At 55.3% G+C, this 57,671-nt stretch carries 51 protein-coding genes and 1 pseudogene (1 of these 52 running past the window's edge); 30 read left to right on the plus strand and 22 right to left on the minus strand.

The genetic code is table 11. The annotated features are described in order from the left end of the window. Positions 1-929: pseudogene (locus ACYVHB_RS18455) on the plus strand (hypothetical protein); the annotation flags it as partial. A gap of 147 nt (positions 930-1,076) precedes the next feature. Beyond that, entirely contained in the window at positions 1,077-5,006 is a 3,930-nt protein-coding gene (locus ACYVHB_RS18460; protein ID WP_461053255.1) for a beta strand repeat-containing protein, read from the plus strand. A 47-nt stretch (positions 5,007-5,053) separates the two neighbouring features. Here ACYVHB_RS18460 and dusB read toward each other — a convergent pair whose 3' ends face one another. Beyond that, positions 5,054-6,043 (minus strand): tRNA dihydrouridine synthase DusB, encoded by a 990-nt coding sequence (gene dusB / locus ACYVHB_RS18465; protein WP_461053256.1) that lies wholly within the window; start codon positions 6,041-6,043, stop codon positions 5,054-5,056. A 94-nt stretch (positions 6,044-6,137) separates the two neighbouring features. Between dusB and ACYVHB_RS18470 the strand changes: the two genes are divergently transcribed. The 3 genes from ACYVHB_RS18470 (at position 6,138) to ACYVHB_RS18480 (ending at position 8,190) form a co-directional block, all read left to right on the plus strand. Continuing rightward, positions 6,138-7,085, plus strand: a complete 948-nt coding sequence (locus ACYVHB_RS18470; protein ID WP_461053257.1) for a lysostaphin resistance A-like protein — start codon at positions 6,138-6,140, stop codon at positions 7,083-7,085. Between the two features lie 75 nt (positions 7,086-7,160). Next, on the plus strand, positions 7,161-7,376 hold the full coding sequence (locus ACYVHB_RS18475; RefSeq protein ID WP_461053258.1) for a putative signal transducing protein: 216 nt from the start codon (positions 7,161-7,163) through the stop codon (positions 7,374-7,376). Further along, a complete protein-coding gene (locus tag ACYVHB_RS18480; RefSeq protein ID WP_461053259.1) occupies positions 7,357-8,190 on the plus strand; it encodes a phosphatidate cytidylyltransferase in 834 nt (277 codons plus the stop codon). The genes ACYVHB_RS18475 and ACYVHB_RS18480 overlap by 20 nt, the downstream gene beginning before the upstream one ends. Before the next feature lie 176 nt (positions 8,191-8,366). Here the strand turns inward: ACYVHB_RS18480 and ACYVHB_RS18485 are convergent, their stop codons facing one another. Then, positions 8,367-9,116, minus strand: coding sequence for a GntR family transcriptional regulator (locus tag ACYVHB_RS18485; protein ID WP_461053260.1), 750 nt, complete (start codon positions 9,114-9,116; stop codon positions 8,367-8,369). Positions 9,117-9,320: 204 nt separating this feature from the next. Between ACYVHB_RS18485 and ACYVHB_RS18490 the strand changes: the two genes are divergently transcribed. The 10 genes from ACYVHB_RS18490 to ACYVHB_RS18535 all read left to right on the plus strand — a co-directional run bounded on the left by ACYVHB_RS18490 (position 9,321) and on the right by ACYVHB_RS18535 (position 18,596). After that, complete coding sequence (locus ACYVHB_RS18490) at positions 9,321-10,112, plus strand: SDR family NAD(P)-dependent oxidoreductase (protein ID WP_461053261.1); 792 nt, start codon at positions 9,321-9,323, stop codon at positions 10,110-10,112. Positions 10,113-10,369: 257 nt separating this feature from the next. Continuing rightward, the gene (locus ACYVHB_RS18495) at positions 10,370-11,254 is read left to right on the plus strand and encodes an ROK family protein (protein ID WP_461053262.1); all 885 of its coding nucleotides are present in this window, start codon (positions 10,370-10,372) and stop codon (positions 11,252-11,254) included. A 14-nt stretch (positions 11,255-11,268) separates the two neighbouring features. Continuing rightward, positions 11,269-12,096, plus strand: coding sequence for a sugar isomerase domain-containing protein (locus ACYVHB_RS18500; protein WP_461053263.1), 828 nt, complete (start codon positions 11,269-11,271; stop codon positions 12,094-12,096). 19 nt (positions 12,097-12,115) lie between these two features. Further along, on the plus strand, positions 12,116-13,531 hold the full coding sequence (locus ACYVHB_RS18505) for an FAD-dependent oxidoreductase (protein ID WP_461053264.1): 1,416 nt from the start codon (positions 12,116-12,118) through the stop codon (positions 13,529-13,531). Between the two features lie 7 nt (positions 13,532-13,538). Next, positions 13,539-14,501, plus strand: a complete 963-nt coding sequence (locus ACYVHB_RS18510; protein WP_461053265.1) for a phosphotriesterase family protein — start codon at positions 13,539-13,541, stop codon at positions 14,499-14,501. Between the two features lie 98 nt (positions 14,502-14,599). Next, positions 14,600-15,520: an NAD-dependent epimerase/dehydratase family protein gene (locus tag ACYVHB_RS18515; RefSeq protein WP_461053266.1), complete on the plus strand. Its 921-nt coding sequence runs from the start codon at positions 14,600-14,602 to the stop codon at positions 15,518-15,520. 255 nt (positions 15,521-15,775) lie between these two features. Next, on the plus strand, positions 15,776-16,645 hold the full coding sequence (locus ACYVHB_RS18520; protein WP_461053267.1) for an aldose 1-epimerase family protein: 870 nt from the start codon (positions 15,776-15,778) through the stop codon (positions 16,643-16,645). Between the two features lie 77 nt (positions 16,646-16,722). Then, complete coding sequence (locus tag ACYVHB_RS18525; protein WP_461053268.1) at positions 16,723-17,568, plus strand: bifunctional helix-turn-helix domain-containing protein/methylated-DNA--[protein]-cysteine S-methyltransferase; 846 nt, start codon at positions 16,723-16,725, stop codon at positions 17,566-17,568. A gap of 36 nt (positions 17,569-17,604) precedes the next feature. Beyond that, positions 17,605-18,306: a 2OG-Fe(II) oxygenase gene (locus ACYVHB_RS18530; RefSeq protein WP_461053269.1), complete on the plus strand. Its 702-nt coding sequence runs from the start codon at positions 17,605-17,607 to the stop codon at positions 18,304-18,306. Continuing rightward, positions 18,303-18,596: an Ada metal-binding domain-containing protein gene (locus ACYVHB_RS18535; RefSeq protein ID WP_461053270.1), complete on the plus strand. Its 294-nt coding sequence runs from the start codon at positions 18,303-18,305 to the stop codon at positions 18,594-18,596. Before ACYVHB_RS18530 ends, ACYVHB_RS18535 begins: the two co-directional genes overlap by 4 nt. Here ACYVHB_RS18535 and ACYVHB_RS18540 read toward each other — a convergent pair. Together ACYVHB_RS18540 and ACYVHB_RS18545 are read right to left on the minus strand one after the other, a co-directional pair. Next, a complete protein-coding gene (locus tag ACYVHB_RS18540; protein WP_461053271.1) occupies positions 18,583-20,295 on the minus strand; it encodes a hypothetical protein in 1,713 nt (570 codons plus the stop codon). The genes ACYVHB_RS18535 and ACYVHB_RS18540 overlap by 14 nt on opposite strands. 62 nt (positions 20,296-20,357) lie before the next feature. Beyond that, the gene (locus tag ACYVHB_RS18545; RefSeq protein WP_461053563.1) at positions 20,358-21,842 is read right to left on the minus strand and encodes an aminotransferase-like domain-containing protein; all 1,485 of its coding nucleotides are present in this window, start codon (positions 21,840-21,842) and stop codon (positions 20,358-20,360) included. Between the two features lie 123 nt (positions 21,843-21,965). Here ACYVHB_RS18545 and ACYVHB_RS18550 point away from each other — a divergent pair, with 123 nt between their 5' ends. From ACYVHB_RS18550 to ACYVHB_RS18570, 5 genes are all read left to right on the plus strand, one after another. Next, positions 21,966-22,589, plus strand: a complete 624-nt coding sequence (locus ACYVHB_RS18550) for a pyridoxamine 5'-phosphate oxidase family protein (protein ID WP_461053272.1) — start codon at positions 21,966-21,968, stop codon at positions 22,587-22,589. A 6-nt stretch (positions 22,590-22,595) separates the two neighbouring features. Then, positions 22,596-23,099: a GNAT family N-acetyltransferase gene (locus ACYVHB_RS18555; RefSeq protein ID WP_461053273.1), complete on the plus strand. Its 504-nt coding sequence runs from the start codon at positions 22,596-22,598 to the stop codon at positions 23,097-23,099. A 13-nt stretch (positions 23,100-23,112) separates the two neighbouring features. Beyond that, positions 23,113-23,745, plus strand: coding sequence for a LysE family translocator (locus tag ACYVHB_RS18560; protein WP_461053274.1), 633 nt, complete (start codon positions 23,113-23,115; stop codon positions 23,743-23,745). Positions 23,746-23,749: 4 nt separating this feature from the next. Then, positions 23,750-24,196, plus strand: coding sequence for a GNAT family N-acetyltransferase (locus ACYVHB_RS18565; RefSeq protein ID WP_461053275.1), 447 nt, complete (start codon positions 23,750-23,752; stop codon positions 24,194-24,196). 85 nt (positions 24,197-24,281) lie between these two features. Then, entirely contained in the window at positions 24,282-24,587 is a 306-nt protein-coding gene (locus ACYVHB_RS18570) for a DUF3817 domain-containing protein (RefSeq protein WP_461053276.1), read from the plus strand. Between the two features lie 71 nt (positions 24,588-24,658). Here the strand turns inward: ACYVHB_RS18570 and ACYVHB_RS18575 are convergent, their stop codons facing one another. Both ACYVHB_RS18575 and ACYVHB_RS18580 read right to left on the minus strand, forming a co-directional pair. Next, on the minus strand, positions 24,659-25,513 hold the full coding sequence (locus ACYVHB_RS18575; protein ID WP_461053277.1) for a universal stress protein: 855 nt from the start codon (positions 25,511-25,513) through the stop codon (positions 24,659-24,661). A 168-nt stretch (positions 25,514-25,681) separates the two neighbouring features. Beyond that, positions 25,682-26,407, minus strand: coding sequence for a universal stress protein (locus ACYVHB_RS18580; RefSeq protein WP_461053278.1), 726 nt, complete (start codon positions 26,405-26,407; stop codon positions 25,682-25,684). A 115-nt stretch (positions 26,408-26,522) separates the two neighbouring features. Here ACYVHB_RS18580 and ACYVHB_RS18585 point away from each other — a divergent pair, with 115 nt between their 5' ends. From ACYVHB_RS18585 to ACYVHB_RS18600, 4 genes are all read left to right on the plus strand, one after another. Further along, positions 26,523-26,732 (plus strand): hypothetical protein, encoded by a 210-nt coding sequence (locus tag ACYVHB_RS18585; protein ID WP_461053279.1) that lies wholly within the window; start codon positions 26,523-26,525, stop codon positions 26,730-26,732. Between the two features lie 82 nt (positions 26,733-26,814). Beyond that, positions 26,815-27,171, plus strand: a complete 357-nt coding sequence (locus ACYVHB_RS18590; RefSeq protein WP_461053280.1) for a VOC family protein — start codon at positions 26,815-26,817, stop codon at positions 27,169-27,171. Positions 27,172-27,529: 358 nt separating this feature from the next. Continuing rightward, positions 27,530-27,868: a PadR family transcriptional regulator gene (locus tag ACYVHB_RS18595; protein WP_461053281.1), complete on the plus strand. Its 339-nt coding sequence runs from the start codon at positions 27,530-27,532 to the stop codon at positions 27,866-27,868. After that, complete coding sequence (locus tag ACYVHB_RS18600; protein ID WP_461053282.1) at positions 27,865-30,510, plus strand: ABC transporter permease; 2,646 nt, start codon at positions 27,865-27,867, stop codon at positions 30,508-30,510. Before ACYVHB_RS18595 ends, ACYVHB_RS18600 begins: the two co-directional genes overlap by 4 nt. 6 nt (positions 30,511-30,516) lie before the next feature. Here the strand turns inward: ACYVHB_RS18600 and ACYVHB_RS18605 are convergent, their stop codons facing one another. Further along, positions 30,517-30,999, minus strand: coding sequence for a Uma2 family endonuclease (locus ACYVHB_RS18605; protein ID WP_461053283.1), 483 nt, complete (start codon positions 30,997-30,999; stop codon positions 30,517-30,519). Between the two features lie 35 nt (positions 31,000-31,034). Between ACYVHB_RS18605 and ACYVHB_RS18610 the strand changes: the two genes are divergently transcribed. Further along, the gene (locus ACYVHB_RS18610; protein ID WP_461053284.1) at positions 31,035-33,725 is read left to right on the plus strand and encodes an ABC transporter permease; all 2,691 of its coding nucleotides are present in this window, start codon (positions 31,035-31,037) and stop codon (positions 33,723-33,725) included. Next, positions 33,722-36,454: an ABC transporter permease gene (locus ACYVHB_RS18615; protein WP_461053285.1), complete on the plus strand. Its 2,733-nt coding sequence runs from the start codon at positions 33,722-33,724 to the stop codon at positions 36,452-36,454. Before ACYVHB_RS18610 ends, ACYVHB_RS18615 begins: the two co-directional genes overlap by 4 nt. A gap of 77 nt (positions 36,455-36,531) precedes the next feature. Here the strand turns inward: ACYVHB_RS18615 and ACYVHB_RS18620 are convergent, their stop codons facing one another. Continuing rightward, positions 36,532-38,013, minus strand: coding sequence for a glycoside hydrolase family 30 protein (locus tag ACYVHB_RS18620; protein WP_461053286.1), 1,482 nt, complete (start codon positions 38,011-38,013; stop codon positions 36,532-36,534). Between the two features lie 193 nt (positions 38,014-38,206). Between ACYVHB_RS18620 and ACYVHB_RS18625 the strand changes: the two genes are divergently transcribed. From ACYVHB_RS18625 to ACYVHB_RS18635, 3 genes are read left to right on the plus strand one after another with little or no spacing between them, the layout of a single operon-like run. Next, positions 38,207-38,830 (plus strand): (2Fe-2S)-binding protein, encoded by a 624-nt coding sequence (locus tag ACYVHB_RS18625; protein WP_461053287.1) that lies wholly within the window; start codon positions 38,207-38,209, stop codon positions 38,828-38,830. Then, entirely contained in the window at positions 38,827-39,801 is a 975-nt protein-coding gene (locus tag ACYVHB_RS18630; RefSeq protein ID WP_461053288.1) for an FAD binding domain-containing protein, read from the plus strand. Before ACYVHB_RS18625 ends, ACYVHB_RS18630 begins: the two co-directional genes overlap by 4 nt. Before the next feature lie 2 nt (positions 39,802-39,803). Continuing rightward, on the plus strand, positions 39,804-42,029 hold the full coding sequence (locus ACYVHB_RS18635) for a xanthine dehydrogenase family protein molybdopterin-binding subunit (RefSeq protein WP_461053289.1): 2,226 nt from the start codon (positions 39,804-39,806) through the stop codon (positions 42,027-42,029). A gap of 60 nt (positions 42,030-42,089) precedes the next feature. Here the strand turns inward: ACYVHB_RS18635 and ACYVHB_RS18640 are convergent, their stop codons facing one another. The 9 genes from ACYVHB_RS18640 to ACYVHB_RS18680 all read right to left on the minus strand — a co-directional run bounded on the left by ACYVHB_RS18640 (position 42,090) and on the right by ACYVHB_RS18680 (position 52,725). Beyond that, positions 42,090-43,058: an SPFH domain-containing protein gene (locus tag ACYVHB_RS18640; RefSeq protein ID WP_461053290.1), complete on the minus strand. Its 969-nt coding sequence runs from the start codon at positions 43,056-43,058 to the stop codon at positions 42,090-42,092. A gap of 37 nt (positions 43,059-43,095) precedes the next feature. Continuing rightward, positions 43,096-44,019 (minus strand): hypothetical protein, encoded by a 924-nt coding sequence (locus tag ACYVHB_RS18645; RefSeq protein WP_461053291.1) that lies wholly within the window; start codon positions 44,017-44,019, stop codon positions 43,096-43,098. 69 nt (positions 44,020-44,088) lie between these two features. After that, complete coding sequence (locus tag ACYVHB_RS18650; protein WP_461053292.1) at positions 44,089-45,831, minus strand: serine hydrolase; 1,743 nt, start codon at positions 45,829-45,831, stop codon at positions 44,089-44,091. 319 nt (positions 45,832-46,150) lie between these two features. Then, a complete protein-coding gene (locus ACYVHB_RS18655; protein ID WP_461053293.1) occupies positions 46,151-46,417 on the minus strand; it encodes a helix-turn-helix domain-containing protein in 267 nt (88 codons plus the stop codon). Between the two features lie 21 nt (positions 46,418-46,438). Continuing rightward, positions 46,439-46,729, minus strand: coding sequence for a hypothetical protein (locus tag ACYVHB_RS18660; protein WP_461053294.1), 291 nt, complete (start codon positions 46,727-46,729; stop codon positions 46,439-46,441). Positions 46,730-46,782: 53 nt separating this feature from the next. Beyond that, complete coding sequence (polA, locus tag ACYVHB_RS18665; protein WP_461053295.1) at positions 46,783-49,881, minus strand: DNA polymerase I; 3,099 nt, start codon at positions 49,879-49,881, stop codon at positions 46,783-46,785. 231 nt (positions 49,882-50,112) lie between these two features. Then, positions 50,113-51,135: a fasciclin domain-containing protein gene (locus tag ACYVHB_RS18670; RefSeq protein WP_461053296.1), complete on the minus strand. Its 1,023-nt coding sequence runs from the start codon at positions 51,133-51,135 to the stop codon at positions 50,113-50,115. Positions 51,136-51,251: 116 nt separating this feature from the next. Next, positions 51,252-51,755 (minus strand): vitamin K epoxide reductase family protein, encoded by a 504-nt coding sequence (locus ACYVHB_RS18675; protein WP_461053297.1) that lies wholly within the window; start codon positions 51,753-51,755, stop codon positions 51,252-51,254. Between the two features lie 121 nt (positions 51,756-51,876). Continuing rightward, positions 51,877-52,725 carry a sterol desaturase family protein gene (locus ACYVHB_RS18680; protein WP_461053298.1) on the minus strand — a complete coding sequence of 283 codons (849 nt, stop codon included), beginning with the start codon at positions 52,723-52,725 and terminating at the stop codon, positions 51,877-51,879. 212 nt (positions 52,726-52,937) lie between these two features. Here ACYVHB_RS18680 and ACYVHB_RS18685 point away from each other — a divergent pair, with 212 nt between their 5' ends. Continuing rightward, positions 52,938-53,453 (plus strand): acyl-CoA thioesterase, encoded by a 516-nt coding sequence (locus ACYVHB_RS18685; protein WP_461053299.1) that lies wholly within the window; start codon positions 52,938-52,940, stop codon positions 53,451-53,453. Positions 53,454-53,516: 63 nt separating this feature from the next. On the opposite strand, the gene ACYVHB_RS18690 is transcribed toward ACYVHB_RS18685, so the two are convergent. The 5 genes from ACYVHB_RS18690 to proB form a co-directional block, all read right to left on the minus strand. Then, the gene (locus tag ACYVHB_RS18690; protein WP_461053300.1) at positions 53,517-53,960 is read right to left on the minus strand and encodes a nuclear transport factor 2 family protein; all 444 of its coding nucleotides are present in this window, start codon (positions 53,958-53,960) and stop codon (positions 53,517-53,519) included. 41 nt (positions 53,961-54,001) lie between these two features. Beyond that, the gene (locus tag ACYVHB_RS18695; protein ID WP_461053301.1) at positions 54,002-55,327 is read right to left on the minus strand and encodes a serine hydrolase domain-containing protein; all 1,326 of its coding nucleotides are present in this window, start codon (positions 55,325-55,327) and stop codon (positions 54,002-54,004) included. Positions 55,328-55,361: 34 nt separating this feature from the next. Then, on the minus strand, positions 55,362-55,865 hold the full coding sequence (locus ACYVHB_RS18700) for a hypothetical protein (protein ID WP_461053302.1): 504 nt from the start codon (positions 55,863-55,865) through the stop codon (positions 55,362-55,364). Positions 55,866-55,953: 88 nt separating this feature from the next. Further along, positions 55,954-57,204 (minus strand): glutamate-5-semialdehyde dehydrogenase, encoded by a 1,251-nt coding sequence (locus ACYVHB_RS18705; RefSeq protein ID WP_461053303.1) that lies wholly within the window; start codon positions 57,202-57,204, stop codon positions 55,954-55,956. Positions 57,205-57,216: 12 nt separating this feature from the next. After that, a protein-coding gene (gene proB / locus ACYVHB_RS18710) for a glutamate 5-kinase (protein ID WP_461053304.1) crosses the window boundary here: on the minus strand, positions 57,217-57,671 show its 3' portion. The gene runs 580 nt beyond the window's last position; the window shows 455 of its 1,035 coding nt (coding positions 581-1,035); the start codon falls outside the window, past its right edge — the gene reads right to left on this strand; the stop codon is at positions 57,217-57,219.

Genomic DNA, 57,671 nt, shown 5'->3' on the forward strand with positions numbered 1-57,671 from the left:
CTACGGGGGGCACCTCCTACACACTCAATCCGGGTGGGCTGCTTTCGGTGGCCAGTATCGGCTCCTTCACGGTGAACCCTTCGCTCACCACGGATTACGTGGTGAGTGTGACTGACGCTAATGGTTGTTCGGGTACGGCCACGGGCACCGTCACGGTCAACCCCTCGGTCACCGCTACGCTGACGGTTAGCAGTGCAACGATATGCCAGGGGACATCCGCTACGCTGACGGCGGGTGGCGGGACTGTCTTCCTTTGGTCGACTGGTGAAACAACTCCGGCTATCTCGGTCACTGTGAGTGGAACCTACTCAGTAACGGTCAGTAATGCCGATGGCTGTTCGGACATTGTCAGCACAACCATTACGGTGAATCCTACGCCGATCCTGACCCTGAATTCGCCGACCGTTTGTGCTGGTCAGTCCACGGTGCTAACGGTGGGGGGCTGTTCGGGCGCGCTTACTTGGTCGACTGGTGATCAGACGACCTCACTAACGGTGGTTCCGTTAATCACAACAAGTTATTCGGCAACGTGCGTACTCACAACGGGCTGTTCGAGTACAGTTTCGACAACGGTAACGGTGTCCGATGTGCCGACGTATGATGCCGCTGTGGCTGGAGCAGCTACCTGTACGGGTGCAACCGCGAATGATGATGCGTCCATCACGTTAACGAACGTAGCCGGTGCGGTACGCGCTGACATCTCAACGGGCAGCACGTATGGTGGTCCCACGCCGGGTACAGTAGTGATTGGTGACGGTACCGTTCGCTTCGGCGGATTGCGTAATCCCACGGCGGCCCAACCCTACACGATTCGCTTGTTTGCCGCATCAGGATGCTTCACGGACGTGACGATTATCCTTGATCCGGTTATTTGCCAGTGTCCAGCGCCGGTTTGTGTACCTATCGTGATTCAAAAAATAATGCGATAGCGCGTAATAAATTGATCGTCAACCAGCCGGGTGTAAATCTATACTCGGCTGGTTAACGATTTAATGAGCCGCCTAATTCTGGCATGGAATTAGCTAACGACCTCACGAACCTGTGTAACAATCGGGCATGTGAACCATGACTATACGATGCACGGATTGCTACCGACCGATACAACGCCCAGTGGGTTATTTATGAAAGATCTGTATCGCTCATTTGTTCCTATATCAGGTTGCCTGAAGCGATGGTGGTTATTCATACTGCTTTTCCTGTTGGGTCAGGTTCTGTATGTGCCAACGGCCCAGGCTTCTCACTTTCGGTATGGAAACCTAACCTGGCGGCAACTGCCGACGGATCCCACCAACCGGACCATCGAGTTTAAGTTGACGATGAGCTTTCGGCGTACGTTTTTCAACCCGCTACCAACAGTTGGATCAACAATTACGAATGCTACAGCCAATGGCTCAGATCCATTCGTCTTCGGGGATGGAACCAGCATTACCAACTTCAACTTCATAGTTACGTCGGTCAATACGGCGGATGATTTCATTGTTGCTGAAGCCACGCTCGTGCGTATTTACGCAGCTAATGGAAACTATAACGCTTACATAGAATCAAATGCCCGGCTCAGCACGTTGCAGAACAACGCGAACGGGCGCTACCGGATTCCAACAACGGTAAACGCTGGAACGACTAATCTGCCGCCCGTAACTACCCTGCCGCCCGTTATTAATTTACCGTTTGGCCAATCAGCGGCTACTTTTACGATACCCGCCACGGACCCGAACGGAGATGCACTGACGTTTAGCCTGGCGACGGCAGCAGACCTCGGGGCGACGGCCACCGTCATCCAGCCAACGGGACTGTCGATCACCCCGGCTGGTCAGGTGACGTTCAATACCCAGACTCCGAGGGCGGTAGGGCAATTATATAGTGTATCGGTAAAAATATCGGATGGTCAATCGTTCGTTATCGTCGATTTCGTCATCCGAATTGTAGCGGCCAGTGCACCACCGGTTTTTGTCTACGGGGGTATTACGCCCGCCAATAACGCCACCATTCAGACATATGTTGGGTGCCCGGTCAGTTTCACCGTGCGGGCAACCGATACGGACCCAACCAGCAACACCATTACGCTGCAAGGCGTAGGTATCCCCCAGGGAGCCGTTTTTTCGCCCGTCACCGGCTCGAATACGGTTACGTCGGCCTTTAGCTTAATACCGACTACGGAGGGCACTTCGGTTGTTACGTTCATTGCTGAGGATAACATAGGCAATCAAGCCATTACGAACGTTACCCTGCGGACACTCCAGCCACTGCTAACGGCCACTTCTCAGGCAGTTTGCGTGGGTAGTCCGGTTAACTTAGTCGCTACGCCGGGAACCAGTGCCTCCGGCGTAACCAACTACACATTTCGGGGGCCGAGTGGTCTTATTGGGACAACCGGGACGAGCAATACGGCAACGGTTAGTGGCTTGTCGGCGGGGGTGTACAGTTTCAGCGTGACAACGTCCAATTCACTCAATTCGAACACCGCCTGCACCAGCACCGCCGTTACGTCCGTCACCGTCGATGCTCCCCCTACGGTCACGCTGTCCAGTTCGGGAACGCTGACCTGTGCGGTTCCGAGTGTTACGTTAACCGCCAACAGTAGTACCACTGGTACCGGCACTTCGTACGCATTTCGTGGACCAGGTTTAAACCAAACAGGCACCTCAACCACGGCCGTTGTTACCCAGTCGGGTACGTACACGGTGGTGGTTACTACGGCAAGTGGCTGCACGGCCCTGGCTACGACCACCGTTGCCAGCAATACGACGACGCCGGCCGCGCCCACCGTAAGCGTTACGTTGCAGCCCAGTTGCACCCTCGCCACGGGTACCATTACGGTTACGGCTCCCACCGGAGCGGATCTGACATACAGCATTAATGGAACTACCTATACGAACACGACGGGAAGTTTTACCGGGGTGGCTGCGGGAACGTATTCGGTTACCGTACGAAACAGTATCAGTGGATGTATTTCACCTGCCGTATCGGTGACGGTCACACCCCAGCCACCAACGCCGGTTGCCCCCACGGCGTTGGTAACTGTTCAGCCAACGTGTCTCCTGGCGACGGGTACTATCGTAATCAGTGCGCCCCTCGGTGCCGGACTGACCTACAGCATCAACGGCGTCACCTACAACACGCTGCCAACATTCACTGGCGTCACCTCCGGAACTTACGCCGTGACGGTTCGCAACAGCAGCGGATGCACCTCGCCCGCCACCATTGTAACCGTCAATCCCGCCCTGGCAGCGCCCGCTGCCCCAACAGTGAGCGTTACCTCGCAGCCCAGTTGCACTCTCGCTACGGGTACGATCACCGTCACCGCTCCCACGGCGGGAACGGGGTTTAACTACAGTATTGATGGTGCTACCTACACGAATACCTCAGGAATTTTCACCGGTGTGGCTCCCGGAACGTATTCTGTGACCGTACGCAATAACGTCACTAACTGCGTTTCTCCCGCTACGTCTGTCACCGTTACCGCCCAGCCGCCCACGCCCGCTGCGCCAACGGCCAGCGTGACCAGCCAGCCCAGTTGCACACTGGCCACAGGCACCATCACTGTCACGGCTCCCACCGGGGCGGGGCTGACCTACAGCATTAATGGAACTACGTACACCAACACGACGGGCAGCTTTACCGGAGTTGCCGCAGGAACGTATCCGGTGACGGTGCGCAACAGCAGCGGCTGTACCTCCCCAGCCACCTCCGTAACGGTTACCGCCCAACCACCCACCCCGGCGGCTCCCACCGTCAGCGTGACCAGCCAGCCCAGTTGCACACTGGCCACGGGAACTATCACCATTACGGCTCCCACCGGGGCCGGGCTCACCTATAGCATTGACGGCACTACCTATACGAACACGACGGGCAGCTTTACGGGCGTAGCACCGGGCACGTACGCCGTGACCGTCCGCAACGCCAGTGGCTGCACCTCCCCGGCTACGTCCGTCACCGTTACCGCCCAGCCGCCTACTCCCGCTGCGCCAACGGTCAGCGTGACCAGCCAGCCCAGTTGTACGCTCGCCACAGGCACCATCACCATTACGGCTCCCCTCGGGGCGGGGCTCACCTATAGCATTGACGGCACCACCTACACCAATACGACGGGAAGCTTTACCGGGGTTGTCGCAGGAACGTATGCGGTGACCGTCCGCAACGCCAGTGGCTGCACCTCCCCGGCTACGTCTGTCACCGTTACGGCTCAGCCCCCTACACCCGCTGCGCCCACGGCCAGCGTGACCAGCCAGCCCAGTTGCACACTGGCCACAGGCACCATCACTGTCACGGCTCCCACCGGGGCGGGGCTGACCTACAGCATTAACGGCACCACCTACACCAATACGACGGGAGGCTTTACCGGCGTGGCTGCGGGAACGTATCCGGTAACCGTACGAAACAGTAGCGGGTGTACCTCGCCAGCCACGTCCGTTACGGTTACGGCTCAGCCGCCAACGCCGGTGTTAACCGTAAACTCGGCCACTACCTGCGCCGGACTGTCAACGACGTTAACGGTTGGTGGTTGCACGGGGGGGACGCTGATCTGGTCGACAAGTGCCAACACCACGTCAATTGTCGTCATGCCCGTTGTGACAACAACATACTCGGCCACGTGTACAAATACGGCGGGTTGTTCGGCAACCATCGCCACAACGGTAACGGTACGGCCGACGCCCACCTTCACTAATCCGCCAACGGTTACGTCGGCTACCTGCGTCGGTGCGACGGCTACCAGTTCGGGCCGGATTGATTTTACAACACTACAGAATACGGAACAGGCTGGTATTGTGGCGGGTAGCAGCTACGCAGGTGGTCCCGCGTTTGGTGCCGTTGGCAATCAGGTAGTCACGAGCGGCACCGTTAGCTTCGGTAACCTGCCTAACCCGGCCACCCGGCAACCTTACACGGTCCGGCTGTTTGGCGCGTCAGGAACCTGTTTTACGGACGTAACGGTCATTCTTGACCGGGCAAACTGCCAGTGTCCGGCGCCATCCTGCGTGAAGGTTCTGGTCGCCTTAGCCCCTTAACCGGTCGAACGACTGACGCTGCTCCGCCCGAACCAATCGCTACCATTTCAGGCGAATTCCTCCGCGTACCGCTCCGCAACCTCATCCAGTATAGTACGTACGTCGACGTAGGTGTCGGTGGTGACGAGCCGCATTCGGAAGGGTTTGAAATCGGGCAGACCCCGGAAATAGTTGGCGTAATGGCGTCGCATCTCGAACAGTCCCACAATTTCACCCTTCCAGCGAATGGAAAAGTCGAGGTGCTGGCGGCACACGGCTACCCGGTCGGCCACGGTGGGCGGAGCGAGGTGCTCACCGGTCTGGACGAAGTGCTTGATCTCGTTGAAAATCCACGGATGGCCAATGCTCGCCCGGCCAATCATGACGCCGTCGACACCGTACCGGTTTTTGTAGTCCATTGCCTTTTCGGGCGAGTCGATGTCGCCGTTGCCGAAGATTGGGATCGTGATGCGCGGGTTGTCTTTAATGCGGCCGATGAGCGTCCAGTCGGCGTCGCCTTTATACATCTGCACCCGCGTCCGGCCGTGAACCGTCAGCGCTTTGATACCAATGTCCTGCAGCCGTTCGGCTACGTCGCCCACATTTTTGGTATGGTCGTCCCAGCCGAGCCGCGTTTTCACGGTCACGGGCAAGTGCGTGGCCCTAACCACGGCGTCGGTCATGCGCACCATCTTGGGAACATCCTGCAACAGGGCCGCCCCCGCCCCCCGGCACGCTACCTGCTTCACGGGGCAACCGTAATTGATGTCGATCAGGTCCGGCCCGGCACCGGTGGCAATGCGGGCGCACTCGCCCATCGTGTCCACGTCGGAACCGAAGAGCTGAATGCCGATGGGCCGCTCATACTCGAAGATGTCTAATTTCTGAACGCTCTTGGCCGCGTCGCGGATCAGCCCCTCCGACGAGATGAACTCGGTATACATCAGGTCGGCCCCGCTGGCTTTGCACACGGCCCGAAACGGCGGATCGCTGACGTCTTCCATGGGGGCCAGCAGCAGTGGAAAGTCCGGTAGTTGTATGTTGCCGATGTTAACCATATCCTTGCGTTGATGACTGGTTTTAGCACAATCCAAAGGCTGAATTGGTTCCTTTATGCAGATTATGCGATTGAGTCTGTAAATTTACAGGATTATGCAGCCAATCCATACCCAAAACCGCTCCGTATCACGCCCGTCAGCCATTGGTGGCCTTATCATGCTCGTTGGATTTGTGCTGCTGGGGGGCGTTGTCAGTACGTTGCTGTTGTTTGGTATCCTCATGGTGATGAAGGGGTTAGATGCGGCCGAAGCTCAGGCGTATCTAATGCAGTTAACGGTAGCGCCCACAAAATCGGGCAGCGGCTGGTATGAACTGATGCTGCTTCAGGCCGTTAACCACGTCGGCACGTTTCTGCTGCCTGCCCTGGCGTACTGGTATTTTACCGAGCACCGAACCTGGAATGAGTTCAACAGCAGGCCCCTGTGGGCGGTGGCGGGCCTGAGTCTGGTGGCACTGATCGTGATTGTGTTCATGCCGTTCGACGGGCTGATTATCGAATGGAATCAAAACATTCATTTGCCCCAAACGCTGGCCCCGCTGGAGCAGTGGATTCGCGATAAAGAGAAAAGTCTGGAAGGCATCACCAAATACCTTACCACTTTCGACACGACGGGTCAGTTGGTAGTCGCCCTGCTGGTGATTGCGGTGATTCCGGCCATTGGCGAAGAGGTGCTGTTCCGGGGGGTGCTGCAACGCGATTTCAGTCGCTGGACGGGTAACGTTCACATGGGCGTCTGGCTGGCGGCTATCCTGTTCAGTGCCATTCACGTGCAGTTTTTGGGGTTCTTCCCGCGGATGCTGCTGGGTGCGCTGTTCGGCTACCTCTACGTCTGGTCGGGCAATATCTGGGTACCCATTCTGGCGCACTTCGTCAACAACGGCTTCACCGTCCTGATGGTGTACCTGCATCAGCGCAAAGTGACCACGGTCGATATTGAAAGCAACGAGTCCGTACCGGTCCTGTTAGGGATGTTGTCGCTGGCTCTGACGGGGGGACTGTTGTATTATTTTAGGCAAAGAAACCAGGTTAGTGGTTCGTAGTTTGTGGTTGGCTGACGCAAGCACTCTCGCGTCAGCCAACCACAAACTACGAACCACTAACCTTACATAAAACCCATGAACGAAAACTGGGAATCCATTTACACCACGCCGTTGCCGCACCGGGCCGAGCTGGCGAAGGCGTTACTGACCGAACACGACATTCCGGCGGTGGTCGTCAACCGGCAGAGCAGTAGTTACCCCACGCTGGGGGGCAAAAGCGAAGTACACGTTCTGGTAAAAGACGCGATTCTGGCCAAAGTAATCTTGGAGAATGAGGCAACGTTTAGCTAAGATGACCAACCTCCAGCAGCGCGTTGTGGCGTCTGTGCTGGGGGTTCCGTTCATACTCTTCATGATCTGGTACGCCGACTGGACGTTTGCGCTGCTGTTTACGCTGATGAGTGCGCTCACGCAGCGGGAATTTTACAAGCTGCTGGGTCTCGATGGCTTCGAGCCGCTAACGGCCTATGGCACGGTGGTTGGCTGTTTGGTGTGTGCGCTGGCTTATTTCGTGGAAATGGGATTTATCGACATCGACTCCTACTTCCTGATCTGCCCGGCATCGTCGATGGTTTTCCTGATTAAGCTGTACAAAAAACGCGACATGAAACCGTTTACCAACATCGGTTTCACCTTCCTCGGCATCATTTACGTGGCCATCCCATTTGCGTTGCTCATCGTGCTGGCGCTGCGGGGGGGCAGTTATCACCCAGGCATCATCATTGGTTGCCTGTTGCTGCTGTGGGCCAGCGACATCGGCGCTTATTTTGCCGGTACGTATTTCGGTCGCCGGAAATTGTTTGAGCGGGTATCGCCCAAGAAATCGTGGGAGGGAGCCGTTGGTGGAGCCATTGCCGCCGGGCTGGTAGCGCTGGGCCTGGCCTTTTACGCCCCCGAACTCAAACCCTGGCAGTGGTACTGCGTTGGGGCCATCATTGTCGTAACAGGGATCTACGGGGATCTGGTCGAGTCACTTTTCAAGCGCAGCATAGCCATTAAGGACTCCGGCAGCAGCATTCCGGGGCACGGCGGTTTTCTGGATCGTTTCGACGGATTATTGCTGGCCGCGCCGTTCATCATCACGTTTTTGAAGTTATTCGCCTGAGTTCCAGGAAGCATTAATTCAGAACAGACGAAATCCAGAATTACGCAGCGAACGTAAATTTTATAATGCGGTTTCCGCCTGTCCACACGACTGGCTCACCACTTAGCGAAGCTACCAAGCACGCCCGGCCCAAGTGACCGGGCGTTTTTTGTTGTCTCACCTGATTCCACGCCAACCTAAAATCGGCCTTGCAGCAGGTAGGTGTCGGTGCGGGCGAACAGCAGCGAAAAGAAACTGAAGTCGCTCTTGTTAGTGTCGATTCGCTTCTCTAAACGCAGCACGGGGCTTCCTTCGTCAATACGAAGCTGCTTTGCTACGGTGCTATCGGCGGCTAATGCCTGAATTTTCTGCTCACCCCCTGTCACGACTAAGCCGTATTTGATTCGCAGTAAATCAAAGAACGAACGGTTTTCCAGTCGCTGGCGCGGGAAGTTGGGTATGTACCGGTTGGGAAGCGCCAGCTTTTCGTAGAAAACCGGCACGTTGTTGACCAACCGCAACCGCTCGAAGCAGAAAAAACCCGTTTTTACGTCTTCTTCGGTTGGCAAAAACAGCAGTTCTTCGGGAAAAGACCCCAAATACGGTTTGGTCAGCACGGCGGTTGTAATCAACTCGGCTACCGGGTCGGCTACCGGCTGAAAATTGTCATCGGAAGCGGCTGGATGCGGTTTAATCGACGTTACCCCTAAGCCAATTGGAATCGCCTGCACCACGCTTCCTTTCCCCTGATGTTTGCGAATGTAGCCATCCTGCACCAACAGGGACAGAGCCTGCCGGATGGTGGGTTGCGTCAGACGATACTGATTTTGAAGCACCTTTTCGGACGGCAGCAAATCGCCTGCTTTGAAAACTCCCCGTGTAATGTCCTGTCGCAGCACTTCATACAAATGCTGGTATTGAGGAATGCGGGTCAGGGAATCGTTCATGAAACAGGCTTAACGTGCAGCAACAAATATACGGCCTCTCCGACAATCAATACAGAAGGCACTGACAGCAACAAAACACCTTTAAAAGAGTCATTGATAATCAGTAATTTGTATTGAATTTTTCAAACTTATTATAATAAGTTTGTGGACTATTGACAAAGCTCTATTACCTTCGATCCAGTAAAGACATTATCTGCCAATGTGATGAAACAGGCGTGGCTATCGGAAAAGAAAATTGTCGTTATCGGCGGCACGACTGGGCTGGGCCTTTCAGCCGCCAAAGCGTTTGTTGAGCAGGGCGCTTCGGTGCTGGTGGTGGGTCGGGATGCCGAAAATGGCCGGATTGCCGAGGCCGAATTGGAGGGTCGGGGTCTTGCCATAGCGGGGGATGCCGTTGATCCACAAACGGCCATCACCGCTATTGAACGCTGCCAACGGGAGTTTGGCGGCTTCGACGGCCTGTACCACGTAGCTGGTGGCAGCGGGCGACGGTTTGGCGATGGACCCCTCCACGAACTGAGTCTCGACGGCTGGAACTATACGGTTACGCTGAACCTGACCTCGCTCATGCTGTCGAATCAGGCGGCTGTGCGGGCGTTTCTGGCGCAGGGAACCGGCGGTACGATCTTGAACATGGGGTCGGTGCTGGGGTATTCTCCCTCACCCGTTCACTTCGCAACCCACGCCTACGCGGCTACTAAATCGGCCATTATTGGTTTCACCAAATCCATCGCTGCTTATTACGCTAAGGATGATATTCGTGTCAATGTGCTGGCACCGGCTTTGGTCGAAACGCCAATGGCCAAACGGGCCGCACAGGACGATGTGATTCAGGCATTCATCAAGACGAAACAGCCGTTAGCGGGCGGACGCATTGGACAACCCGATGATCTGGACGGGGCTGCCGTGTTCTTTATGTCCGACTTTTCGCGGTTTACCACGGGGCAGATTCTATCGGTCGATGGGGGCTGGAGCATCAGCGAGGGGCAGTTGTAGGTATGGGTTGTTGATACGTTAACGTGAATTATGAATAAAGTTGCTGACCGCACCGGCGGACCGGCGAGGCCCTTCGACAGGCTCTGGGTGACAACCCAGCTTAACAGAGTTCACTAAGTTGAATTAACTTCCCAGTCACCCTGAGCCTGTCGAAGGGCCTCGCGGCAGCAACTCATCTATAATCAACAATATATGTCATCAGCCAGCCATAATTTATGTTAACTCATTAACCGTTAATCCAGTAACCAAGAACAAAATTGAGTCAGGCGATTGGAATCGATTTAGGGGGGACGCACATCAAAGGCGTCCTGATCGACACGGCTACGGGCGTGGTCCTTCAGCAGTTGCTCACCCCAACCAACGACGGAGAAGGTCAGCCGTGGCAACGAGCCGTACTGGATACCGTTCGGGCGTTGAAACAGCCGCTAACCGAACCACTTCGGGGCATCGGCTTGTCGGCACCGGGCCTGCCCACGTCCGACAACACGGCCATTGCCTGCATGCCCGGCCGACTACAGGGGCTGGAAGGATTCGACTGGTCAGACTATTTGGGCGAGCCGGTTCGGGTGCTGAACGACGCCCACGCAGCCCTGATGGCCGAAGCTCGATTTGGGGCGCTGGCGGGTGTGCAACACGGGTTGATGCTTACCCTGGGCACAGGGGTGGGGGGCGGCCTGCTGCTGAACGGCCAACTGTACCAGGGTTTTTTTCAGATGGCGGGCCATCTGGGTCATACCACCGTGGATGCCGATAGCCCGCAACGCGATATTACCAACGTACCCGGCAGCCTGGAAGATGCCATCGGGAACGTAACGGTGGGTCGGCGGTCGTTTGGCCGCTACCAGACCACCCACGAACTGGTCGACGGCTACCGGCAGGGTGAACCGCTGGCAACGCTGGTCTGGCTGACTTCGCTCCGGCATCTGGCCGTCGCGCTGGCGTCGCTGGCCAATGCGTTTTCGCCCGAGGTCATCGTGCTGGGGGGCGGTATTACCCAGGCCGACCACTCGCTGTTCGGTCCGCTGCAACCCTTTTTCGAGTTGTTTGAATGGCGACCGGCGGGCAAGAAAACCACGATACGCAAAGCACATTTCGATCAGTGGGCCGGGGCCATCGGTGCCGCAGCTTTTTTGAACGATTAAACCAACCGATCATCATGACCCTCACTGCGGAGTACATTCAAAAATCAAGAGCCATTCTGTCCACCATCGAAGCTCAGTCGGAAGCCATTCAGCAGGCGGCCCAGTGGTTTAGCCAGACGATCCTCGCCGGGCGGATGGTTCACCTGTTCGGCAGTGGCCACAGCCGAATCATGGTTGAGGAGATGTGGCCGCGCTACGGTTCTTTTTCCGGTTTCAACCCCATTGTCGAGCTTTCGCTCACCTTTCATAATTTGGTGGTGGGTGCCAACGGACAACGACAGGCCATGTTTCTGGAAAACGTACCCGGTCTCGGCGGGCGAATTTTGCGGAACTTCGACCTCTCCCAACAGGATTCTGCCCTCATCATTTCGTCCAGCGGCTGCAACGTGGTGCCCATCGAAATGGCCGGCCTGTTTCAGCAGCAGGGAATTAAGGTGGTGGCTCTCATCACGAAACAACACGCAGAAAAAAGCACGAGCAAGCGGCCCGACGGTAAGAAACTAAGCGATTTCGCCGACCTGATTTTAGACACGGGTGCGCCTGTGGGCGACGCCATGGTGATGGTTCCAGGCTTAGATACGCCCGTGGCACCCGGCTCGACCGTGGGGGGCGCCGTTCTCATCAACTGCATCAAGGCCGAGGTGGCCCGCCTGCTGACCGAAGCCGGCCAACCGCCCAAAGTCCTGTCGGCGGCCAACGTGGTCGGTGCCGACAAAGCGGTTGAGTTGTTCGAGGGAGCCTACGACGAACACGCCCACCGGCTGGCTAAACTCTACGAACGGGTCGGTATTCCTTCCTACGTCAGCGAACCGTCGGCTACGCTTAGTCCGGCCAATTCCTAATCAACCGTTTCGTATACCTATGGCTACCGTTTTCAATCATGCCGTTATTCCGCTGCTGGCCGAAACCGATATTCTGGTGATTGGGGCGGGGTCGGCGGGCTGCGTGGCGGCTCTGTCGGCGGCTGGGCGCGGTGCGGGCGTTTCGGTCATGCTGGTGGAGCGCTACGGTTTTCCGGGCGGCACCTCTACCCAGATGCTCGATACGTTCTACGGTTTCTTCACGCCCGGCGCTACCCCCAAGAAAATTGTGGGCGGCTGGCCCGACCGCATCGTCAACGAACTCGACAAGGCCGGAGCCGTTTTCCTGCGGCCCAATACCTACGGGGCCGGAATGGGCGTCAACTACAATCCCGAACGCCTGAAACTCGTCTGGGACCAGTTAATTGGGCAACAGAACATCCGGTATTTGTTGCACACCACGCTCATCGACGTAGCGACGGACGGTGACCGGCACGTCTGCATTTTCTGGAACAAAGGCGGCATTGGCAAGGTGCTGGCCCGCCGGGTGATCGACGCATCGGGCGATGCCGATTTCTGTCATCGGGCGGGGTTCGCCTGCGAGATTGCCGGTGAACGTGAACCCGCACAAAGCCTGACGACGACGTTTCGGATGAGCAACGTTGACCTGGACGCCTACGAACGGGCGGGTGGCAAAAAGATGCTCGGCCAAAAAATGGCGCAGGCTGTAGACAGCGGGCGGCATCCGTTACCCCGCAAAGAAGGCTCTGCCCACGAAATGAATGCGGCTAAGTGCATCTCGACCGTCGCCGTGAAAGTAGCTGGTTTGTCGGCCCTGAATGCCGCCGAACTGACGCTGGCAGAGGTCGAAGGGCGTCGGCAGGCGTTTGTCTATGAAGATTTCTTCCGGGCCGATGTGCCCGGTTATCAAGACGCCAGCATCATTGGGTTGTCGCACCAGATTGGCGTCCGCGAAACCCGGCGCGTCTACGGCGAGCACCGCCTGACGAAGGAGGATTGCTTAGCCGGACTGCTGCCCGACGACCGTATTTTTCTCTGCGGTGCCCCCATCGAAGACCACCGCCACGACCAGAACGGAGCCGAAGAAACCTACTGGGAGTACATTCCCGGCGCGGGTGTGTATGGCATTCCCTACGGCACCATTGTGCCCAAAGGCAGCCAGACCGTTTGGGTAGTGGGCCGGTGTTTTTCGGCCACGCACGATGCCCATGCGTCGTGCCGGTCGATGGCCCAAACCATGTCGATGGGGCAGGCGGCTGGGCTGGCGGCTGTGCAGTCGCTGCAACAGGACGAAGCAGCTAACCAATTGACGGTGAGTTTGTTGCAACAGAATTTGCGCGAATTAGGAACCGTTCTGGATATTCCCGATGCGGTGGCTGACACGTCGCGCAACGGCTGGAAGGCCAACGTAACGGCTTCAATCTTAACACGGAACGGTAACCCGATAAACGCGTAAACTGTCTATGGACACGCCTTTTGTGAGAACCGTGCTAGGCGATATTCCGGCGTCGCAACTGGGTGTTACGTACGCGCACGAACACCTGATTATTGAGGAAAGCTTTCCGACGCAGGCGAACCCGGATTTTCTGCTGAATGACGTGGATAAAGTCTCGGAAGAGTTGACGCGGGTGTATGAAGCCGGTGGCCGAACAATGGTGGACACGATGCCCGCCAACAGTGGTCGGAATGTGCTGAAATTAGCCGAGGTATCGCGCCGGACGGGGATTCAGATTGTTGCGCCAACCGGCATTCACTTGGAACAGTATTACCCTCTTTCTCACTGGCGCTACCACTATTCCGAAGACCAGTTGACCCGCCTGTTTATTGCCGACCTGGAGGAAGGAATTGACGCCTATGATTACAACGGACCCGTAGTCGACCGTACCGAACACAAAGCCGGGATGATTAAATTAGCCACCGGCGACGAGACTATTACGCTCCATCAGGAGTTGATTTTCCGGGCGGTGGTCAACACGCATCGGGCAACGGGCGTACCGATTCTGACCCATACCAACGCCGGGCGCCATGCTCTCGCCCAGGCCGAACGATTTGCCCAGCTCGGGGCCGACCTGCGCCACGTGGTCATCTCGCACGTTGACCGCTGCCCTGACCTTGCCTACCACCAGGCCTTGTTGCAAACCGGCGTCCGGGTTGAATTCGACAGTGCGTTTCGCTGGAAGAAGGGCGAAGAAAACGGGACGTTTCGGCTGCTGGAGACTCTGCTGCCCGATTTTCCCGAACAAATAACCGCCGGAATGGATGCAGCCCGCAACACCTACTGGCAATCGTACGGCGGTTCACCGGGCCTGACGTATCTGCTGACCACGTTTCGCGACGAACTCAACCGCCGGGGCTTAGGCGATTACTGGAACCGCCTGATGATTGACAATCCAGCAGCGCTCTACAGTTTCAGCGACGGGCAATGACAGACAGCACGGCCTTCGTAAAACAGTAACCGGACGGGTTTGAAATGAGCGGTGAGCCCCTATATTTACCCCACGTAACCCTCTATTCTTTCTCTCGTATGCAAACCATCTTAGGCGCTGGCGGCAACATCGGTGCTGAGCTTGCCCGCCAACTTATTGCCTACACGCCCCACATTCGGCTGGTGGCCCGCAATCCCAAAGCCGTCAACCCAACGGATGAATTGATGCCCGCTGATTTACTGGATGGCAGTCAGGTGGACCGGGCGGTGGCTGGGTCGGAGGTCGTTTACGTTACAGTTGGCTTTCCCTACAGCACCAAAGTCTGGCAGCAGTCGTGGCCACCGTTCATTACAAACGTGGTTGCCGCCTGCCAGAAACACGGGGCTAAACTGGTGTTCTTCGATAACGTATACATGTACGACCGGAGCGCCATTGGCCACATGACGGAGGAGTCGCCCGTTAATCCACCCTCTGAAAAAGGTAAGGTACGGGCGCAAATCGCCGATATGATCCTGAGCGAAGTAAAGAAAGGGACGCTGACGGCACTGATTGCCCGTTCAGCCGATTTCTACGGACCTGGCGGTACCAACAGTGTATTGCAGGCGATGGTGACGGATAACCTGCGGAAAGGCAAAAAGTCTAATTGGCCGGTCGACGCCGATAAAATTCACAACTTCACTTACACGCCCGATGCAGCTAAGGCAACGGCTCTGCTGGGCAATACGCCCGACGCCTACAATCAAGTGTGGCATCTGCCCACCGATTCAATCCCGCTGACCGGCAGGCAATGGACAGCGCTGTTCACCGAAGCTATGTCCGGTAAGGCCGGGGTGCAGGTTATGCCCGCCTGGTTGGTGGGTGCGCTGAGTATCTTCATTCCGTTCATGGGCGAGTTCAAACCCATGCTCTACCAGTATGACCAGAATTATTTTTTCGACAGCAGCAAGTTCAGTCAGCGATTCGATTTCACCACCACCACGCCCCAACAGGCCGTTGACGCCATTGTGCGGGCGAAATAGAAACGTCCCGCAGGCAGAGTAAACGCATGATAGAAATTGCTTACGCGAAGTCCTTCGACAAGCTCAGGATGACTGGAAAGTTGAGTCAACTTAGTGAACTCTGTTAAGCTGATTTGTCACCCTGAGCCTGTCGAAGGGCTATGCGTAAGCAAATGTAATCTCATGCGTTTACCCTGCCTGCGGGACAATTAGCTAAAGTGCCTAACCCGCCCGACTTTAAGCACAACAATGTTGGTGTAACCACAACGCAACGGTATGACAACCATCGAAAACAATCAGCTACGCGTCAGCATTCGCCCGCAGGGAGCCGAACTGACGGGTATTTTTTACAAACCAACGGCTACTGAACACCTCTGGCAGGCCGACCCAACTGTTTGGGGCTGGCACGCGCCCAACTTGTTCCCCATCGTTGGCGGTCTGCTGAACGATGAACTTCACGTTGGTGGTGAAACGTATCCCATGAAACGCCACGGGTTTGCAAGGCAGTCGCTGTTTGTAGAAACGGAATCGTCGGACAGTCACGCGATTTTTGCCCTGCGGTCCAATGATAAAACGTGGGCGGTGTATCCGTACGAGTTCGAGTTTCAGATCAGCTATGAACTGACTGACGCCAGCCTGAGTGTCACATACCGCGTTGTGAACGAAGGAGATGCCGCAATGTATTTCTCAGTCGGGGCGCACCCGGCGTTCAATGTGCCGTTTGTGGAGGGCGAAGCGTATTCGGATTACGTGCTGGAATTTGAACAGGACGAAGCCCTCGTCACCCACCAACTGTCAGAAGCGGGCCTGTTTTCCGGCGAAACCCGCCCCGTGCCAATCACGAATCGCCAACTCGCGCTAACACCAAACCTGTTCGATCAGGACGCATTGGTGTTCAAAAACATCAAATCCCGGCGAGTGTCGCTGAAGCACAAAGACCACGACCGGGCCGTAACGGTTTCGTTTTTGGATTTTCCGCACCTCGGCATCTGGGCCAAACCCGGTGCGCCGTTCGTGTGCATCGAGCCGTGGTTAGGTTATGCCGACGCCGAGGGTGCCCCAACGCCTGTTGAGCGGAAAGGGGCAATTCAGCACCTCGACGCGGGCGACGTTTTTGCCGCAACCTTCACCATCGGCATTGCCTGAAACTGCGCAAGAATCGGGTTTTGCCCCGGCTCGGTTGTGGTGACCTTTGTACAGCAGAAACAACCACAACAACAGCAATGAACGCATCTGAAACCTACACATTCCGGCAAATTGCGCAGGCCATCGACCACCTGACGACCAACTTCCGCGACCAGCCATCCCTATCCGACCTCGCCGGTCAGGTCAACCTGAGCGAGTTCCATTTTCAGCGGCTCTTCACCGAATGGGCAGGGGTGAGCCCCAAGAAATTCGGCCAATACCTAACCCTCGAACACGCTAAGCAGCAACTCCGCAATGGGGTTCCACTATCCGAAGCCGCCCACGGGGCCGGGCTGTCGGGCACGGGTCGGCTGCACGATCTGTTCGTGAGCATTGAGGGCGTTACGCCGGGGCAGTTTAAGCAGGCGGGAGCCGGTCTGGCCATGGCCTATGGCGTGTTCAACAGTCCGTTCGGCGCGTATGTGCTGGGGGCGATCAACGGCAAAATCGCTCTGCTGCATTTCCTGAACGAGGACGAAGAACCCGCAACTATCCTGACATCCTCGTGGCCTGGCGTTACGCTTCAGCACGACCCAAAAGCGGTGCAAATCTTGGCCGATCAGGTGTTTCCCGTCGCGGGTAGTAGCCAACCCCAACCCCTGCCCGTAATGCTGCGTGGCTCCGCGTTTCAGCTCAAAGTATGGGAAGCCCTACTCAAAATTCCCGAAGGTCGGCTGGTCAGCTACGATCAGATTGCCGACGCCATCGGGCAGCCCACGGCGTCGCGGGCGGTGGGCACGGCAATTGGCAGTAATCCCGTAGGCTATTTAATTCCGTGCCACCGGGTCATCAAGAAAACGGGCCTGTTCGGCGGTTACCGCTGGGGTATGGCCCGCAAACAGGCTATGCTGGGCTGGGAAGCGGCACGGGTAAATAATGAGTAATGAACCGGGCGGGCGATCCCGAATGAATAATTGGTAATGATACAACCTTCAGAATCTATTGACTGGCCGACGCATCAAAAAACCCTCTCGGAAAAGGGATACGCCTTGCTGCCATCGGTTTTGTTGCCCGACGACTGCCATAAACTGGCCGCCCTGTTCGACGCGCCGGATCTGTACCGCAAAGCCATTGTGATGCAGAAGCACGGGTATGGCAGTGGTGAGTACAAGTATTTTAACTATCCGCTGCCGCCCGTCGTGGACGCACTTCGCCACGACTTATTTCCGAAACTGGCGACTGTTGCCAACGACTGGAACGAGCAGCTTGGCGTCGCCCAACGCTACCCAACCGACCTCGACGCGTGGTTGGCGACCTGCCACGCGGCCGGACAAACCCGCCCCACGCCCCTGATTCTGAAGTATGGCGCGGGCGACTGGAATGCGCTGCACCAGGATATGTACGGCGAGCTGCATTTTCCGTTTCAGGCGGTTGTGTTCTTGAATCAGCCTGGCGCGGACTACGTCGGGGGCGAGTTTGTGCTGTTGGAGCAGCGCCCCCGGATGCAGTCGAAAGCGACGGTTTTGCAACCGCAGCAGGGCCAGATTCTGCTTTTCACGACGAAGCACAGACCCGTGAAAGGCACCCGCGGCCATTACCGCGTGACCATGCGGCACGGCGTCAGTGAGGTCAAAAGCGGCCAACGAGTGAATTTAGGACTGATTTTTCACGACGCGGCATGATTCGTCACACGGTGCTAGGACCAACGCCGTTTGCTCAGCTTCGTGCCTTGGTTGGGTTGATTCGGAGCGGGGCTGTCACTCTCGGTGGCAACGGTCCCGGCCGCATCTACGGGGGGCTCGACTGCCGGGCCGGGAAACGCATGAAGGCAATCAACCGGGTCTTTTTTCGGGATACAGCCGAGGCCATCGAAGCGGGCTTCCGGCCCTGCGGAATCTGCTTGCCGAACGATTACAAAGCCTGGAAGGAAAATCAGCGTTACGAATCACAACCAGATCTCAGGACAGCGTGAGCGTATGCGTAAATGGCGTAAATCCGGTAAGATACACCGTCGGTGCGTCGAAGGCGGGTAAGGACCCCCGCAATTGAACGTTTTTGTGCAGCACCTTCCCCGGCCCGAAGGTGATGGTATCGGCCTGGACGGTATAGGTGCCCGATTCCGACAGCAGGTACGCGTTTGCCCGGCTGGGGTGTGGGGAGACTCCCGTGAAGGTGCCGCCGGGTCGAAAGATAAGCTCCACCGCCACCGGGACGCCCTCGGTTCCGGTAATCTGAATTTGAGCCTGTAAACCGCCCTGTATTTCGCTGATTGTTACCTGACTTTTGAGTTGCTGAATTTCGCTTTGCTTGCGGTTGGACCGGGGCATCTTCTCCCAATCCCCGTCTGAAGGTATAGTCTCGGGCGGGTAGGGTTGGTAGTAGGGGCCTTCCAGCGATTGGGTTAGTATCCAGCTATCGCCCTGTCTGCTAATTGATTCCGTTTGAAACTGGCCTTTGCCAAAAAAAGAAGCCGCCAGCCGGATTCCCTGCAAAACGGCGTTGCCCTTGTGAAAGGTGAGCCAGACGGGATTCGCCGACAAAAGGGTGCCGTCCCATCCACCGCGCCGAATTCGGACCAAACCCGATTTAGGAAAATCCTTTACGTAGTTCGTGGGCAGCAGTTGGTTAGCGGGCAACTCACGCCAGATCGCCGGATCGTCGAGTAGATAATCGAGGTAATAGACGGCTTTGGGCAGCATCGTTTTTTCGATCCACCGGCATAGAGCGGCCATCTCCCCGTTTTTGTCCTGCAAGGCCATGTAGCGATACGCGTAATAATAGCCTTCGGGCGTACCAATCAGGGCTTTGTCCTGTCGCCCCGACGCTTCCGTAACTAATTCGCCGTTTGGATGCAGGTAATACAGGGCCAGGGCTAAATTCCTCCGTACGTAATCCAGCAGGTCCGGTTTGTTTAACCCGGTGGCAATCGTGATGAGCAGGCGGTTGGTCAGGGGTGAATAAATCAGGGTGCTGCGTTCGTTGTACTGCCCCTCCGCATCCATGTCGATGTGTTCGGCCAGCCATTGGTCGATGCGGGCCACGTACCGGGTGTCGGGCCAGAGCGTGTTTAATTTGGTCAGCGCGGCCGACACCACCCAACGGTGATTAGGCGTGTGAATGCCACCGACGATCAACGCTTCGCCCGCCCGTTGCAAAAACGATTTTAACTGAGCCAGAACACTCTCCATTGCCGGGGTCTCCGAACGGACCAGCAGGGCGTAGGCCGTCGTTAACCGCTTGACGATAAATCCCGTATCGGGCGTAGAGTGAAAATTAGTAGCGGGCAGATCGAGCGTGCCGTCCGCGTGTTGAACCTTGAGCAGGTACTGAATCGCTCCGGCCATTTCCCCGAGCAAGGCGTTCGACCGGTAGTGCGCCGACTCTGGGCACGACAGGGCGCAAGCAGCCCGCCGAACAAAATCAGCCGTCGACTGCGGATTTGGGATGTCATCGCCGTCTTTCAGTCCACCGAAAGCAGGATGGGCAGGCTCGCTGATTCGTGATGCGCGCACGGTAGTGAGCTGCTGGTCGTTGCCCTTGATTAATTCGAGCAGCCAGGCCGGTTTCGTTGGCGGGTCGACAGGAGTAGACTCACCAAAGGCCGTACCCCGTAGGAGCGGCAGAACGCAAACCGAGGTTGTTCCGGTACGGACGAACGTTCGTCTGTTCATTGGTTGAGGGACTGAGGAAGGAATGCAGTGTAACCTTCAAAAGTGAGGACGGAAGTTTCCTACTAATTTTCGGCCAGTAACTTCTTCAGCACCGCCACACTCCGCTCCAACTCGGCTTCTGTACTCGACGCAAAGCCAAGCCGGGTGCTGTTCATTACCTGACCCGGTGGGTTGTGGATCAAGCCGTTAGAAAAGTAAAGCCCGTTCTGGCTGGCTCTGTCAGTCAATTTTTCCATATCAATCGCCGGGTCGATGGTGGCCCATACGGCTAATCCTCCATCGGGTTTGGTGAACTGCACCGTGTCATGCAATTCCGTTGTCAGCAGGTGGCAAAAGTGGTCACGCCGGGCATGATAGGTACGCAGTGCTTTGCGAAAGTGCCGCCGGAGATCGCCGGTTTTGAATAACTGCCCAACCGCAAATTCCAGTATTGGGTCGCCCTGCCGGTCGATGATGCGCCGGAGCCGGGCCAGCTCATCGATCAGCGCGGTTGGGGCCACTACATAGCCAATTCGGAACGCGGGAGCTACCGACTTGGTTAGCGAGCCAATGTAAACGACCATACCATGCCGGTCGGCGCTGGCGAGGGGTAGAATTGGGCGGCTGAGGTAGTGGAAATCATAATCGTAATCATCTTCCAGAATCGCAAAACCGTACTGCTCGGCGAGTTGTAGCAGCCGAACGCGCCGGTCGGGGCGCAGCGTCACGGTGGTAGGGTAGTGGTGATGGGGCGTCACGGACACCAATCGAACTGGTATTTTTTCGGCCAATAGCGATAGTGCCTCCACGTCGATTCCGAGCGCATCAACGGGAACCGTCAGCACGGTGGCTCCGGCATTACGAAAATTCATCGTGGCCCCCGCCCAGGTCGTTTCGCCCGTCACGACCACGTCGCCAGGGCGCAGTAGCACCCGACTGGCCAGGTGCAGGCCCATAATGCTGCCCCGCGTGATGAGGATGTTGTCGGGCGTGGTGCGCAGGCCGCGCGTTTCGTTGAGGTAGAGCGACAGTTGTTCACGCAGGAGTGGGTGACCTTTCGTATCGCCGTAGCCGAAATGCTGTTGTGGATCGCCCCACCCACAATAAGACCGGTACGCGCGGCTCAGTTCGGCTAATGGAGCCAGCCGTATATCGGGAAACCCATCATCCAAACGCAACCCCTTGGAATTAGTCAGTAGTGGCCGGGTCAGAAACGGCAGCGACTCGAACGGGTAACCAGGCTGTTCAGCAAGGCGATGACGTTCAGCAATGGCGTTGCTGGGAGAGGTCAGTTCCTGCGGCCGAACGTCCGGCAAATGCCCCGCCACAAAGGTGCCGCTGCCCGGTCGGCTTTCGAGCCAGCCCTGCGCCGTGGCTTCGTCGTAGGCCGCCACGATGGTTTGCCGGTTAACGGCGAGCAGGTCGGCTAACTGGCGCGTGCCGGGCAGCCGCTGGCCCGCCGACAGCGTTCCCGCGCGGATGAGTTGAGCGAACTGATCGCTCAGTTGCACAAAAACGGGCGTAGTTAACGATCTGTCAAGCGATAAAAGTGATTTGAAGGGTAGCATAGACTTACTCACTAAAAAGGTTTTCATCGATACGTCTGCAAACTGGACTATTTCATTTGTGAAAACTGGACCGTTCTGATAGGCCGGTAAAAGAAGATATTTGCTCGCATAACAACAACTCGAATGCAAACTACCCGTATTATTCCCAGCCGATTGGCCAAACGCGCCCACTACGACGTCGAAACGATTCACCCAATTCTGGACGAAGCGCTCTTCTGTACCGTCAGCTACGTAGCGGACGGGCAGCCGATGGCCATTCCAACGGCTTTCGCCCGGCAGGATGACCAGCTTTACATTCATGGGTCGGTGGGGAGTCACTTCATCCGTCAGATTGAGCAGGGCGGCCCGGTTTGTATTTCGGTTATGCTCTGCGATGGGCTGGTGCTGGCCAAATCGGCGTTCCATCACTCGGTCAATTACCGGTCGGTGGTTATCTTTGGCAGCGCTCGGAAAGTAACCGATGAAACCGAAAAAATGGACGTGCTGGCCCTGATTACGGATCATCTGGTGCCGGGCCGCTGGGCCGATCTCCGCCCTACCACGGACAGCGAGTTGCGCAAAACAACCGTGCTGGCGTTTTCGCTGGCCGAAGCCTCCGCCAAAATCCGCACCGGTGGCCCCAGCGATGACCCCGAAGATGCCGATCTGCCGACATGGTCGGGCGTGGTGCCAATGCAGACCGTCCGGCTGACGCCGGTTGCGCGGGAAAGTGAGGAACGTGTGCTGTTACCCGCGTATTTACGATGAATAGCCATGATGACGATTATCGAATTGACGAATGAGCACCCGCACGACTACAAAACTTTCTTCATGGGCGGGCTTCATGCGTACCGGAGCTGTTTCCGCATCAGTCCCGATGACGAAGCGCGGGAGCCATTCCCAACAACCGGAACAGCCGATAGTTTCACGCTCGGCCTGCTGACTGAGGCCGGTACACTGGCGGGCGTGGTCAGTTTTCAGCGCGAGGGTCAGACGCGGGAGAAGCTGCGCCACAAAGGATTGCTGTTCCGAATGTACGTGTCGACTGAACACGGCGGCAAAGGCTTCGGGCGGCAGTTGCTGAATGATCTCATCCGGCGCGTTCGGGAGAAGACCGACGTCGAGCAGATTAATCTAACTGTTGCTGCCACGAACGAATCGGCCAAACGGCTCTATGAAAGAGCAGGCTTTCGGTCATTCGCGCGGGAGCTAAACGCACTCAAAGACGGTGACTCGTACTATGATGAAGAACAGATGGTATTATTTTTAGACCGATAAACCCCGCTTTTGTATGATTCCATTACCTACTCTTCTGCTGTTCGCCTTGGCGGCCCTGGGACTGGTGCTCAGCCCCGGTCCGAACATGATTTATCTGATTTCGCGCTCCATTACGCAGGGTCGACGGGCTGGTTTGCTGTCGCTGGGCGGTATTCTGGCGGGTTTTTTCGTCCACATATTCTTGGTTTCTTTCGGGTTGACGGCGGTGTTCATGGCTATCCCGCTGGCGTACGAAGCGTTGCGCTGGCTGGGTATCGGTTATTTGCTTTATCTGGCCTGGGAAGCGATAAAACCCGGTAGCGTGTCGCCGTTTGAGACGCGGAATCTGCCCCACGACGGGGACGCTAAGTTGTTCAGGATGGGTTTTCTGACCAATGTGCTGAACCCCAAAGTAGCGGTGTTTTACGTGTCGTTCTTCCCGCAGTTTACCGATCCTGCCTACGGCTCACTGCTGATTCAGAATCTCCAGTTGGGATTCACGCAACTGACCGTTGCCACCATTGGCGACTTGTTGATTGTGCTGCTGGCCGCTCGGGTCGCCCGGTGGTTTGGGGCAAGGCCGACGTTTATCCGGGTGCAGAAACGGGTCATGGCTGGGATTCTGACCGGATTAGCCGTGCGGATGGCGCTTGATAAAGGAAAATAAACAAATGAGTATCACCCTGCGACCGTACACGCCCAACGACGCCGAGCCGCTGCTAACTGTTTTCCGAAAGAATGTACCTGTGGCCTTTGCAGCGGTCGAGGTTGACGAGTACGCCCGTTTCTTACCGCAGAACAACGATCCTTATTTTGTAGCCGAGCACAAAGGGCAGGTGGTGGGCGCGTGTGGTTACTACCTGATCCAGGATGCTTCTGTGGCGCGGATTTGCTGGATTTTAGCCGACCCTGACTTGAGGGGTCTGGGCGTTGGCAGCGCTCTATTGCGGCACGTTCTGGACCAGATTCTGACGCATCCGGCTGTTGCGGTCATCGAGTGTCAGACGTCGCGGGTAGCGTACCAATTCTTCGAGAAGTTCGGCTTTGTGTTAAGCAACACGGAGCCAAATCACTGGGCACCCGGCCTTGATTTGTATTTTATGACGCTACAGCGTTGATTTTGAATATCCACACAAGTCTTCCAGAACGACTTCACCGCAAATCAGGTTTTACGAATGAAAAGTAAACCATCGTAAATACCCTATGAATTTACTCAGCACTCAAATTGGTCGACTGCGAATTTTGGCCTTTGTCGAAGGCGTTTCGTTCCTGATTCTGCTTTTTGTGACGATGCCGCTGAAATACGGTTTCGGAATGCCTGGTCCCAATAAAGTATTTGGTATGGTACACGGACTGCTGTTCGTGTTGTACGTGCTGGCCGTGATTCAGGCGAAGATCGAGCAGGACTGGTCAGTGAAAAAGATGTTGTTGGCCCTGTTAGCGTCGATTGTCCCGTTTGGCACGTTCTGGGCCGACGTGAAACTGTTCCGGAGCGCAGAAGCCCGGTAAAAGAAGTGTTTGGGTGTGTAGGCGTATGCGGTTCATGTACACTAACACACTTAAACACCCACACACCTTTCTCACGAATTCGCTTCGGCCTGGAAAACCAGCACCGGCAGATTGGCCAGCACCACCATCCGGCCGGTGAGGCTGGGGTTCAGTAAGCCCGACAGAAAGTCCCGCTCCCGGGTGGTCATCACGAGCAGATCGGCCGGATTGTCGCTCAAATACGTTTCGATACCACCGCTCACCGTGCGTGCGTCAACCGTATCGACCGGCAGCGGATCGGAACCATACACCGTCTGCAACTGGCCGATCATCGTGTCGTCGTCGGTGAGGTTCGGCTGGTTTTCGGCCCGGACGTGTAGCACCCGCAACGTTGCCCCGAAAGTCCGGGCCATGTCGAGAGCCTGCTTAAACCCGTCCTGCTGATCGAACTCCAGTGGCGTTGTGAACACAATGGTTTGGACCTGCGGTTGGGTTGCCGTTTCAGACTCGCCCGCTGGTACAACCAACACCGGACAGTTGGCTCCCCGTGCGACGCCCGTCGCTACCGTTCCTGCAATCCGGTCAAAGAAGTTGTTCAGGTGGCTGCGTCCAGTAATAATCAGATCGGCATTATGCTCCTGGGCTGCCGACAGAATGGCGTCTTTCAGCGCACCCCGGCGCAGGTCGGTCTGGCAGGTGAGTCCCTCGGCCCGGAGTTGATCGGCCAGCGTTGTCAACTGGTCGAGGCTGGTAGATTCTGTATCCATAGGTACACCCACGCCCATACCCAATTCTCCCGCAACGGGCAATGTCGCATCGGGAAGGGCCACTTGCTGTACGTGAACCAGCACCAGCGTTGCCTTATAGTGACGAGCGAACAGCTGCGCCCAGCTAAGCGCATTGGTGGTTGATTCGGTGAAGTCGGCGGAGAAGAGAATCGTTTGCATCGTATGGAGTGAAGGAATGTGTCCTGTCGTAAGCAAAAACAACAGGCTAACCTACCCGGACAGCCTGTTGTCTGTTTGTTATCATTTTAGTGAGTATGGTATAGGGGTTTATGCGTGTTTCGCATACGCATATACTCAAACACTTATAAACTCACACACTCAAAAATGTCACTTTGGGGTGTGGTAAATCAGCACTGGTACGTCCGATTTTTCGACCAATGCACTGGTTCGGTTGGGATGAAGCAGATTGTCTAAGAAACCCGAATGCGGGTACAACTGCATCACGATCAGGTCGGCCGCTACATTGTCTAATTTATCGTCGGTCAGTACCACCAAATCGGCGTCGAAGGCTTCCACCAACGAATCGGTTTGGGCGGATACGTCGCTTTGGGTCGTGCGGGATTGCATGGCGTAGGCAATGGTTCGCACCTGCGCCGGAATGGCAATGGCATCAGTATGCGTTGGTACCACCAGCACTGGACAAATGGCTTCGGCGGCAACATCGGTGACGGCACTACCCGCCAGCCGGTCAAAAAACGTACTTAGGTCAGAGCGGCCCATCACGATCAGATCAGCTCTACCGGCGCGGGCCACCTCCAGAATCTCCTCTTCGGCTGAGCCAATGCGCCAATCGGTCTGGACCGACAGCCCCTGCTCCTGTAGTTCGGCCGCGAGTTCGGTTAGGCGCTGTCGGCTGATGATTTCTATTTCCTGCGAGGCCGCAATGCCCAAACCCGGATCGCCGATGGTTGGCAAGGTCGAGTCGGGAATCATGGGTTGAAACACGTGAAGCAGCGTGATGGTGGCGCCGGTTTTGCGGGCGAACAGCCGCGCCCAGCTCAGGGCAGCCGCGTTGTCGGACGAAAAGTCAGTGGGGAAAAGCAGGTTTGTCATCGGTAAAGGGGTTGTTCGTGGAGGTATGTATGGTGGACCGAACTACAATCACAAACGCACAAACCACGAACAATGTTAGCCTGAAGCCGCTAAGGGCATTGGCTATTTCAGGTTGATGCCCAGCCTGAAGACCGAGAAACCCAGCCAATGGCAGATCGTGCGGGGAGTACAAAACATCCTGAGCAGTCCGGTTTATTATCAGAACGTAACCCGGCTGCAACAGGAATTCCGGCGCTACGATCCCAATGCGCTCAGTGAGCAGTACATCAGCGAAGCGGTTGCTAAGTTTCAGCACCGTCGAACCGTCGCCGTCGAGCCTGAGTAGTTGGGTTGTCAATACGTTTTTTACGGTAGATTTCGCCTAAAACCGGTCAGCGAGTGGTTTCACGCTTCTCCAAAAACAGCCCATGATCGACGGACTGTTTGAAACGCACATTCCGGTTGTCTCACTCGACGCATCCATGCACTTCTACGGGCAGGTGCTTGGTCTGGAACTGGGCCGGTTTTCCTCAAACCGGCGCGTGGCGTTCTACTGGATTGGCCAGCGGGGCAAGGCCATGCTGGGTTTTTGGGAGAAGCCCCGCCATCAGGTCATACCCCAGCACTACGCCTTTCGCTGCTCAATAGAAGCCATTACCGGGAAGTCCGTTCAATTTCTGGAACGCCGGGGGCTTGGCTCATTACAATTTCCTGAAACAGGAAACTGGCGAACCGATGGTGTTCGGCTGGATGCCCGCCGTCTCCATTTACTTCCGCGACCCTGATAACCACGAACTGGAGTTTATTGCGATGCTCCCCGGCCCGCCCAGACCCGATATCGGCGTTGTTTCCTACGCGGACTGGAACGAATTAAGCGGATCAACAGACTAATAGTCACGTTCTTTGGTAACAGGCTGTCGCCTGTAATCGGCCTTGTGAAACAGCGCCCGCCACCGAGCTATGCCCGCTACTAAATAAATCAGGATTAGTACGGTAGTGTCCGTTTGGGGACGGCCGCTGTCCGTAAACGGACAATCTAATTGTGCAGAATACACCTGAATACGCCTATATGGGCCGTTTTGGGTATATCGCGCAAGTTGGCTGAAGATTTGTACGATATAATATAGACTAATGCATTGGGTTATGCGTCGCACGTACTTAGGCGAGTTTGAAGAAGTGGTTTTACTGATGGTCGCCATCCTGGACGGGGACGGTTATGGCGTTACCGTCAGTCAGGCATTAGAAGAACACACCGGTCGGGTAGTCACCCTTGGGACCGTTCATAACACGCTGATTCGACTGGAAGAAAAGGGTTTCGTAACTTCTCAACTGGGCGGGGCCACCGCCGAAAGGGGCGGCCGACGCAAGCGATTGTTCCGTGTGACGGCCTTAGGCAGCCGGGCGTTGCAGGAGATTCAGCAACTGCGTCAGGATCTCTGGCAATTGGTGCCGCCCAACGCGTTACGACTAAGCGGTCTATGAACGCGCCCAACCGAAACGTCGGACCGCCATCCCCACCCGGCTGGGCTAAATGGCTCCTGACCTGGAGCCACCCAGCCGACACGCTGGAAGAAGTTGAAGGCGATTTAGACGAGCTCTATACGTATTGGTACCAACGGGCGGGCAGGACGCAGGCCACCGTACGTTATCTGCTCAACGTTGTATCGGTGCTGCCCCCGTTCGTGCGAAAAAGACAACAGAAACAACAAGACGAGCATCAATCATTACTTCTCAGCCCTGCTATGATTCGCAATTATCTAAAAATCGCCTGGCGGAATCTGATCCGCAACAGAGTCTATTCTGTCATCAACATCGGCGGCCTAACTGTTGGGATGGCCGTGGCCATGCTGATCGGCTTGTGGGTTTGGGATGAACTCTCTTACGATAGATACCACCAGAATCACGACCGCATCGCACGGGTGATGCAACACCAAACCTTCAATGGAACAACCACGACAACGCCAGCGACACCCCTTCCCATGCGGACGGTGTTGCAGAATGAGTATGCCAGTTATTTCGACCGCATCGTATTGTCTTCGTGGACCGATGAGCATATCCTTGCTCATGGTTCCAACAAATTAACCAAACAGGGAAATTGCGTAGAGTCGGACTTTCCGCAGATGTGTTCACTCAGGATGGTCAGCGGCATGCAGAACGGGCTTGACGACCCGACGTCTATCCTGTTGTCGGAGTCGGTAGCGAAGGCGCTGTTTGGCGAAACTGATCCCGTGAGTAAACTCGTTAGGATCGACAATAAGCATTACTTCAAGGTAACGGGCGTTTACGAAGATTTGCCTTATAACACCGAGTTTCGAGACGTATCATTTCTACTCCCCTGGAAATACTTTGTTAAAGAGGAGGAATGGGTCAAACGGTCCGAGACAAATTGGGGAAATAACTCCTTTCAGCTACTGGTCCAGATTACGCCTAACACCAGTTTTGAGCAGGTTACGGCCAAGATTGAGCGAATCAAGGCCCGACACGCCCAAGAGGAAGCTAAGTTTGATCCGAAGGCGTTTCTGCATCCAATGAGCCAATGGCATCTGCGGTCGGAATGGGAAAACGGTGTGTCGGTTCGGGGACGCATTCAATTCGTGTGGTTGTTCGGCATCATTGGGTTGTTTGTGTTGCTCTTGGCGTGCATCAACTTCATGAACCTATCAACGGCCCGTTCCGAGAAACGCGCTAAAGAAGTCGGCATTCGTAAAGCCGTCGGTTCAGTACGTGGTCAACTAATCAGCCAGTTTCTCAGCGAATCGTTGCTGGTAGCCGTCATCGCACTCGTCTTTGCTCTGCTGCTGGTGCAAATTCTCCTGCCACAGTTCAACGAACTTGTCGATAAAAAGACAGTTTTTCCTGGGAGTCGTATGGTGTTTTGGGCATTAAGCTTTGGCTTCACGCTACTTACGGGGCTGGTAGCGGGCAGCTATCCCGCTTTGTACCTGTCGGGCTTCCAGCCGGTCAGGGTGTTGAAAGGTACCTTTCGGGTTGGGCGCTTCGCGGCTCTGCCGCGTAAGGTGCTGGTCGTTACGCAATTTACGGTTTCAGTAACGCTCATTATCGGGACGATTATTGTATTCCAGCAAATTCAGCACGCCAAAAATCGCCCCATCGGTTATGACCGGACCGGGTTGCTTTCGATTCGGATAAACACACCGGACCTGCGTGGGCACTACGACGCTATCCGCTATGACCTGCTGCGAACCGGCGCCGTTTTAGACATAGCCGAATCATCCAGCCCAACCTCAGAAGTATGGAGTAGTGATGCCAGTTTTGACTGGAAGGGCAAAGACCCTAACCAAGTGGGCGATTTCGGCACGGTCGGGGTTACCCATGAATACGGTAAAACAGTCGGCTGGCAGTTCAAACAGGGACGCGATTTTTCACGCAGCTTTTCAACCGATTCGCTCGGCATCGTCGTCAACGAAAGTGCGGCCAAGTTCATGGGCATGAACGAACCCGTTGGGCAATACATCAAGTGGAATGGTCAGAACTACACAATTATTGGTCTGATCAACGACGTGGTGATGGGTTCACCCTTCACGCCCATCCAGCCAACCCTATTTTTGCTGAAGGAAGACTGGGCCTACTTCATTCATATTAAGCTCAAGCCGCAAATGAGTGCCAGCGAAGCGCTCACCCGAATTGAACCCGTTTTCCGGCGGCACAACCCTGGTAGTCCGTTCGACTATAAATTCGCCAGTGACGAATACGACCGCAAGTTTCGCGCGGAGGAGCGCATCGGCCGACTTTCCACCGTCTTTGCGATTCTGGCCATTTTTATCTCATGCTTAGGCTTGTTTGGTCTGGCCTCCTTCGTTGCTGAGCAACGCACTAAGGAAATCGGCGTGCGGAAAGTGCTGGGCGCTTCGGTATTCAATCTATGGCAACTCCTCTCAAAAGACTTTTTGGTACTGGTCCTGATTTCGTTGGTGATTGCTTCTCCAACGGCTTATTACTTCATGAATGACTGGTTGCAACAGTACCAATACCGCTCCGATATTTCCTGGTGGGTATTTGCTGCAGCAGGTGCCGGTGCATTGCTGATTACGCTATTGACGGTCTCGTTCCAGAGCATCAAAGCGGCCCTGATGAATCCGGTTAAGAGTTTACGGAGTGAGTGAGCAAGCTCACTCAAAAATAAGGGAGAGTTGTATTTCTATGTTCAGGTTAGGATCGCGCAGTGTGTCGTCGTAATGGAAAAACTGGTAATGATTAGGGCGGTCGAACACAAAAATGGCTTTTATGCGGGGCTGCACGACCCAGCATGAGGTTACGCCAAAATCAAAATAGATGTTGACTTTATCCACCATTTCATCCAGACTCTGCGATGGCGACTGAATTTCGATGCTTACCAATGGAGCATCGGAGCGTTTAGCAGGGTATTCAGCCGTAAAATCAACGTCAAAGTGGGGGTAAATGACTACATCGGGGGTTGAGCCATTTGGGGGCGTGTTCAATGTCAATTCCGATAGGATTCGATACTGATGACGGTGTTGGCTTTTCAGTTCAAAAATAAGGTTTGACTGAATAACAGCGTGCGTCGTGTTTGGCATAGGTTTTCCGCGTTCGCGCTCGTAGTCTGACAGGAGTTCGGTGGCTGTTTCCATCATGCAAGAGATTTTTCCAAAGATAACCAAAAAACGCCATGCCATCTCCCTCTCGAAACCGCATTAACGACCCGCCCCGCTGGGTCGTCGGCTTACTCCGGTGGCTGCATCCGCCCGACACGCTCGAAGAAGTTGAAGGCGACTTAACCGAACTCTACGGGTACTGGCATCCACGCGGTCGGAATGCCGCATCACCAACGGGTCGGGCGGGCAGGACGCAGGCCACCCTGCGTTATCTGCTCAACGTCGTATCGGTGCTGCCCCCGTTCGTGCGCCGACGTCAACGAAAACAAGATTATTATCAACAACCGTCAATTGTCTCGTCTATTATGCTCCGCAACTATCTGAAAATCGCCTGGCGTAATCTTGCTAAGAACAAAGGGTACTCGTTCATCAATATTTCGGGGCTTGCGGTGGGTATGGCCGTTGCCATGCTCATTGGCCTGTGGATTTACGATGAGTTATCGGTTAATAAATACCATCAGAACTATGCCCGTATTGCGCAGGTGCTGAGGAATCGGACGGTCAATGGTGAAACTGATACCAAATTGAACGTGCCAATTCCATTAGCCAATAGTTTGCGAACTGACTTTGGTGATGTTTTCAAGCATGTCGTATTGGCGTGGTGGACCACTGGGCACACGCTTTCCCTAAACAACCAGGTATTCTCCAAAAACGGAAAGTTTATGACGCCGGGAGCACCCCATATGCTGTCGTTGACCATGCTGAAGGGAAGTCGGAATGGGCTCAGAGAGCCAGCTTCGATCTTACTGTCTGAGTCGGTAGCCAGGGCCTTGTTCGGCGACGCAAATCCTCTGCACAAGACCTTGACGATTGACAATACCATGACAGTCAACGTGACGGGCGTTTATGAAGATATACCCGCCGGAAACAGCCTGGCCGATGTTCAATTCATTGCGCCCTGGGACCTGTATGCAGCGTCGACCGGCTGGGTCAATGACTCTAAAAATGACTGGACCCAAACCTCGTTCGAGATTTTTGTAGAACTCACTCCGCAGGTTACGGCGGAACAGGGATCCGCCAAAATCAAAAATCTGCTCGCTGACAAAAGCCGGACAAACCCTGCTCTGAAACCCGAACTCGTACTTCACCCAATGTCCCGCTGGCATTTATACTCCGAGTGGGAAAACGGGGTAAATACAGGCGGTCGGATTCAGTTTGTGTGGCTGTTTGGCATCATCGGCGGGTTTGTTCTCCTGCTGGCCTGTATCAACTTTATGAACCTCTCGACCGCCCGCTCCATCAATCGGGCGAAGGAAGTTGGCATTCGAAAAGTGATTGGTTCACGGCGTAGCGAGTTGATTGCTCAGTTTTTTGGCGAGTCGCTGCTGGTTGTGATGGTGGCGTATGCCATCGCACTGTTCGTTGTCTTCCTAACGGTTCCTGTCTTCAACCAAGTGGCCGACAAACAGATGGCTATTCCCTGGGCGAATCCCATTTTCTGGATGCTGGGGTTGTGTTTTGCCCTCTTGACGAGCCTCATTGCTGGTAGCTATCCTGCGCTTTACCTGTCGTCGTTCCGGCCCGTTGCCGTGTTGAAAGGGTCGCTACGGTTTGGGACTGGCAACCGCATTGTCACGCCCCGACGGGTTTTAGTAGTTCTCCAGTTTACCGTATCCATCGCGCTGATTATCGGTACCCTTGTCGTTTACCGGCAGATCCAACATGCTAAGAATCGCCCAATTGGCTACCACCGGGAAGGACTAATCTCCCTGCTGCTGAACGTACCGAATTATGAGCAGCACCGGGAGACGGTTCGGACGGAATTGCTGAAAACGGGGGCTGTGCTTGAAGTTGGCGAGTCGGCAAGTCCACTGACCGAAGTGCGCTCGACCAACGGTGGATTTGACTGGGCGGGTAAAAACCCGGCTCTTCAAGTCAATCTCGCAACGATCAGCATAACCCATGAGTTTGGTAAAACCGTTGGCTGGCAGTTTAAAAAAGGACGTGATTTCTCCCGGCAGTTGGCATCTGATTCGCTGGGGCTGATCCTGAACGAATCGGCCGTGGCGTTTATGGGCCTGCGGGACGTGATTGGCCAAACCGTAACCTGGACGGGTACCAACTTCAGGGTCAGCTTTCACGTAATCGGAGTGATTCGGGATATGGTTATGGATTCACCCTATGAACCAGTAAAGCCTTCCGTCTTTTTTATTTCGCAACAGTCTGGCAAATTTCTAACGATTCGGCTCAACCCTCAGCGTAGTGCCGACGCGTCGCTGAAGGTAATTGGTGACGTACTAAAAGAACACCTCCCCGAAGCACCGTTCAACTACACCTTTGTCGATGACGAATATGACCAAAAGTTTCGGAGCGAAGAGCGCATCGGACAGTTGGCCAGCATCTTTGCCGGACTGGCCATCTTTATCTCGTGCCTGGGTCTGTTCGGGCTGGCTTCGTTCGTCGCCGAGCAGCGTACTAAAGAGATTGGCGTTCGCAAAGTACTGGGGGCGAGTGTGCTGAACCTGTGGGGGTTGCTATCCAAAGATTTCGTGGTGTTGGTGGTGATTGCCTTCTTTATGGCTGCGCCCGTGGCGTACTATTTTCTTTCCGGCTGGCTTCAAACATACGACTACCGCACGGAGATTTCGTGGTGGATTTTTGCCGCGTCGGGCGCGGGTGCGTTGATGATTACGCTGCTGACGGTGAGTTTCCAGAGCATCAAAGCCGCCCTGATGAATCCAATCAAGAGTTTACGGAGCGAATGAAACGACCCGTTCAACCACCCCGTTACGACCGGTCCAACCCGTCGCCACCCCGCTGGGCACACCGGCTGCTGGCCCAATTTCACCCCGACGAAACCCTCGAAGAAGTCGAAGGTGATTTGGATGAGCTTTACGGGTACTGGTATCACAGGGCGGGTAAGGCGCAGGCCACCCTGCGCTACGTGCTGAGTGTGGTCTCGGTGCTACCGCCGTTTGTGCGCCGACGTCAACGAAAACAAGATTATTATCAACAACCGTCAATTGTCTCGTCTGTTATGCTCCGCAACTATTTCAAAATCGCTTTCCGAACCCTTCGTCGGAACCGGCTCTATACCGCCCTCAACGTGGCCGGTCTAACCTTCGGCATCACTTGTTTTTTGCTGATTGGGTTATACCTGTTCGATGAGCTGACGTTTGACCAGCAACACAGCAAAACGAACCGGATTTACCGGGCCATTCAGCATAAGAAGACACCCACCGAAGACCTGACCATTGCGGCATCGAGCTACAAAGTCGCCGAAGAATCGAAGAAACGGATCGGCGAAATTGAAAACTCGGCGCGGATTACTCGAACCGGAAGAGCCAACATATCAAATCCTGCAACCAAAAATGCATTTCAGGAGACGATCACCTTTGGTACGCCTGGGCTGTTGGAACTGTTTGATTTTGAAGTAATTGATGGTGATAGCAAGTCGGCCCTGAACGGACCGAATTCCATCATTATCGTTGAAGAATTGGCACAACGACTGTTCAACAGCACGGATGTGGTTGGCAAAACCGTCGATTTTGAATTAGATAAACCGCTGAAGATAACGGCTGTCCTGAAAAACCATCCCCGCAATTCAAGTTTCGATTTCAAGGCGGTCGTTTCAGAAGCAACCATCAGCAGCGATGACGAATTTAAGGAATGGATAGCTGACTGGGATTCTCAGAGTTTCATGACGTTTTTTCTGCTGAAAGAAAAAGCCCATCCCGAAATAGCCGCTCAAAACATCACGAAGCTGCTTAATGCCAACGTAAAATGGGATGTTGGCCATTCGATCAATTATAGCCTGCAACCGTTGGCGGATATTCATCTGCACTCCGAAGACATTGTTGATGGGGCCAGAAATTCCAACGTGGAAGCCATGAGCCAGGGCGGGGCGCTTTACATCAAAATTTTTGCCATTGTTGCCCTGTTTGTGCTATTCATTGCCTGCATTAATTACATGAATCTGGCAACGGCCCGGGCGTCTAACCGGTCGAAAGAAATTGGCGTTCGCAAGGCCAGTGGAGCATTTCAGGGGCAGCTTATCTATCAGTTTCTGACCGAATCGCTGGTCGTAACCACGATCTCGTTCCTGCTGGCCGTCGTGCTGGTCAATGTCCTGCTACCGACCTTCAATGAATTTACCCATAAAGGACTCTCGCTCGGTATTCACAGCGATTACCGAATTTGGCTGTATGTCCTGCTGACTCTGGTTATCACGGGTTTAGCATCGGGCAGTTACCCGGCGTTTTTACTGTCGGGCTTTAGTCCGCTTTTGTTACTGAAACATGGTAAACTTCAGAATAAGAGTGGTTTGACGTTACGAAAAGGGCTGGTTGTTTTTCAGTTCACCATTTCGGTCGTGATGATCATTGCCACCATCGTGTTTTTCCAGCAAATCCGGTTCGCGAACAACAAGAACCTGGGGTTCAACAAAGAGTTATTGCTGGTCGTGGACATCAATAGTGGTGAAATACGCAGCGGAGCCGAAACCGTAAAAACCGAGTTCAGCAAAATCCCGACGGTCAGACAGGTAGCCGCAACGTCGCGGGTGCCGGGTGAATGGAAAACAATTCCGACGGTTAAAATCAGGCCCCAGGGCAACACCAACGAGCCTAAAATTGCTTATCTGATTGCCGCCGACGAGAATTTCGCCCGGACCTTTGACGTACAGCTTTTGCAGGGCCGGACCTTTGCCGACCGGACCGATTCTACGTCGATTTTGCTCAACGAAACGGCGGCTAATATGCTCAACATCAAGGAAGCATCGGGGCAATTGGTCGAAATACCAGCACGGGCAATGGGTGGCAGCTACCAGCCCGTCGGCCCGGACAATCAGCCGTTCCGGGCGCGGGTTATTGGCGTTGTAAAGGACTTCCATTTTCAATCGTTGCGCGAGAAAATTGCCCCGATGGTACTGGTCTATCAGAAGAACCCGGTGCATTCGATTGATTATTTCACCGCCCGAATCGAAGGCAAGGACATTCCGGCAACGCTGGCTAAGATGAATGCCATTCTAACCAAAATTGACCCGACGCATCAGCTCGAATACCATTTTCTGGATGAGCAATTAGCTCGTTTCTACGCTGAGGATCAACGCCGGGAAATCCTGCTGATCTGGGTCGCGCTGGCCACCATTTTCATTGCCTGCCTGGGGCTTTTCGGCCTGGCGACGTATGCTGCCGAACAACGGATCAAGGAAATTGGCGTACGGAAAGTATTGGGGGCAAACGTGCTTAATCTCACGGCTTTACTATCAAAAGATTTCCTGAAACTGGTGCTGATTGCCAATGGCCTTGCCTTCCCACTCGCCTGGTGGGCTACCAGTCAATGGCTGAACGAGTTTGCGTACCACATTGAGGTAGAGTGGTGGGTGTTTGTCGTTTCGGGCATTTTAGCCGTTGCCATAGCTTTAGCCACCGTCAGCTACCAGGCCATCAAAGCCGCTTTGATGAACCCGGTGAAGAGTTTGCGGAGTGAGTAACTATGTTTACGCAGCATAAAAATGGAAGGGCACCGTGTGATACGCGGTCTGCTTCGTAGTTGACCAGCGCAGGTCGCTTACCAGACAAACGTTCCAACGGCTCCGGGAGTCAGGGTTGCCGTTACGGACCCGCCCCGATACCGAATGGCAAACGTCCTGGCCGAGGTTCCTTCGTTCTGCACCAGCAGGACTTTCTGGCCGGTGGGCGTGCGATAGGCCACGTTAGGCAACCCGGCCGGCTGGTTTGACGCGACGCGCACCGAACCCGGCCGGACAAATTTCGACGCGTGGGCAATGAGGTAATATGCCACGTTACGGGTCACACTCGTCCCGTCGGCGCTGATGGTTAAGGCCCCCAGGCATTCGGTGCAGCCGCCGTCGGTGTGCGGATTCTGATCTGGATCGGCGGCCAAGTTCCATTCCAACACGGTGCGGCACCAGTTGCGGGGTGCGCCGATCATCAGATTCTTCGTGTGCCAGGTCAGGTCGCCGTTGAACGCTCCTTTTGAACTCACCCACTGCTCCGTAAAGTACAGATGCTTGTCGGGGTGAGCCTGGTGCACCTGCTCCAGCGCGTCGATGGTGCCCCCGTACAGGTGGAAGGCCGACCCGTCGACGTAAGGCTTAGCGGCCGGATCGTTCAGGATGCTGATGGGGTAGTCCGGCCGGTCGGCGTTGTGATCGTACAGAATAATTTTGGTCTGGATGTTGGCCGACCTGAACGCCGGTCCCAGATGCTGCTTGATGAACAGGGCCTGCTCGGCGGGCAGCATCAGCAGACTCGGGTTGTTGCCGGGGTGCAGCGGCTCGTTCTGAATCGTAATCGCGTCAATCGGGATACCCCCGGCCTTCATTTCCTGTACGTATCGGATAAAATAGCGGGCGTAGGCGTCGTAAAACTCCGGTTTCAGGCTGCCTCCTTTCGCGTTGCCGTTGGTCTTCATCCAGACCGGCGGTGTCCACGGCGATCCCATAATTTTAATGGCGGGATTAATGGCCAGAATCTGTTTCAGCACCGGCAGCAAATCAGCCCGCTCCGGCGCTAAGCTGAATTTAGCCATTGTGGGGTCGGTTTCGCCGGTCGGTAAATCGTTGTACGTAAATACCCGGTCGCTCAGGTCGGAAGCCCCGATGCTGATGCGGAGGTAGCTGATACCGATGTGGTTGCCGTCGGTACCAAACAGTTCCTCCAGCAGGGCCGCCCGGTCGGTCGGGTTCATCCGGTTGATGAGCAGCGCACTGCCTCCGGTCATTGTGTAGCCGAACCCGTCCATCGTCTGAAAAGTCTGGGTCGTATCCACATCGATGGTGATACCGGCGCTGCTTGTTGTGCTGAAAACTAAGCGTATGCCCTGCCTGGCAAACAGGGCCGTACGGTCCGGCGTGGTCAGCCAAAGCGCAACGTCCGATTTGGCGATGGGCAACTGCACCGGGCCGGTCTGGGTGTTGGTCGACTTCTGACAACTAACCAGCAAGCCAATCGTGATGAGTAACGCGGGCAGGCCCGACTGCCGGACGGGCAGCAACCGAAGCGGGGTATGTTTTGCAGGCTGAATCATGCGAACGGAATAACGGGTATCGGACGGGTTGCCCGGCGCAAGATAGCACTTGGGTACGAATTGAACCCGCTGCTGATGGTCAGTGAATAACTTCCTTAAACACACTACGCAAACGCAGGGTTACCAGCCCAATCGTTGTGCGTTTCGTCAATACGCAACAGCAGTGCAATCCGTACGGCATACCGGCTCAACTATGAACGAAAAAGAATCTTACCTCATCGACGGGGCTGGCCGACGCTGGTTTCTGAGACAATCGTCAGCCTTGGCGGGCCTGTTCGTGCTGCCGCCGTTGCGCTCCACGGCAAACCCCGCTGCCACTGAAGCGACCAGCGTGCTCCCGGCGAAGCGGTCCGTTACCCTCAAAATCAACCGCAAAACATATAAACTCGACATCGAACCCCGCGAAACGCTGCTGGACGTGCTGCGCGAACGGCTCGACCTGACCGGCGCCAAAAAAGGCTGCGATCACGGGCAGTGCGGGGCTTGCACGGTGCACGTCGACGGGCGAACCGCCAACGCCTGCCTGCTGCTGGCCACTATGCAGCAAGGTCGCGAGATTACCACCATCGAAGGGCTGGCACCGGGCAATGACCAGTTGCACCCGTTGCAAACGGCGTTCATCAAACACGACGGCTACCAGTGCGGCTTCTGTACGCCCGGCCAGCTTATGTCGGGCGTGGCGTGCATCCGCGACGGCCACGCCGATTCCCGCGCCGAAATTCGGGAGTGGATGAGCGGCAACATCTGCCGGTGCGGAGCTTACGCGGGCATTGTGGATGCGGTGGAAGACGTACAAAAACAGGGAACGCGGGTATGAAAAACTTCGATCTGGTGCAGGCTAATCAGCCCGCCGACGCCCTCCGGCTCATCGGTGCTACGCCCAACACGCGCTTTATTGCGGGCGGCACCAACCTCGTGGACCTGATGAAATACGGAGTCGAACGGCCCGATACGCTGGTCGACATCAGCCGCCTTCCGTTGGATAAAGTCCAAAAAACCGCCACTGGTTTACGGATCGGTGCGCTGGCCCGCAACAGCGACGTAGCAGACGACAAACAGGTTGTGAGTCAGTTTCCGCTGTTGGCCCAGGCGTTGCTGGCGGGTGCCTCACCCCAGCTACGCAACATGGCAACCATGGGCGGCAACCTCCTGCAACAGACCCGCTGCTACTATTTCTATGACCCCAGTACGCCCTGTAACAAGCGCCAACCCGGCACCGGCTGCGGAGCCATCGGTGGCCACAACCGCATTCACGCCATTCTGGGAGCCTCAGAAAGTTGCATCGCCACCAATCCAAGCGACATGAACGTGGCCCTCAGTGCGCTCGACGCAGTGGTGCAGATTACGGGGCCGAACGGCAACCGGTCCGTGCCGCTTCTCGACTTTCACCGCCTGCCGGGCGATACGCCCCAGCGCGACAGCGTGCTGGAGCCGGGCGAACTCATCACCGCTATTGACCTGCCCTCGCCCCAGCGGGCAGGCAAGTCGCACTACCTGAAAGTGCGCGACCGGGCCAGCTACGCCTTCGCGCTGGTGTCGGTGGCGACCCGGATGGCGGTGGAAGGCGGCACCGTTCGCGAGGTACGCATCGCCCTCGGCGGGGTAGCGCACAAGCCCTGGCGACTGCCCCAGCTGGAACAGCAGATGACGGGCAAACCGGCTACCGAAGCCACCTTCCGCGAAGCCGCCCGGCAACTACTAATGGGTGCCAAAGGCTACGAACACAATAGTTTTAAAATTAAATTGGCCGAGAACACCATCGTTCGGGCCTTGCAAACGGTGGCGTGATCATGGCAAAGAAACTCATCGGCGACCCGATTGACCGCATCGACGGGGTGGCCAAAGTGACCGGCTCGGCCCGCTACTCCGCCGACATCAAACGCCCCGACCTTGTGCATGGCGTGTTGGTCATGAGTACCATCGCGCACGGGCGCATTCGCCAATTCGACACCAGCGCGACGAAGCAGGTGCCTGGCGTTCTGGACGTGATGACGCACCAGAATGTGCCCAAAATAGCCGGATCGGATAAAAACAAAAATACCGAAACTGCGTCGGACCGGGTACTGCATGTCTTTCAGGACAACCAGGTGCATTACCACAACCAGCCGATTGCGATAGTGCTGGCCAGCACGTTCGAGGCCGCCGTGGAAGGGGCCGAACGACTGCGCGTTACGTACGATGCGGAGCCGCTCAAACCCGAACTCCCTGCTAACCAGGACCGGGCCGAAACGCCCCCCCGGCTACCCCGCGAAGACGACCAGGTAGACACCAAACGCGGGGACGTGCGGGCGGGAATGACGGCCGCGACAACCCGGCTGGACGATACCTACCGAACACCCACCCAAATCCATAATGCGCTGGAGCCCCACGCCTTAGTGTCATACTGGGAGGGCGACAAACTCACGATGCACACGGCCACGCAGGCCGTTTCGGGTACCCAGAAGCGTGTGGCGGAGCTATTTGGTATACCCCGCGAAAACGTGCGGGTCATTTGCCAGTACCTTGGCGGGGGCTTTGGCAGCAAGGGTACCGTTTTTTCGCCCAATATGCTGGGGCCATTAGCTGCCCGGTTCATCAAACGCCCCGTCAGGCTGGTGCTCAAACGCGAGGATATGTTCGGCATGGTCGGGTCGCGGTCGGCCACGGTGCAGCGGTTCGCGCTGGGAGCCACCAACGACGGGCAGTTTACGGCCCTGAGCCACGACACCATCGCGCAGACGGGCGATTTTGACGATTTTGCCGAACCCGCCGGTGTTATCTCCCGAATGCTGTACGCCGTCCCGAACCAGGAAACCACGCACCGGTTTATCCGCGCTAACATCGGGTACACGTCGCCTATGCGGGCACCGGGCGAGGCTCCCGGCGTGTTTGTCCTGGAGTGTGCCCTCGACGATCTGGCTGCGCAACTCAAGATGGACCCTATCGCCCTGCGGCTGAAAAACTACGCCGAAACTGACCCCCACAAAAACCTGCCGTTTTCGAGCAAATCGCTCCGGGCCTGCTACGAACAGGGAGCCGCGCGGTTCGGCTGGGACAAACGCAACCCCACGCCCCGGTCGGTGCGCGATGGCAACTACCTCGTTGGCATGGGCATGGCCACGACCGTGTACCCCGTCAACCGCGCCGAATCGTCAGCCAGCGTCCGTCTGAACGCCGACGGAACCGTGAACGTGCAGACGGCGACGCAGGATTTGGGCACGGGTACGTTCACGATTATGAACCAGTTGGTGGCGGAGGTATTCGACATTTCGCCCGACTTGGTTACGCTGAGCGCGGGCGACTCTACGCTTCCCGAAGCTATTGGGTCGGGCGGGTCGCGCACGACCGTCACGACCGGCTCGGCGGTGGTGCAGGTAGCGCGGGAAGTGCTCGCGAAAGCAAAAAAGATGGCGTTCTCCGACAAAAAATCACCACTCTATGCCGCACCCGAATCGGACCTGATGGCCGAAAATGGGCGGCTCGTGCGGAAGTCTGACCCGCGTCAGGGGGAGTCGTTCAGCAGTTTGCTGAAGCGCAACGGCGGCAAACCCATTGAGGACATGCAGGAGTCGAAAGCGGGCGACGAAAAAAATAAGTACTCGATGTACGGCTTTGGGGCCATCTTCGTCGAAGTACGGGTGGATGAGGCCTTGGGCGAAGTGCGGGTGTCGCGGATGCTGTCGACGGTGGCGGCCGGTAAGATTGTGAACGCCAAAACGGCGCGGAGTCAATTGCTGGGCGGCATGATCTGGGGCGTCAGCATGGCCCTGCACGAAGATACCCTCCGCGACCCCCGCACGGGTCGCATCATGAACCCGAACTTAGCCGAATATCACGTGCCCGTCAACGCCGACATCCGGGACATCAACAACCTGTTCATTGAGGAAGAAGACACCATTGCCAACCCGGCGGGCGTAAAAGGCATTGGCGAAATGGGTATCGTCGGTAGCGTATCGGCCATTGCCAACGCCATCTTCAACGCCACCGGCAAACGCCACCGCGAGCTGCCCATAACGCCCGATAAAGTGCTGGCGTAACGGATGCGGACGGTAATGAACGGGTCGTTCGCTTTCTCCAAAGTCGGGTATGCCAGCCTGTCAGCGATTCGACGGCCGGTCTGAAGCGGGCTGCGCAATGGAGGCAACTTCGGGAATGTTGTTTAGTTTTTCGATGGCCAGCAACTGCTTCATGGTTTTCTCCATGCCGTCGGTTGAGCCGTCTAAAAAAATGACATTGCCTTTGCTGGCTTCGGCGAAGTGCTTGATGGCTTCGGTCCAGATCGAGAACAGAATCAGCGACGCATCGAGGTCGGCTTCGTTCATTACTTTGGCGGACTCGGCCATACCTTTGGCCACTTCTTCGCGGAACAGCGCCACGCCCTGACCGCGCAACTGAGCGGCCGTTTTTTCGGCTTCGGCCGATATTTTGATGGCGTTGCCTTCCGCTTCGGCAGCTTTGGTCTTCGTGATGAGCAGCGCCTGTCCTTCGTTCTCAGCGGCTGCTTTCAGGTTAGAAGACGCCACCACCTGCGCCATGGAGCGCATAATGACCTCATCGAAGGCAATGTCGTTCAGTTGCAGGTCGGTGAGGTGATAACCCCAGGTTTCGAGCAGCGTGTCGATCTGATTTTTGACGTGTTCGATAATTTCGGAGCGGAGCGCCAGGATTTCGGACTGCCGTTTGGTGGCCACAAAACTGCGAATTGACCCTTCGATGGTTCGAATTAGGGCTTGCATAAACGAGGCTTCGTCGATGAATTTGAACGCCACATTCTTGATCGTTTCTTCCTCCTGATTCAGCACCGAATACACCAGCATCGCCTTAAAGTTGACGTTGGCCTGATCGGCCGTGATCGCCTGAAACGCCAGTTCGACGGAGCGGTTCTGAATGGAAATACGTCGGTAGATAAACTCGATAAATGGAATCTTGAAGTTCAGACCGGGCGTCATCACCCGGTTGTATTTCCCGAAAATGGTGACGACGGCCACCGTGCCCTGCTGGACGATAACGACGGATAGAAAGGCAACGACAGCCGCCAGAAGAACTAAAACCGGCAAGAAGAACATGGTGGTGGGTGGTTTAAGAAATCGTGGTCAACCCTGACTAATAGGTTTCGTACTCAAATCGCAGCGTTTCTACGGCATTGCCACCAATCGTGGTGTACCGGACGGTGGGCAGGTCGGCCGCGTTGTATTCATGGCGGAATGTTAACCCGCCAATGGTAGTTATATTGTTTCGGCTTAACGTATTCAGGTTCGGAAAATTGGTGCTGACACCGCCGAAATAAGTTGGAACCACGTACACCCCAAAAAACGGATTGATCTTCGTATCGTAGGTTAAACTGCCCTCGTCACGAGAGGGGGAGCCGGAGAAAGTACTACTGGTGGTGACAACGTTGAATGCCGTTAACTTATCGCTCGAGTAAGCGAACTCACCAACGGAAGTAATCGAACCCCGACTGCCCTGAAAGTAGTTGATTTTCGTGCTACCAATTAACTGGTTAGCGGCATTGTACCGAAGCTGGACCACATACCCCAACGTGTTGGCGTCGTTCAGCGTCGCCAAATCCACTATGGTCTGATTAGGAGCCGCCAGCAGGTAATTGGCGAGAGAATATCTGATTTCCGTTACGTTACCAGCCGCGTCATAACTAAGCTGATTCTGTTCACTGAACGGCTTAAAAATGGAACCGGGTACGGCAATAACCTGGCGCTGGTGGAGGATTAGCCGGTTCTGCCCATCGTACCGATACGTATTCCGCTCGACTTGGGCCGCCGAGCTATCGGGCGACTGGTAAGCAACTACGGCGCTTAAACGTTCCTGCGTGTCGTACCTGAATGAACTGATTTTTGCCGAGTTATTAGGCAGATCCTGAGAAAGCGTTTTCACCCGAAAACGAGTCGCAGTCGTCGGGGCGGGGGTAGGCGTGCCGGGGGTGACTGCTGGAGCCGTAGGGTCCTGGCATGACGCAAGCGTCAGGGCTATCACCAATCCAGTAAAGCCGATTAGTAACCGGTGTGTATGCATAAACAGGTTTGTTAAAACGAAGTTGAAGGTAACGCGCCCGATTGTCGTTGCAAAACGACTGTTACGAAATCAGCGGAGTCGTTTGCCGGGCATATCCCGTCCGTTCTGATGCAGAATGAGCTGCTCAACGCTGCCTTTCTCGTTGGCCACAAATGTAACCTGTGCGTCAACTACTTTGAGGTAAAATTTAGCTTTCGATTCGGCGAAAAGCTCAAACCGACTCTGACCAGTGGCCTGTCCGTATAGTTTGTCACCTTCCCGCGTAATGACAATCGAAAACGTTGGCGCCAATTGATAATTGCCGACGTACGATGCCAGCGTGGCCGTATCGACTGCCGTCACCACGGTCTTCGGCGCTTCCACCACTTCGCCAAGCTCCTTAAGTTTAGCAAACCCATTATCATTGCGCGGGTTTAGTTCGACCGACTTTTTATAATCCTGGATAGCAGCCGTTTTGTTGCCCATGTTCATGTAGGCCTCGCCCCGGCTGTCGTACACGTTGTAGGAAGCGGGGAACGCTTCGGCATTGAGCGTAAACACCGCAACGGCTTCGGGCAGTTTTCCGTCGCCCATCAACTCATACCCCAACTGGTTCACCTCACCCTCGGTAAGGCTGTAGGCTTTATCGGTCTTCCAGGCATTAAATTTCTGTCTCGACTGCGCCAGCGGTTCCGACAACACCGATTGCCGGAGCAAGTCAGTAACAGGCTTTTTCGGTGCTTCAACGGGCTGGTCGTACAGGATATTGACAATGTTTGTTTTAATAGCGTCGAGCGGAGCACCGCCCGTGTTGTTGAGCAGAACAATTAGTTGCCGGTCTTTGGGCATCCGGCTAATCAGGGTATTGAAACCGTTGATGCCACCACCGTGCTCAATCACGAGCAGGCTGTCTTTCAACTGGCCGATTTTGATGTTGCCCGTTCCCCAGCCGTAGGCATAATGCGACAGAAACGGGGTGAACATCGTCGCTTTTGCGCGGGCCGACAGCAATTTATCACTGTACAGGGCCTGGTCCCAGCGGTATAAGTCGGCCACCGTCGAGTACAGTGAGCCAGCCGCGTACGGAATCGACATGTCTAAATACGGTGCGTTGACGTAGCTGCTCCCCCGTTTTTCGTAACCTGCGGCCCGTTTAGCCAGTATCGGGCTGGCTAAATCATAACCCGTATCGGTGAGCTTCAATGGTGTTAGAATGTTGGTTTTCAGCACCTCGGCGTAGGATTTGCCTGTTATCTTTTCAATGATGACGCCCAGCAAAAAATAGCCGGAGTTGTTGTACGAAAATTTCGAGCCGGGTTCAAACTCCAGTGGTAGGTCGGCAAATTTTTTGGTAAAGGCTTCGGGCGTATACGGGTCGCGGCTATCCTGCTCAAAGAACTTTGGGAAACCCGTGTAGCTGGGAATGCCTGATGTGTGGGTGAGCAGGTGATGGATCGTGATTTTATCGCCCGTCGCTTTTGAATAGTCCGGCAGATAGTCGGTGATTTTTCCGTCTAATTTCAGCTTTCCCGCTTCGACCAATTGCATGATGAGCATGGCCGTAAACTGCTTGGTAATGGAGCCAAGCCGGAACTTGGTATCGGGCGCGTTTGGGATGTTCCACTCCATATTAGCCATTCCGTAACCTTTTTTGAAGATCACCTGCCCTTTTTCGGCTACCAGCACGGTGCCGTTAAACTGCCGATTGGCAACGTACTGGCCAACAAGGGCGTCGATTTTAGCGGCTTTGTCTTGGGCAAACGTCGCTGAACCAGCCAGCAGAATGGCAATGACGGTCAGGGGTATGAGTTTATGCGTGAGGATTGTTTTCATGTGGGATGGTGAAAAGATGATCGTTTGTCAAGATTACCCTTTTTCCACTTTCCGATAATCCTCAACTTATCAATCGGCTAATCACCCGGATAAACGGCATAAAAAACCCGTCCTGATTGAACTGTTCAATCAGGACGGGTTTTTTATGCCGTTTAGTGTAGACGTCGTATTAACTCGCTTGCTTGAGCACGTTCCAACTTTCGAGCGGGATAGACACTTGTTTGGCAGGCGGTTGGCCATTTTAGTAAATGGCATCGAAGCGGCTTTCGATCTGCTTTAATGTTTTTACGTCGTAGTATTTCTCTCCGCAGTAGACACTTTACGGGCGAGTAACAAGCGATGATTCATGCGTAAACCTGTCCTTGACGTAAGTGCTGAACTCATTAGCCAGTTCATCCGCCAAAGTCAATGGATCAATGGATAGTGCTTCGCAAATTCTGAAGACAATTGGCATAGTAGGTTTACTTTCACCCTGTTCGATGCGGGCGAGATGGGGCTGTTTAATACCGGCTAAAACGGACAATTGCGCTTGGGTTACACCCTTTTGTTCCCGTTGTTCGACCAATAGCTGTGATATCGTTTTCATAATTCGCACATTTTCAGAGTATTACATCCGGTGATGAAACAAAAATAGTTCAATTCGATCCGTCAGGTTTTCAACTAAAGATTGATTTTGTTTAGGCACCCGAACCAGGGAGTCTAACAGCTTACTTTGCAAAGTGGCTAAAGTCAAAAAGACTACTTCGATTTGATCGTCAGATGGAGTGTCTACAGCCTCAAGATCATCAAGAGCGGCCTGTAATCGTACTAATGCCTGTTCAATATCGAAATCAGAGCCTGTTATTTCGGTTAATAACCAAGCAACCTCACTCCAGATTTGGCGTATTCGTTCGATCATTTAGGGTTTAGTTTACCAAATGTAGATTAAACCCTGCGCGTTTACTCATTCTATCAGTGGGCCACCAACCAGTTCTCGCCTACGCCGATGCCGGTCTCCATCTGAACGCCCATTGGAATGGCGTTCTTCATGATGTGATCGATGTTCTCGCGCAGGTGATCGAGTTCGTCGCGGTGGGCGTCGAAAACGAGTTCGTCGTGCACGGTCAGGATCATCTTCGATCTTAACTGCTCCCGACGCATGAACTCGTGAATCTGGATCATGGCAATCTTGAGCATGTCGGCCGCGCTGCCCTGAATGGGAGCGTTCACGGCGTTGCGCTCGGCAAACATTCGGTCGGTGATGTTGCGCGAGTTGATGTCGCGCAGGTAGCGCCGACGGCCCAGAATGGTTTCGGCGTACCCGAAGCCCCGCGCTTTCTCGATGCACTGGTCGATGTAGGCTTTCACGGCCGGGAACCCCGCGAAATACTCCTCAATGATCGTGGCCGCTTCCTTGCGCGGAATCTTTAGCCGCGCGGCCAGCCCGAACGACGATATGCCGTAAATGATGCCAAAGTTGATGGTTTTGGCTTTCCGTCGCATGTCTCCCGATACGTCTTCTAAGTCGACGTGGAATACCTTACTGGCCGTCTGGGTGTGAATATCGACGTTATTATTGAATGCGTCGAGCATGGTTTGGTCGCCACTGAAAGCCGCCATAATCCGCAGTTCGATCTGCGAATAGTCCGCCGACATGATCAGGAATTCCGGTCCGCGCGGTACAAATGCTTTACGGATTTCCTGACCACGGGGTGTCCGAATTGGGATGTTTTGCAGGTTCGGGTTGGCTGAACTGAGCCGTCCCGTGCTGGCTACGGCCTGGTTGAATGACGTATGAATCCGGCCGGTGCGCTTACTGATGAGCAGCGGCAGGGCATCGACGTAGGTATTTTTAAGTTTAATCAGTTCGCGGTAGTCCAGAATCTTGCGGGCAATCTCGTGTTCGGCTTCGAGCTTGGAGAGGATCTCCTCGCCCGTGGCGTACTGCCCTGTTTTGGTCTTTTTGGCGTTCTTGTCAAGCTTGAGCTGGTCAAACAAAATTTCGCCCAACTGCTTCGGCGATCCGATGTTGAAGGGGCCGCCCGCAATCTCGAAGATCTCCTGCTGCACCTGCTTCATGTCCACGTCGAGCGTCGCCGAGAGATCGGCGAGGGCGTTGGTGTCGAGGGTGATGCCTTCGAGTTCGAGGTCGGTCAGCACCTGTACAAGCGGCATCTCAACCTGGTCGAAGAGTTTATTCAGACCGTCTTTTTCGAGCCGGGGCGCAAACGCGTCGCGGAGTTGCAGGGTAATGTCGGCGTCTTCGCCCGCGTACTCAACCACCTTCTGCACGTCAACGTCCCGCATGGTGAGCTGGCCTTTGCCTTTCTTACCAATGAGTGCTTCGATCTCGACGGGCTGATAGTTCAGGTACGTCATGGCCATCATGTCCATGTTGTGGCGCATTTCTGGCTCAATCAGGTAGTGGGCAATCATCGTGTCGAACAGCTTGCCCTGCACATCCACGCCGTACTTTTTGAGCATCAGCAGGTCGTATTTCAGGTTCTGCCCGATTTTCTCGATCAACGGATTCTCAAACACGGGCTTAAACTCGTCCACGACAGCCTGGGCCTCGGCGCGGTGGGTGGGAACGGGCACGTAGAAGGCTTCACCAGCGCGGTAAGCAAACGACAGTCCTACCAGATCGGCCTCAACCGGATCAATGGCGGTGGTTTCGGAGTCGAAGCAAAGGCTGGTCTGTAAACTCAAATACTCAATCAGGCTGGCCCGCAGTTCAGGCGTATCGACCAACCGGTAGTCGTGCTTCGTGGACAGAATGTTCTTCCGGCGTTCGGGCTGATACTCATCAATCTCGTAGTCGGGATAAACATCAAGATAAGCCGGAGCGTCAGTCTCTGTCACTTCCTTACCAATAGCATCGTCAGTCGTAACCGTGTCCGTCACTTCATCGGAAGTTGCCGACGAAGCGGATGCGGCAGGGGTTGTCACTTTGGTACGCTTTGATTTCGGTTTAACCGCTGGTGCCGATTCAACGGCCGGTGCGGCATCTTCAACCGGCGTGGAGACGCTGTCGAAATCGAATGGCAAGTCGTCGGCCCCAGACGGTTTGACCGCTCCCATATTAGAGAATGGCGAGAAAGCGGGCGTGTCGCCACCGGGCGAGTCGAACAGGTCCATTTGAGCAGACTGACCGTTCTGAAACGCGGTGGGCAGGGGTTTCTCGTCATAAGTGCCTCCCAGCAACCGCGTTTTCATCTGCCGGAACTCCAGCTCGTCCAGCAGCGCGGCCAATCTCGGCTTGTCGTATTCGGTATGGCGCAGAAAGTCTTCATTGAAGTCGACGGGTACGTCCAAGTGAATTGTCGCTAACTGTTTCGACAGCATACCCTGCTGCCCGAAGTTGACGACGTTTTCTTTAAGCTTGCCTTTTAGTTGATCAGCGTTGGCAATCAGGTTCTCGACCGAGCCGAAATCGGCAATGAGTTTCTGGGCAGTTTTCTCGCCAACGCCCGGAATTCCGGGAATGTTATCGACCGAATCGCCCATCAGCCCAAGCATGTCCGTCACCTGCTCGATTCGTTCGATCTGCCAGCGGTCGAGTATGTCCTGCACGCCTAATTTCTCGGCGGGTTTGCCCATGAACGCGGGCTTATAAATATGAACGTGCTCTTCCACCAACTGCCCGTAGTCCTTGTCGGGCGTCATCATGTACACTTCAAAACCGGCCAACGAGGCTTTCTTGGCAATAGTCCCAATGACGTCGTCGGCTTCGTAGCCGTCCATAATCAGCATGGGAATGTGCATGGCTTCAATGATCTGCTTGATGTAGGGCGTGGCCACGCTGATGTCTTCCGGCTGTTTTTGCCGGGTGGCTTTGTACATCGGGAACTGCTCGTGCCGGAAGGTCTTTTTCGAGGAGTCGAAGGCAACGCCAATATGGGTCGGTTTTTCTTTGGTGAGCACCTCGATCATGGCGTTCATGAAGCCGAAGATGGCTGAGGTGTTCACCCCCCTGGACGAGATACGGGGCGATTTGCTGAAGGCAAAATGAGCGCGGTAGATAAGCGCCAGCGCGTCTAACAAAAACAGTTTTTTGGTTGGTTTAGCCATTCGATACGAGCAGAAATCAAGGGGCAAAGGTCGGCAGTTCAGCGGATAATCACGCTCTCCAAAGCTGACAGATTTAGCACTAAAGCAGGAAGAATTACCTATAAACACAACAGCCCCGCCAAGGTTTTGATTCCTCCCTAACAGGTGCTGTCCCACCAAAACCAACAGACCGCCCCAAGCTGATTGGGGCGGTCTGTACCTGGTATATTGTGTACTAATCAAGCGTACCCATTACGGCAGCAGCACCCGGTCGATCTTGTGAATAACGCCGTTGGTGGCGTTAATGTCCCGATTTTGGGCTGTTGGGCTGTTCGCCAATACATTTGATGCGTTGGTGCCATTGCCCGGACTTAGCAGAGAAACCGCATTGTTAGTACCCACCGTAGCCGTTACAGAACCAGTTCCAAAGGTTGTGATTGCCTGTCCATTGGTTAATGCTGGTGAATAAGCACGGGCGTTTGCTACAACATGATTGGTCAGGATAGCAGTGAGCACCGTTGGGTCAGCCGCGTTGATAGCTGAGACGGAGTTGTAAGGCGTTGTCCGAAAGGCCGCGTTCGTAGGAGCAAAAACCGTCAGGGGTGTGGTGCCGCCCAAAGCGCCCGTCACGGCGGCTCCACCCCGCAACGCAGCCGCCACCAAGAAGCTGAGTGTGGTGTCGGCCTGGGCAATTTGTAGTATGTTACCCGCTGGTGGCAGCAGCACCCGGTCGATTACGTGAACGACACCATTAGACGCCTGTACGTCGGCCTGCAATACCCGCGCCCCGTTCACCGACACGCCTGTTCCTGTCGTGCCCGATGTCGATGCCGCTTTGCTGACGTAGATTGTGCCATTAGTGCTCAGCGACGTTGGCTGCGCCGTTTGCCCAGTTGCAATGGCCGAGGAAGCCACCGAACCACTAAGGACATGATAAAGCAATATTCGGCGCAGGGTAGTGTCAGCAGCCGCCGTAACCGCAGCCGCATCGGCAAAGCCAGCCGCCCGGAACGCATCGTCGGTGGGTGCGAAGACGGTAAATGGTCCCGTCCCCGACAGGGTAGTTGCCAGGCCAGCTTTGGTAACGGCGGCTTCAAGCAGGGTAAACTGATCGTTTGCCACGACCAAGTCCGTGATTGTCTGCGGAGTTGGTGTAGTGATTGGATTTTCGTCGTCTTTGCACGCAGTAAATGTTAGCATCAAAGCGAATACTGATACTGACGCGACCGACAGGCTACGCATCCGGCGGCTGTTTTTGAATGAATTGTTAAACATAGCGGTTTGAGTTGTTTGTTAGTAAAGCGCATTAGTAGAGTATTTATTGCGCCCTTTTTACGAAACGGCCGCTTTACTGTTTTGTTTAATCAATTCTCGAAAATCCTCCACAAAATTCATCGCTGTTTGGTGATCGCCCGGACGGCTTTTATTACTTCCGGCACGGCCAGCGCAGCCGATGCAATCGATAGCGCCGAGGCTGCCTGACAATACGCGCAAAGCGCTTTATTCTCCGCCCATTCCTCGCGGGCCAACTGTAAGTTCGTACCCACGTCGGCCAGAATTTTTGCGCCCAGTGCAATGGGTAACCACGGTTGTTTTTTGGCCCGGTCCTTACCCCCGGCCGCAGCTAACCAGGCTGTTAGTCCGTACGTCACGATCATCAGCACGGCGTCGGGCGTGTCGAGCCGTTTGTAGGCGTAGTCCGACGCGTTGACTTTGTTGGAGTCGATGTACGGAATCGGCGGGTCGGGCAGGCGTTTGATAATGCCCGTCTGGTACAGGGTCACGATTTGCCCGGCAGCGGCACCCAGCAGCGACAGGCCAATAATCCAGCGTCGGTTAGTCAGTTCGGGCGATTGCCCTTCGCGCAGTTCACGCGAGAGTTGTGTTGGATTCATTACGTTGAGAATGAAAAATGGATAATGAGTAATGCACAATGTCCAATTACGACCATTGTGCATTACTCATTATCCATTACCAACCGTTTTTAGTTTGAAGAAAATGAGCCAACGACCCGGTTTACACCTGTTCAGGTTGCGGCTTGGATTCGCCCACCGGTTGCCGGTATTTTTGGAATGGGATTTTGAGCAGATTGCCGACGTGCGAATGCTCGTGCGGTTCGAGGTGCGTGTCGATGCCGTATTTCAAGTCGCGGCCCGCCATTTCGTGGTACGTGCCGAAGAGCCGGTCCCAATAAGGGAAGATGTTGCCATAATTGGTGTTGGTCACGGGCATCACGTAATGATGGTGAACGTGGTGCATGTTGGGCGTCACAATGAATAGACCCAGCAGCCGGTCGGCCCAGCGGGGCAGTTCGATGTTGGCGTGATTAAACTGTGACAGTGCTACTGACAGCGCCTGATACATAAACACGAGCCACATTGGCGCACCCGTGATGAGCACAGCAACTAAGGTAAACACAAACCGTATCACGCTTTCGCCGGGATGGTGGCGGTTAGCAGTCGTTGTGTCGACGTAGGTGTCGGTATGGTGAATCAGGTGAAAGCGCCACAGAAACTTCACTTTATGCTCGGCCCAGTGGGGTAACCAGGCACCAATCAGGTCGAGGGCGAGCAGGCCCACGATGGCCTCGACCCAGAGCGGCCAGTTAATCCACTGCATTAGCCCAACGCCATTCTGAACGGTCCAGTCACTGGTGCGGAGCAGCAGGAAGGCCAGCGCGAAATTGACCACGATGGTCGTGAGCGTAAAAAAGAAGTTGATACCCGCGTGGTGCACTTTTCGGTACTCGAACCGAATCAGTGGCACGGCACTTTCGATCAGCCAGAAGAGGGTAATGCCACCGACCAGAATCAGGCTGCGGTGCGACGACGGAATGTGCTCAAAATAGGCGACCAGACGCTCCATAACGTGTTGTATTTATCTTGGATTGAATTACACAAAAATAGGGATAAATAGTTTCGTAAGTCTCGGTTTGCCCATCTCGATTTTCGGTCGTTGGTTTGTGACACAGTTGGTCAGTAAGTAAGTTAATAAGTCGGTCAGCTACCAGTACATGTGCAGATTGACACCAACTAACTCCTTGACTGACCAACTTGCCAACTGATCCAACTACAGGAATGCCCCAACCCAAATTTGCCCGAGAATCCATAACGGTGATGACCGAAATGGTCCTGCCTAACGATACCAACACGCTCAACAACCTGATGGGCGGGCGGCTGCTCCACTTCATGGACATTGCGGCCGCCATTGCCGCCCAGAAACACTCGAACCGCATTGTGGTGACGGCCTCGGTCGATAACGTATCGTTTGCCGAACCGATTCGTTTAGGCAATATCGTGACCATGAAAGCCCAGGTAACGCGGGCGTTCAGTTCGTCGATGGAAGTATTTATTGAAGTATGGGCCGAAGATATTCCGGCCGGGATTCGGGTCAGCACCAACAGTGCCTTTTACACGTTTGTGGCCGTTGACCAAAGCGGCCGACCCATTGAAGTGCCCGCCGTGACGCCCGAAACCGACGAGGAAAAGGACCGCTACGCCAGCGCCCTCCGCCGACGCCAGTTGCGCTTAGTACTCGCCGGGCGTATGAACGCCCAGGATGCCGTTGAACTGCGGGAATTTTTAAAAGTTTGATAATAAATAATGCAGAATGTACAATGGCAGTGGCGTCATTGTCCATTCTGCATTATTTATTGATTATTGAGCCAGCCGCAGCGACTGCCACGCCACCATTTGCCACTGTCCACCATTTTTAACGTACACGTCGGTATAGCGCAGGCGGGTGTTGATGGTCTCGCCGTTGTTGATTGCCTTAATCGCGCAAACCCCGTTAATAACGGCCGTGTTGCCGTACACGCGCACTTTCTGCTCCTGCACGTCGATGGCGTCGTACTTGGATTTGCCATCGCGGATTGACTGGATATACGCCTGCTTGCCATCCACGTTGCCGCTGGAGTGCGTGTAAACCATATCGTTGGCCAATACCCGGTCCAGCACGGCGTAATCTTTCTTTACCTGCGCATCGAACCGCTGTTTCTCGGCGTCGGAAACCGCCCGTTCATCGGCCGATGGCGAGACCGCCGTTTGGGCGTGAACGAGTTGAACGGACAGAATCAGGCAAAGGGTTAGTAGTAGTTTCATGGTCTGTGTTTTGTCCGTAAAAAGAAAGCCTTGTGGTTCTTCTACCGCTCCGGGTCGTTCATCTGCGTGATGGCCTGATACACCAACACCTTAAATTTGTCGTTCAGATCGCCGTAGCTGTTGGGCACCTTTTGCGTATACAGCAGCGCCACAACGTTCTCTTTCGGATCGACCCAGTACGTGGTGCCGAAGAACCCGCCCCAATCAAACGTTCCCTGCGACGCGGGCAGACGGGCCGCGCTTCGCTCGGAGGTGATGGCAAAACCCAGTCCGAATTTGTTGATGCCCTGGTTCAGATCGCCGATTTGATTGGTAGTGATGAGCCGCACGGTTGTTGGGCTAAGAAAGCGTTTGCCGCCGTATTCACCCCCGTTCAGTACCATCTGCAGGAAAATGGCGTAGTCGTACAGCGTACCCGACAACCCCGCACCCCCCGAAAAATACGTACCCGCCTGCCTGGGATAATCTTCCGATATGCCGCCCAGCGATGGCATCCGCCGAACGGCCTTTGTGGAATCTTCCGTGTATAATCTGGTGAGCCGGGCCTGCTTGGCCGTGGGCAGATAGAAATACGTGTCGTTCATGCCCAGCGGTTCAAACAGCCGCGTCCGCAGAAACTGGTCGAGCGACTGCCCCGACAGCATTTCGATCAGGTAACCCACCACGTCGGTGCTTAGGCCGTAGGTCCATTTGTCGCCGGGGTTGTGCATCAGTGGCAGGGCGGCTAACCGGGGCATCACCTCGGCTAACGTGTTGGCGGGTGTGCCAATGCCGCTCGGAATGCCGTTTTTAGCATAGATGGCTACGGCTTCTTTCGTGCCGATGGTTGGGTAGCTGATGCCCGACGTGTGGGTCAGCAACTGCCGGATGGTGATCTCCCGCTTGGCCGGAACGCTGGTGTAGGAGGTGTCTTTTTCGTTAAATTTATCCAGCACCTTCGGGCTTTTGAAGGCCGGAATGTACTTCGAGATGGGGTCGTCGAGCAGGAATTTACCTTCTTCAAACAATATCATCAGTCCAATGCTGGTGATGGCTTTCGTCTGCGAGGCAAGCCGGAAAATAGCGTCGCGTTTCAGGGGCGTTTTAGCGGCTACGTCGTCCTGCCCGTAGGCTTTATGATAAACGACACGCCCGTTGCGGGCTACCAGCACGGCCACGCCCGCCTGTCTGCGGTTGGCGATGTAGTCGTTGATAACGGCGTCCATCCGCTGAAGCCGGGCCGCATCCATGCCAACTGCTTCAGGCTGAGTCTCTTGCAAAACGGAGTTACCACTGGCGGTGCGGGCGGTTGTGACTCGGGCAGCGGTCTGAGCCGTAGCCGACAGAAAAAAACCGGCCATCAGGCCGGTTAGAATGCATGTTTTCATGAATGAACCGGAGTTAGGAACCGGCGCAAGGTAGCTATTTCTTTGTACCCTTAATATCGCCCCGCTTAGTAAGTGTAACCCCCAACCGTAGCGTTTCAGCGACTGTATTCAGCGTGAACGTCTTGTCCTGTACCACAAATTGTCCCTGAGCCGTGTAATTAGCATCGTATGTTGTTCCCCCAAATGCCAGCGGTTCAGTCTGCTTGTCAATAACAGTGAAGGTAGCATCGGTGAGTTCAGCCGTTAATGATTGTTTAGTAGAACCGTTGAATAATAATTCCATGTAAACTTGATTGCCCGTCTGCGCCTTCGTCACCGTAATCTGCACGGTACCTGCTTCGGGGGGATTTGCCGGAAGGGCGTTGTTGATATACGTAGTCGAGGTGTAAGATCCTTCATATGTACCCACATACTGATCGCGTGGATCGACGTCCGCTCCACCAAGGCCGGATTTCTTGCAGGCGGTCGTTAATGAGCCAATGAGCACAATGGCCAGCAGGACATTGCGAACCGAACGAATGGTGTAAGGAATATCCATGATAGCGTATAAAGATAAGTTGAGTTTCCCCTATCAAACGCCGTGTTGAGCCTATCAAGTATAATTATTCAGGGAATGAGCGAATTTGTCACCACCGCACCTGACCATCACCAATCACGATCCACTTTTCGGTGACTAATTTCTCCAGCGCAAACGGGCCGCGGGCGTGCAGCTTCTGGGTCGAAATGCCAATTTCGGCTCCCAGACCAAACACGGCTCCATCGGTGAAGCGTGTCGAGGCATTGGCATACACCGCAGCCGCATCAACCTCGCTCAGGAAACGGTCGATAACGGGCTGGTTCTGCGAGAGGATCGCTTCGGAGTGCCGCGAGGAGTAGTTCTGGATGTGCGACAGCGCTTCGTCCGGCCCGGCCACGACCTTCACGGCAATTTTATAATCCAGAAACTCGCGGCCAAAGTCACCAGGTTGAGCCGGTTGTAGACTGATGTAACCAGCCCGCTCAAAAATTCCGTACGCTGTTTCGTCGGCAAATACCTCGACGTTCCATTTTAGGAAGTCGGCCGTGAGCATCGGCACAAAACGGCCCGCAATGGCTTCGTCTACGAGTAGGCAGTCGAGCGAATTACAAACCGACGGACGGGATACCCGGGCGTTAACAACGATAGCCACGGCCTTTTCCAAATCCGCCGACGCTTCGACATAGGTATGGCAGACGCCCGCACCGGTTTCGATGGTGGGCACGAGCGAATGTTGGCGCACGAACTGAATCAGCGACTCCGAGCCGCGCGGGATGATAATGTCCACGTACCGCACCGCCGTCAGCAGTTCATTCACGACGGTCCGGTCGGGGGAGAGCAGGGTTACGGCGGCTTTCGGCACGTCGAATTCACTCAGAACGCCCTGAATCAAACCGACTAAATACCGGTTTGAGAAATCGGCTTCCTTGCCACCTTTCAACACACACGCGTTCCCTGACCGCAAACAGAGCGACGCCACGTCGACCGTTACGTTGGGACGCGCTTCGTAAATAACGCCCACAACGCCGAGTGGCACGGTAATTTTTCGGAGTGTCAGCCCTTGTTCAATCGTCCGGTCCACGAGTACGTCGCCAGCCGGGTCGGGCAGCACCGCCACCTCACGCAGGCTCTGCACCAGGCCGTCAATGCGGGCTTCGGTTAGTTTCAGCCGGTCGTATTTTGGGTCGGTTGGGTCCATCCGGTCGAGGTCTTTCTGGTTTTCGGCCATGATGTCGGCGGAATGGGCCGCTATGATGTCGGCAAGCCGGTTGAGTAGGTCGGTTTTGGTGGCGGGGCTAAGCCGCCGAACAACCGCTGATGCCTGCTTGGTGGCCTGAAGGAGGGGTGTGATGGGGTTCATAAAAGATACAGGTTATAAAAGCACAATATCATTGGCGTTGGCGACTTCCACGTTTTGCTGAGTGAGCTGCTGCGACAACGTTTCCGACGAAATCCGGGTTCGGGCCACGGCCACGGGTGCGTCGTGCTCGTCCCAGATCTCAACCATCTCACCAGCGGCAAACTCGCCCAGCACTGCCCGCACACCCACCGCCAACAAACTCCGCCGTTGGGCCAGTGCCCGCACCGCCCCCGCATCGACCCGCACCCGCCCAACGACTAAACTGCCACTGGCTAACCAGCGATTGCGGGCCGACAGCGACGTTTCGGAGGGAACAAATTCGGTGCCGGTTTCGCCCCGCAACGCCCGGCCGAGGTTGTCCGGCTCGTTCAGCCCGAAAATGACGACCCGAATGCCCATGCGCGTCGCCAGCTTGGCAAAGGTCAGTTTGGAGGCCATGCCGCCCAGTCCCAGCGATGATTTGTCGG

Source organism: Spirosoma arcticum, assembly GCF_054779955.1.

What these genes read in the sequence shown, in the direction of transcription:
- ACYVHB_RS18480 (WP_461053259.1), top strand. Translation starts at nt 7,357, where the DNA reads ATGAGGCAACGTTTAGCTAAGATGACCAACCTCCAGCAGCGCGTTGTG.
- ACYVHB_RS18600 (WP_461053282.1), top strand. Translation starts at nt 27,865, where the DNA reads ATGAACGCGCCCAACCGAAACGTCGGACCGCCATCCCCACCCGGCTGG.
- ACYVHB_RS18680 (WP_461053298.1), bottom strand. Translation starts at nt 52,725, where the DNA reads ATGGAGCGTCTGGTCGCCTATTTTGAGCACATTCCGTCGTCGCACCGC.
- ACYVHB_RS18700 (WP_461053302.1), bottom strand. Translation starts at nt 55,865, where the DNA reads ATGGATATTCCTTACACCATTCGTTCGGTTCGCAATGTCCTGCTGGCC.
- ACYVHB_RS18555 (WP_461053273.1), top strand. Translation starts at nt 22,596, where the DNA reads ATGATGACGATTATCGAATTGACGAATGAGCACCCGCACGACTACAAA.
- dusB (WP_461053256.1), bottom strand. Translation starts at nt 6,043, where the DNA reads ATGGTTAACATCGGCAACATACAACTACCGGACTTTCCACTGCTGCTG.
- ACYVHB_RS18630 (WP_461053288.1), top strand. Translation starts at nt 38,827, where the DNA reads ATGAAAAACTTCGATCTGGTGCAGGCTAATCAGCCCGCCGACGCCCTC.
- ACYVHB_RS18520 (WP_461053267.1), top strand. Translation starts at nt 15,776, where the DNA reads ATGACAACCATCGAAAACAATCAGCTACGCGTCAGCATTCGCCCGCAG.
- ACYVHB_RS18675 (WP_461053297.1), bottom strand. Translation starts at nt 51,755, where the DNA reads ATGAATCCAACACAACTCTCGCGTGAACTGCGCGAAGGGCAATCGCCC.
- ACYVHB_RS18625 (WP_461053287.1), top strand. Translation starts at nt 38,207, where the DNA reads ATGAACGAAAAAGAATCTTACCTCATCGACGGGGCTGGCCGACGCTGG.
- ACYVHB_RS18610 (WP_461053284.1), top strand. Translation starts at nt 31,035, where the DNA reads ATGCCATCTCCCTCTCGAAACCGCATTAACGACCCGCCCCGCTGGGTC.
- ACYVHB_RS18550 (WP_461053272.1), top strand. Translation starts at nt 21,966, where the DNA reads ATGCAAACTACCCGTATTATTCCCAGCCGATTGGCCAAACGCGCCCAC.
- ACYVHB_RS18460 (WP_461053255.1), top strand. Translation starts at nt 1,077, where the DNA reads ATGCACGGATTGCTACCGACCGATACAACGCCCAGTGGGTTATTTATG.
- ACYVHB_RS18475 (WP_461053258.1), top strand. Translation starts at nt 7,161, where the DNA reads ATGAACGAAAACTGGGAATCCATTTACACCACGCCGTTGCCGCACCGG.
- ACYVHB_RS18500 (WP_461053263.1), top strand. Translation starts at nt 11,269, where the DNA reads ATGACCCTCACTGCGGAGTACATTCAAAAATCAAGAGCCATTCTGTCC.
- ACYVHB_RS18485 (WP_461053260.1), bottom strand. Translation starts at nt 9,116, where the DNA reads ATGAACGATTCCCTGACCCGCATTCCTCAATACCAGCATTTGTATGAA.
- ACYVHB_RS18565 (WP_461053275.1), top strand. Translation starts at nt 23,750, where the DNA reads ATGAGTATCACCCTGCGACCGTACACGCCCAACGACGCCGAGCCGCTG.
- polA (WP_461053295.1), bottom strand. Translation starts at nt 49,881, where the DNA reads ATGGCTAAACCAACCAAAAAACTGTTTTTGTTAGACGCGCTGGCGCTT.
- ACYVHB_RS18590 (WP_461053280.1), top strand. Translation starts at nt 26,815, where the DNA reads ATGATCGACGGACTGTTTGAAACGCACATTCCGGTTGTCTCACTCGAC.
- ACYVHB_RS18620 (WP_461053286.1), bottom strand. Translation starts at nt 38,013, where the DNA reads ATGATTCAGCCTGCAAAACATACCCCGCTTCGGTTGCTGCCCGTCCGG.
- ACYVHB_RS18530 (WP_461053269.1), top strand. Translation starts at nt 17,605, where the DNA reads ATGATACAACCTTCAGAATCTATTGACTGGCCGACGCATCAAAAAACC.
- ACYVHB_RS18685 (WP_461053299.1), top strand. Translation starts at nt 52,938, where the DNA reads ATGCCCCAACCCAAATTTGCCCGAGAATCCATAACGGTGATGACCGAA.
- ACYVHB_RS18580 (WP_461053278.1), bottom strand. Translation starts at nt 26,407, where the DNA reads ATGACAAACCTGCTTTTCCCCACTGACTTTTCGTCCGACAACGCGGCT.
- ACYVHB_RS18655 (WP_461053293.1), bottom strand. Translation starts at nt 46,417, where the DNA reads ATGAAAACGATATCACAGCTATTGGTCGAACAACGGGAACAAAAGGGT.
- ACYVHB_RS18695 (WP_461053301.1), bottom strand. Translation starts at nt 55,327, where the DNA reads ATGAAAACATGCATTCTAACCGGCCTGATGGCCGGTTTTTTTCTGTCG.
- ACYVHB_RS18690 (WP_461053300.1), bottom strand. Translation starts at nt 53,960, where the DNA reads ATGAAACTACTACTAACCCTTTGCCTGATTCTGTCCGTTCAACTCGTT.
- ACYVHB_RS18660 (WP_461053294.1), bottom strand. Translation starts at nt 46,729, where the DNA reads ATGATCGAACGAATACGCCAAATCTGGAGTGAGGTTGCTTGGTTATTA.
- ACYVHB_RS18570 (WP_461053276.1), top strand. Translation starts at nt 24,282, where the DNA reads ATGAATTTACTCAGCACTCAAATTGGTCGACTGCGAATTTTGGCCTTT.
- ACYVHB_RS18540 (WP_461053271.1), bottom strand. Translation starts at nt 20,295, where the DNA reads ATGAACAGACGAACGTTCGTCCGTACCGGAACAACCTCGGTTTGCGTT.
- ACYVHB_RS18705 (WP_461053303.1), bottom strand. Translation starts at nt 57,204, where the DNA reads ATGAACCCCATCACACCCCTCCTTCAGGCCACCAAGCAGGCATCAGCG.
- ACYVHB_RS18505 (WP_461053264.1), top strand. Translation starts at nt 12,116, where the DNA reads ATGGCTACCGTTTTCAATCATGCCGTTATTCCGCTGCTGGCCGAAACC.
- ACYVHB_RS18645 (WP_461053291.1), bottom strand. Translation starts at nt 44,019, where the DNA reads ATGCATACACACCGGTTACTAATCGGCTTTACTGGATTGGTGATAGCC.
- ACYVHB_RS18490 (WP_461053261.1), top strand. Translation starts at nt 9,321, where the DNA reads ATGAAACAGGCGTGGCTATCGGAAAAGAAAATTGTCGTTATCGGCGGC.
- ACYVHB_RS18650 (WP_461053292.1), bottom strand. Translation starts at nt 45,831, where the DNA reads ATGAAAACAATCCTCACGCATAAACTCATACCCCTGACCGTCATTGCC.
- ACYVHB_RS18640 (WP_461053290.1), bottom strand. Translation starts at nt 43,058, where the DNA reads ATGTTCTTCTTGCCGGTTTTAGTTCTTCTGGCGGCTGTCGTTGCCTTT.
- ACYVHB_RS18515 (WP_461053266.1), top strand. Translation starts at nt 14,600, where the DNA reads ATGCAAACCATCTTAGGCGCTGGCGGCAACATCGGTGCTGAGCTTGCC.
- ACYVHB_RS18635 (WP_461053289.1), top strand. Translation starts at nt 39,804, where the DNA reads ATGGCAAAGAAACTCATCGGCGACCCGATTGACCGCATCGACGGGGTG.
- ACYVHB_RS18595 (WP_461053281.1), top strand. Translation starts at nt 27,530, where the DNA reads ATGCGTCGCACGTACTTAGGCGAGTTTGAAGAAGTGGTTTTACTGATG.
- ACYVHB_RS18525 (WP_461053268.1), top strand. Translation starts at nt 16,723, where the DNA reads ATGAACGCATCTGAAACCTACACATTCCGGCAAATTGCGCAGGCCATC.
- ACYVHB_RS18470 (WP_461053257.1), top strand. Translation starts at nt 6,138, where the DNA reads ATGCAGCCAATCCATACCCAAAACCGCTCCGTATCACGCCCGTCAGCC.
- ACYVHB_RS18510 (WP_461053265.1), top strand. Translation starts at nt 13,539, where the DNA reads ATGGACACGCCTTTTGTGAGAACCGTGCTAGGCGATATTCCGGCGTCG.
- ACYVHB_RS18545 (WP_461053563.1), bottom strand. Translation starts at nt 21,842, where the DNA reads ATGCTACCCTTCAAATCACTTTTATCGCTTGACAGATCGTTAACTACG.
- ACYVHB_RS18535 (WP_461053270.1), top strand. Translation starts at nt 18,303, where the DNA reads ATGATTCGTCACACGGTGCTAGGACCAACGCCGTTTGCTCAGCTTCGT.
- ACYVHB_RS18615 (WP_461053285.1), top strand. Translation starts at nt 33,722, where the DNA reads ATGAAACGACCCGTTCAACCACCCCGTTACGACCGGTCCAACCCGTCG.
- ACYVHB_RS18585 (WP_461053279.1), top strand. Translation starts at nt 26,523, where the DNA reads ATGCCCAGCCTGAAGACCGAGAAACCCAGCCAATGGCAGATCGTGCGG.
- ACYVHB_RS18670 (WP_461053296.1), bottom strand. Translation starts at nt 51,135, where the DNA reads ATGTTTAACAATTCATTCAAAAACAGCCGCCGGATGCGTAGCCTGTCG.
- ACYVHB_RS18605 (WP_461053283.1), bottom strand. Translation starts at nt 30,999, where the DNA reads ATGATGGAAACAGCCACCGAACTCCTGTCAGACTACGAGCGCGAACGC.
- ACYVHB_RS18560 (WP_461053274.1), top strand. Translation starts at nt 23,113, where the DNA reads ATGATTCCATTACCTACTCTTCTGCTGTTCGCCTTGGCGGCCCTGGGA.
- ACYVHB_RS18575 (WP_461053277.1), bottom strand. Translation starts at nt 25,513, where the DNA reads ATGCAAACGATTCTCTTCTCCGCCGACTTCACCGAATCAACCACCAAT.